Here is a 57,477-nt window from a genome sequence, read left to right on the forward strand (position 1 = left end):
GCCGATGAGGCATTTATCCGACCTTTGCGTTCCGCAAAAAACGCTACCATAAACCCCGAATCAATGCGTGGCCTCATGACCGGAGACGTCATTCGAGACTGGAGTTCATCGACGAATGAAGGAATCTGGTATCCCTACGCACCTACCGCAGAGCCTCAAAACTTCCAAAGGGAACTCTACCCTTGGCGTACGACCCTCCGCGAGCGTCGCACTTTCCAGGGAGACATGGCAGCAGCGGGGCTGAGCTGGTGGGAGTACATGCAGCACACCGCTTCCGCCTATCAGACTCCACTGTCTATATCATTCGCGGAAGTTGCGACACATAACCATTTCGTGCTCGATCGCGGTGGCAAGGTGTTCAAACAGACCGCGCCAGTCATCAAGCTGCCCGAGTCGGCGAGCGAGGACGACCACCTCGGGCTGCTCGGGCTGCTGAACTCGTCGACCGCCTGTTTCTGGCTGAAGCAGGTCAGTCATGACAAGGGAAGCCAGGGCGTTAACGAAGGCTTCAAGTCGCAGGCGTGGGAGCGGTTCTACCAGTTCTCCGGAACCAAGATCCAGAAGTTCTCGGTTCCGGCACAGCGTCCTGTTTCCTCGGGCCGGGAGCTCGACGAGCTCGCAGCCAAGGTGAGCGCCGTGGAGCCCTCCGCGATCTGTAGACGCGAAACACCATCGCGCCAGATCCTGGATACCGCAAGGCGCGAACACGAGCGGCTTCGCGGGGCCATGATCGCGCGTCAGGAGGAGCTGGACTGGGTGGTCTATGGCGCCTACGGGCTCCTAGACCGGGAGACCGTCCAAAGGCTCACGTCGATCGGCAGGGTTCCCGAGCTGCAGCTCGGCCAGAGGGCTTTCGAGATCGTCCTCGCGAGGCAAGTAGCGGCTGGCGAGGAAGATGACGCCTGGTTCGTGCGGCATGGGTCGTCGCCCATCACTGAGGTTCCCGGGGACTGGGATGCCGAGTACGCGAAGGTCGTGCAGGCGCGGATCGAGATGATCGAGCAGCGGCCGCAGGACATCGGGTTGCTGGAGCGGCCGGAGTTTAAGCGGCGGTGGTCGGCGGACTCTTGGGAAGCCAAGGAGAAGGCGGCGCTGCGGGAGTGGATTCTCGACCGGTGTGAGAGCAAGGAACTGTGGTTCGTGAGGCGGGGCGGGATGACGCAGCCGCGGACGATGACGGTCGGGGAGCTTGCCTCGCGGCTGCAGGATGACGCGGATCTGCGTGAGGTGGCTCGGCTGTATGCCACGGATCATCTTGGGAAGCCGGATCTGCCCCTTGCCGCGATCCTTGAAGAGGTCGTCAAGGACGAGTGCGTTCCCTACCTGGCGGCGCTGCGGTACAAGGACTCCGGGCTGCGCAAGCGCGAAGCCTGGGAGAAGACGTGGGAGCTGCAGCGGCAGGAGGACCGTGAGGAGCGGAAGATCGACATCGAGGTGCCGCCGAAGTACACCTCCGCCGACTTCCGTAAGGGCTCGTACTGGTCGCACCGCGGCAAGCTCGATGTGCCCAAGGAGCGGTTCGTGTCCTACCCGGGTGCGGCTCTGCACACCGATGACGCGCTGCTGCTCGGGTGGGCGGGCTGGGATCACAAGGACCAGGCGCAGGCGCTGATCACGTTGGTGCGCGATCGCGTCAAGGAGCAGTGGGGCGCTGAGCGGATCGCGCCGCTGCTGGCCGGCCTGCTGGAGCAGATGCCGTGGGTGCGGCAGTGGCACGGCGAGTACGACGCGGAGTGGGAAGGCAGCCCGGCCGAGGAGTTCGCGGCCTTCCTGGAAGAGCAGCTGTCCCGGCACGAGCTGTCGGCCGAGCTGCTGGCTGCTTGGCGGCCGACGAAGGAATTCCTCAAAGGGACGAAGGGATGAGCCCGGTGGAAGAGCTGTACCTGAAGGACGTCCTGGACCTCCCCGAGGAGGTCCACGCGGGGCAGTTCAAGGTCGAGCTGTCCGGCGGGTTCGACGCGACCGCCGTCCTGGTCGACCAGTACGTCATCACCGACCAGCTCAAGGAGGCGTTCGACGCCGCCCTCTCCCAGGTGAGGATCGCGCTCACCGGGAACACGTCCCTGGCCGCCTACCTGCACGGCTCGTTCGGCTCCGGTAAGTCGCACTTCATGACGGTGCTGCACGCAGTCCTGGAAGGCCACCAGGCAGTCCTCGGCAAGCCGAGGCTGCGCGAGCTGTACGCCGAGAACTCCGAGTGGCTGAGCGGCCGCAAGTTCATCATGGTCCCCTACCACCTGGTGGGCGCGACCGACCTCGGCTCGAAGCTGCTCGGCGGCTATGTCACCGCGGTGCGCGAGCTCGGCCTGCCCGTCCCGGCGGTCTACCGATCCGACGCGCTGCTCGCCGACGCGCGCAGGCAGCGCGAGTTCCTGTCCGACGACGCGGCCTTCGCCAAGTGGCTCGGCTCCTCCGCCGTCCCCGAGCCCGACCCCGACGACGTCATGCCGATCGGCGGCGCCGTCGGCTGGACCACCGCCACGCTGGACGCCGCGTTCGCCGCGGAGCACGGCTCCACCGAGCGCGACGCGCTCGTCTCCGCGCTGCTCACCGGCCCGCTGTCCAGCTACGCGCGCGGCCAGGCCGGCGTCCGGGACGCCTTCCTCCCCCTGGACGAGGGCCTCGGCGTCATCAGCAGGCACGCCCACCAGCACGGCTACCACGGGCTCGTGCTGTTCCTGGACGAGCTGATCCTGTGGCTCCAGGCGCACATGTCCAACCAGGAGATGGTGAACGACGAGGTCAGCAAGCTCGTCAAGCTCATCGAGGCCGAGGACTCCGTCCGGCCCGTCCCGATCATCTCCTTCATCTCCCGCCAGCGCGACCTGTCGAAGCTCGTCGGCGAGGACGTGATGGGCGCCGAGGTCCGCAACCTGGAACGCCAGGTCGAGTACCTCGCGGGCCGCTTCCAGGTGATCAGCCTGGAGGACCGCAACCTCCCCGCGATCATCCGGGAGCGCGTCCTGCGCCCCCGCGAGGGGATGCGGCAGCAGCTCGCCGACGCGTTCGCCGACGTCTCGTCCGAGGACCAGGAGGTCCGGGACGTCCTGCTGGACTCGGGCGGCGCGACCGAGGCCACCTGGAACGACTTCCGCGACGTCTACCCGCTGTCGCCCGCCCTGCTCAACGTGCTCGTCGCCCTCTCAGGTGCGCTCCAGCGCGAGCGGACCGGCCTCAAGCTGCTCAGCGAGATGCTCCGCCAGCGCGGCTCCACCCTCAAGCTCGGCCAGATCATCCCCGTCGGCGACCTGTGGGACGTGCTGTCCGGCGGGATCGGCGAGGCGTTCAGCGACCGCCTCAAGCACGAGGCCGCCGCCGCCACCCGCTTCCACGCCCGCGTCAAGGCCAACCTGCTGGAGGAGTACGGCTCCGCCGACGACGCCCGCTACCAGGCCGACGACAGGCTGGTGAAGACGCTGATCCTGTCCACCCTGGCGCCCGACGTCAACGCGCTGAAGCGGCTCACCGGAGCCCGGCTTGCGGCGCTGAACCTCGGCTCGATCAAGTCGCGGGTGAGCGAGCCCGCGAGCATCGTCAACGCGCGGCTCAAGCGGCTCATCACCAGCGGCTTCGGCGAGATCCGCGCGGACGGCGACCACGACCCCGTCTTCTCGCTGAACCTCACCGACCTCGACATCGAGCCGCTGCTGGAGCGGGTCACCGGCGAGGACCACGCGGGCACCCGGCGACTGTGGATCAAGAAGCACCTGTGGGAGGCGCTGGACGTCAAGGACACGGGCGCGTTCGTCAGCGAGCGGGAGATCGTCTGGCGGGGCAGCCGGCGCACCGCGGAGTTCATCTTCGACAACGTCCGCGACCCCAAGATGACCGTCGACCAGTTCAAGCCCTCGGTCCCGGGCCATGTGCGGTTCGTCCTGGACTACCCGTTCGACACCGACAAGTACCCCAGCGACGACTACCAGCGGGTCGAGGAGCTGCGGCGCGACGGCCTGGAGGCCGACACGCTGGTCTGGCTGCCCCACCACCTGTCGGCGCAGCGCGGCAAGCAGCTCGGCCGGCTCCTGCGGATCTCCTTCCTGCTCCAGAACGGCAAGCTGCGCGAGTACGCGGGCGACAAGTCCTCCGAGGAGCAGGCCCGCATCGCCCAGTACCTGGAGTCCCAGAAGGACACCCTCACCAACGAGCTGAAGACCGTCCTGCAGTACCTCTACGGGATCGTCGGCCGGACCGGTGAGTCGGACAGCAACATCGGTGCCGAGGTGCCCGAGAACCGGCACGTGAGCTCGCTGAACCCGGAACTGCGCGACCCGCGCCTGCACGGCGGCGCGGGCTTCAAGTTCAACGCCGAGCAGCTCGCCGACGCGATGTTCGCGGCCATGTACCCCAAGCACCCGAACTTCGACACCGCGGGTGCCCGCAAGGCCGTCACCCCGGGCGACCTGAAGACCGTGCTGAAGTGGATCGCCCTGGCGATGGACGACGGCGAGCGGCGCGTCGTCGTCGACCGGGACAAGCTCGGCCTCATGCGCCGGATCGTCCACCCGCTGGACCTCGGCGAGGTCCACGATGGGCCGCTCAACGTCGGGACCGAGTGGCTGCGCCGGATCGACCAGCGCGCCGCGCAGAGCGGCAAGGACACCCGCGACCTGCAGGTCGAGGACATCCGCACCTGGATCGCCGACCTCGGCTGGACGGGCCTGGACCGGAACGTGTCCAACCTCGTCATCTCCGTCTACGCGCTGCTCGCCGACCGCGCCTGGGTGTTCCAGGGTGTGCCGTCCGCGGCCCCTGAGGTGGACAGGATCGGCCCCGGCTGGGTGCTGCGCGACCAGGACAAGCCGAGCCCGGAGGAGTACGCGGCCGCGCGCGCCAGGCTCCAGGCCGTGTTCGGCAAGGACGTGCCGCCGCTCCCGTTCTCGCGCAACGTCGACAAGCTCGCCGCCTTGCTGCGTGAGCAGATCGCCGAGTTCGACCAGGACGTCCTGAACGTGCGGAACCTCCTGCGCGAGCACGCCGACACGCTCGGCCTGGCGCCGGACGCCGCGCGTCTGGCCGCCGCCGACGACGCGGCCTCCTTCCTGGCCCGCCTGGCGCAGAAGGAGAACGCCACAGAGCTCGTGCGCGAACTCGCCGCGGTGACCTACCGGACCCAGGACAAGGAGCTGGGCAACGCCGTCAAGAGCGCCCCGCAGGTCGCGGCGGCGCTCCGCCGGACGGGCTGGCAGACCCTCGGGTCCCTGCCGTCTCTGGTCCGGCGCGAGGACGGCGTCGGGCGATCGGCGCTGGCGGTGACGACCGCGCTGAGCGAGGCCGCGAACTCCCCCGACTACCTGCGACCGCTCGCCGACGCCCTGCGGATCGCCGAGGCGAAGACCAGCGAACTGGTCCAGCGGGTCCTGGCGGAGTCGGTCGTGGCACCCCCCAAGCCCGACCCCGTCGTACCGAAGGTCTTCAAGCCCGAGATTCCCTCCGTGCCCGAACAGGGAGGTGCCTCCGGCACGCGGCCGACGGCCGGCCAGACCTCGCTCACCGAGAACGGCGACCCGCCGGTCTCCGGAGCGGGACGCCGCCGCACCGTGCGCGCCGCGAGCGTCGAGGGTGACCTCCAGCTCGTGTCCAAGGAGATGCGCGACTACCTGAACGCTCATCCCGGAGCCGAAGTCGAGCTGGTGTGGCGGCCGGTCCAGGGCGTGGAGCCGCCGCGATGACCGAAGCACCCGTCGTTGACCGGCGGATCGTCGAGGCGCTGCTCGAGGTCGAGCTGGAGCGCAAGCCCGAGCACCGGCTCGTCCTGGTGCACGGCCGCTACGAGGAGGGCGCGTCGGAGCGGTTCTCGATGCGGATCGACGGCAGGGAACGACGGATCAGCGTCACCGACCAGCCGTCCGTCCTCGGCGTCGCCGACGCCTGGCTGAGGCACCGGACCGCCGAGGATGCCGAGGACGGGGACACCCTCGTCGTCACCACCACGGCCCCGCCCGCCCAGCTCGGACTCGACCTGTGCGCCCACGCGCTGCGCCGGACGACGTTGACGGTCTCCCTGGAGGAGATCGTGCGGCGCCGCTTCGGCGCCGCCCAGATCGACCCTCGCATCCGCCGGAACACCTGGCTGGTCGAAGCGCTTCTGGCCGCCGAGCCGGCAGTCGGCTGGCGCGCCGCCGCGGCCACCTCCGACTGGCGGCGCAGCGGCGGCAGGCTGCTCAGCCTCGATGCCGCGGTCCGGGTGCTGATCGAGGAGCGGATGGGCCGTGTCTTCGATCTCGACGCGCTGCTCGCCTGGTCGCGGACGGCGCTCTTTCCAGGCGAGTTCGCCAAGCTGTCCGCCGACGAGCGCGAGGGCATCACCGCCTGGCTGCGCGGCCATGTGGGCGACGCGGCCGTGATCGTCCTCTCGCTCGCAGAGCAGGGACGCGCCTCCGACGCGATGGCGCTCGGCGTCGTCAGCGCGGTGCTGACCGACACCCGGGCCGCACCAGAGGCCGCCCTTGCCGTTGGCGGGCTTTTCGGCACCGCCGCCCCCTCGGTCGCGGACCTGAAGACCTTCAGCTCCGCCGTCCAGGGCACCCTCACCCGCTGGATCGGTGAAGCCGCGTCCGGCCGCGGCGGCGCAGAGGACCGCGTCAAGGCCGTGGTCGACCGAGCGGACGAGCTCGCCGAGCAGGCGGGAATCCGCGATGCGCTCGCCGACAACCCCTACCTTCCCTCGGGGATGCGTGTTCGGCTCCAGCAGCTCGCCCACGCCCTCGGCGGCAACTCCGACTGCGCTGAGACCGCGCTGCGTCATCTCGCCGACCACCGGCTCGCCGACCTGAACGCCGACCGGCTCACCACGGCCCGCATGGCCGTCCGGTTGCGGCGCTGGCTCGACGACGCGCCGGAGCCACTCGTCACCTCGGTCTCCGCCGGGGTGCGCGAGCACCTGGCCTCCTGGGGTTGGGTCGACCGCGCGCTCGCGGTCCTCTGGGACGGCGACCAGGACAGCGACCCGATCGTGGCGGGCGCCTACCGGCTGCTGTTCACCGAAGCGCAGGCTCGGCGGAACCTGCTGGACGAGGCCTTCGCAGGACGCCTCACGGCCTGGGCCGCGCACGCCACCTCCATCGAGCCCGGGGGCTGCCTGCTTATCGAGGACGTGCTCACCAAGGTCGTCCTGCCGCTCGGCGCGGTCCGTGCCCCCCTCGTCCTCGTGCTGGACGGTATGAGCGCCGCCGTCGCCGCCGAACTCGGCGAGGAGCTGTACCGGGGCGGCTGGAAAGAGGTCTCCGCGACCGGTGCGCGCCGCGCCGCCGTGGCCATGATCCCCTCGCTCACCACTCTCAGCCGGGCATCACTGCTCAGCGGAACACCTACGAGCGGCGGCCAGAAGGCCGAGACCGACGGATTCGCCGCCTACTTCCGCACGCACCGCCGTGAGGCGCTGCTGTTCCACAAAGCCGACATCTCCGGGGGCGCGGGGCAGCGGCTCGCCCAGCCGCTGCACGACGCGATCGCCGGCGAGGCGGTCGTCGCCGTGGTGCTGAACACCATCGACGAGGCACTCGACCACGGGCGTGCGCGTTGGCAGTGGTCCGTCTCCGACATCGGCCATCTCGCCGAGTTGGCCGGGGCGGCGCGTGGCGCGGGTCGTCCGCTGGTGCTGGTGTCCGACCATGGACACGTGTTGGAACGCAGTGAGAACGCGCCCGCGCCCGGCGGTACCGGTGCCGCCCGATGGCGCATCGGCTCGCCCGCGCAGGGCGAGGTGTCGGTGAGCGGACCCCGGGTCCTCGAAGGCGGCGGCACCGTGACCGTGCCGTGGCGCGAGGACCTGCGGTACACATCGCGCAAGAGCGGCTACCACGGCGGGGCGTCTCTCGCGGAGATGACCGTGCCGGTCCTGACCTTCGTTCCCTCGATGGACGTCGCTCCGCCCGCCGTGCGGGAACTTGCGCCGGAGACCGTGACGCCGTCCTGGTGGCAGGGTGGGGCCGCGGCCGTCGTCGAGGCTCCCGTCCGGCTGGCTGCGCCCGACAGCGGGGCGCTGCTGGACATCGTCCAGAGCCTCGGCTCCCAGGTCGTGGCCAGCGAGCGGTTCCGCGAGCAGAAGCGCCACGTGCGGCGGGCTCCGGACAATGCGCAGGTCATCACAGTCATCGATGCGCTCGTATCCGCTGACGGCCACAGGCTGTCGCCCGCCGCGGTCGCCGCTGCAGCGGGCGGCCGGGCCTCGCGCGATGCGATCCCGTTCGTGACCGTGCTGGAGCGGCTTCTGAACGTCGAGGGCTATCCCGTGCTCGGTCTCATTGACGGCGGACGGACCGTGCGGCTGGACGTCGCGCTGCTGCGCGAGCAGTTCGGCCTGTGAGCGGGCAGGTCAGCGCCGCACGACGGCGCGAGGTCATTGACGCGCTTCGCCGCGGCACCGTGCCGCAGGCGGGTCTCGACCTGTTCGCGGTCGGGCTCGACCGGTTCGCAGGCAGCCTCGATGAGGAACTGGGAACCGTCGCCAAGGGCGGCGCGGCCTTCCACGCGGTGCGCGGCGAGTACGGCTCGGGCAAGACTTTCTTCGCCCGGTGGCTGGGCGAGCGCGCGAAGCGAGCGGGCCTGGCCGTAGCGGAGATCCAGATCTCCGAGACCGAGACGCCGCTGCACCGGCTGGAGACCGTCTACCGCCGCCTCACCGAACGGCTCGCGACCGCCACGCACGCGCCGAGCGCTCTTCGCGCCGTCATCGACGGCTGGTTCTACACGCTCGAACAGGACGTCCTCGACGAGGGAGACCTCGACGACGACGCTCTGCCCAAGGCCGTCGAAGAGCTGATGGAACGGCGGCTCGCCGACGTCGCCCGGACCACTCCCGCCTTCTCGGCCGCGCTGCGCGGCTACCACCGGGCGCGTGGTGCGGGCGACACGGCCACCGCGGAGGCGCTGATCGCCTGGCTCGGCGGGCAGAAGTCCGTCGCCGCCACCGCCAAGCGCACCGCCGGGGTTCGCGGCGACCTCGACCACTTCGCGGCGCTCGGCTTCCTGCAAGGGCTGCTCACGGTGCTGCGCGACAGCGGGCACCCGGGGCTGCTGCTCGTCCTGGACGAGATCGAGACCCTGCAGCGGGTGCGCGGCGACGTCCGGGAGAAGGGGCTGAACGCGCTGCGGCAGCTCATCGACGAGATCGACACCGGGCGCTTCCCCGGGCTGTTCCTGGTCGTCACGGGCACTCCGGCCTTCTACGACGGGCAGCAGGGGGTGCAGCGGCTGCCACCGCTCGCCCAGCGGCTGGCCACCGATTTCACCACCGACCCGCGCTTCGACTCGCCGCGCGCGGTCCAGCTCCGGCTCACCGGGTTCGACCTACCGCGCCTGGGCGAACTCGGCAGGGCCGTGCGCGACCTCTACGCGGCTGGTGCGACGGACGCGCAGCGGATCAATGAGGCCGTAGACGACGCGTACATCGCGGAGCTGGCCACGGCCGTCACGGGCGGGCTCGGGGGCAAGGTCGGGATCGCGCCGCGGGTGTTCCTGCGCAAGCTCGTCGCCGACGTGCTGGACCGGGTCGAGGAGTTCTCGGAGTTCGATCCGCGGTTGCACTACGCGCTCACCCTCTCGTCCGCCGAGCTGAACGAGGCCGAGCGCAGCGCGGCGGCAGCCGACGACATCGACCTCGATCTCTGACGGGCGGGCTCCCGATGGACGATCTCTCGCCCGTGCTGGTCCACCACATCGTCAACACGCTCGGGTGGCCCGCGCTGCGGCCGTTGCAGCGGGAGGCGGTCGGGCCCGTCATGGGTGGGTCGGACGCGCTGCTACTGGCGCCGACTGCGGGAGGAAAGACCGAGGCAGCGGTGTTCCCGCTGCTGTCGGCGATGGAACAGGGGCGGTGGACGGGGCTTTCGGTCCTGTACGTGTGCCCGATCAAGGCGCTGCTGAACAACCTGCTGCCCCGGCTGGAGACCTACTGCGGGTGGGTGGGGCGGCGGGTCGGGCTGTGGCACGGGGACGTGACCTCCTCGCGGCGGCGGGCGCTGCTGCGAGACCGGCCGGACATCCTGCTGACGACGCCGGAATCGCTGGAGGCGATGCTGGTGAGCGTCAACGTCGACCATCGGACGGTGTTCTCGGGGCTGCGGGCGATCGTCGTCGACGAGGTGCATGCCTTCGCCGGGGACGACCGGGGCTGGCATCTGCTCGCGGTGCTGGAGCGGCTCACGCGTGTGGCAGGGCGGCCGATCCAGCGGGTGGGACTGTCGGCGACCGTGGGCAATCCCGAGGAGCTGATGGAGTGGTTGCAGGGTTCCTCGCGCGGGTCCCGGCCGCGGGCCGTGGTCGCACCGGATGCCGTGGGCACGCCTGTCCTGCCGCCGCCCGGGGAGATCGAACTCGACTACGTCGGGTCCGTCGCCAACGCGGCGAAGGTGATCGCGGCGCTGCACCGGGGTGAGAAGCGGCTGGTGTTCTGCGACTCGCGGCAGCTCGTGGAGGAGCTGGGGGCGGCGCTGCGGGCGCGGGACGTCACCACGTTCCTGTCCCATGCCTCGCTGTCGGTGGACGAGAGACGGCGGGCCGAGGAGGCGTTCGCGTCGGGGCGGGACTGCGTCATAGTCTCGACCAGCACGCTGGAGCTGGGGATCGACGTCGGGGACCTGGACCGGGTGATCCAGATCAACGCGCCCTCCAGCGTCGCGTCGTTCCTCCAGCGGCTCGGGCGGACCGGGCGGCGGGCCGGGTCGGTGCGCAACTGCCTCTTCCTGGCGCTCGACCTCGACTCGCTGGTCGAAGCGGCTGCCTTGCTGCTCCTGTGGGGGCGCGGGTACGTCGAGCCCGTCTCGGCACCGCCGGAGCCGCGGCACATCGTCGCCCAGCAGGTGCTCGGGCTCGCGCTCCAGGACCAGAAGATCGGGCGCGGGCTCTGGGCTGAGTCGTGGAACGGCCTGGCACCGTTCGACCGGAGTGCCGAGCCGATCGTCGCCCACCTGGTGAACGAGGGCTTCCTGGAGCGGGACGGCGAGTTCCTGTTCATCGGCCCCGAGGCCGAGGCCCGGTTCGGGCGCCGCCACTTCATGGGCATGACCGCAGTCTTCACCGCGCCGCCCGAGTTCACCGTCATCTCCGGCCGGCAGGAGATCGGCCGCACCGACCCGATGCTGCTCACCGAGGCCGTCGAGGGCCCGCGCGTCCTCCTGCTGGCGGGCCGCAGCTGGAAGGTCACCTGGATCGACTGGAAGCGCCGCCGCTGCTTCGTCGAACCCTCCGACCTGCGCGGCAAGGCCCGCTGGTACTCCCCAGGCCTCTCCGGCGCCTCTTACGCCCTCACCCGCGCCTGCCGCGAGGTCCTCCTGGGCGCCGACCCACCCGTCTTCCTCACCCGCCGCGCCACCGCCCACCTGGCCGAGGCCCGCGAAGACGCCCTCCCCACCGTCCACCCCGGCGGCACCGTCGTCCGCCGCACCGACCACGACCTGCGCTGGTACACCTGGGCCGGCTTCCGCACCAACGCCGTCCTCGCCTCCACCCTCGGTTCCCTCGCCGACGAGTCCCAGCGCATCGACGACGTCTGGATCCGCCTTGCTCCCGAGACCGCCGTCGGTGCCTTCCGCACCGCCACCTCAGCCGCTCACCTCGTCCTCCCTCACGTCGATGAGGAGGCTCTACGCGGCCTGAAGTTCAGCGAGGCCCTCCCCCGCCGCCTCGCCCTCACCACCCTCGCCACCCGCTTCGCCGACCTCCCCCATGCCGAAGCAGTCCTGGAAGAACCGGTCCGCTTCCTGGTGGACCGCTGAGAGCTGCAGGTGAGACCGTGGCTTCCGCCTGGTCGCCGAATTCGGCGAAGCCATTCTGTCGGTGAGCCCTCATAGATTGTCGCCCGGAGGTGGTCGGGCGGTGTCCATGATCGATCGGCCGGAGCGGGGTAACCGAAACGGCGTGAATTCTTTCGTGTGGACTGGGCGGGTCGTCGAACTGAAGCGGCATCTGGCCGATGCCCCCGACGAGTTCGTCGCCCGGTGCGCACGCCGCTATGCGGCTGCGGGATACGGCGACGTGGGCCCCTCTGAGGCGCAGAGTTGGCGGAACAGCTGGCCGGCACTCGTCGAATTGTGCGAGCGGGCGGGGCTCGCCGACTGGACGATCTACCTCGAATACGGAACGCCCGGTGGCTCCAGCCGATTCGACGCACTATTGCTGTCGTCCGCCCCGGACGGGCGATCGGTCTTGACCATCGTCGAACTGAAGCAGTGGACCGACACCACGGTGCTGTCGGATCTCCGGGTCCTCCGCTCGGACGGGGTCGAGGCGGTCCACCCGGTGAACCAGGTCAGGGCTTACCTAGCGTTCATCGAGAACTGGTCGCCTTCAGCCGATCTCAGGTGCCGGGGAGTCGTGCTCCTCCACAATGCCGAAGCCGAGGAGACCGCGAGCCTCAGCGGAGGACAGACCGAGATCCCCGTTCTGGGCAAAGCCGCCCTGCAGGCCGACGTACCTGAGGAAGCACTCAGAAAACGACTGGGCCTTTCCGGGCATCGCCCGCCGCACGAACGACAGGTCTCGGCGATGACCGACATCGTTTGGAGGCCCGGGCGGAAAATGCTCGACAGCCTCAGCTCCGTCCTTGAGAAGAACAGTGCGTTCATCCTAATCGGCGATCAGCAGGAGGCCCTTCTTAAGATCAATGCGGCCATCGACCGAGCACTGAGCTCCGGCAGGAAGGCCGTCATCGCCGTTGAAGGGGGCCCGGGAAGCGGCAAGACGATGATCGCCACTCGTGTCCTGGCCCATCTGGCAGGACACGCAGATGTGAGTCCGCTGTACCTGAGTGCTTCCGGCACGCTGCGGAAACAGATGCAGCAGGCCGCCGCAGGCGTCGAAGGCGCAAGGGACCTGTTCCGCGGTACCGACACGGCCTTGAGCGCCGGCGGAGCATCTCGGCGCGTGGTGCTGCTGGACGAAGGCCAACGCCTTATCTGGAGGCCGCCGGGTTCCGGGCCCCTGAATCACATCATCGGGCGCTCGCAGGCGGTCGTGGTGTTTCTCGACGAACGTCAGGTGATCCGGCCGAAGGAAGGAGTCACGGTCGAGGAGATCGGAGACCATGCCCGACATCAAAGAGCAGGGTTCGAGATGATCTCCTTGTCGGGCTGTTTCCGCTGCGGTGGCTCCCGCGCCTACGGCGGATGGATCAACAACCTTCTCTACGAGACGCCGAGCCCCTGGACCGGCGCGGACTACGACCTCGGCGCCTCCCGCGACCCCCGGCAGCTGCAGAGTTGGATCGACTCCCATGTGGACAGGGGAAGTCCCTCCCGTATCGCGGCCGGGTTCTGCTGGCCCTGGGGCGAAGCCCGCGACCCCCTCCCCGAGGACGTGGCCATCGAGTGGGACGACGACGCCGGCGTCCGTCACGGCTGGTCGGCGCCATGGAACGCGCGTCGAGCGACCGCGGAAGCACCCGTTTCCCAGTTCTGGGCGACCGGCCGGAACGGGCATCGACAGATCGGCTGCGTCTACACCGCGCAGGGCCTCGAATACGACTACGGCGGCGTCATCATGGGCGGTGATCTGGTCCGTAGGGGAGACCGTTGGGAGGCCCGCCCAGGGAAGAGCCATGACAAGGACCTCATGCACCTCGATCGCGACCGCTACCTTCCGCTCGCCCTGAACATCTATCGAATTCTGCTCACTCGCGGCATGAAAGGAACCAGAATCTACTCCACCGACCCCGAAACCCGGACTTTCCTGGCAGACCTGATTCCGGCGAACGGCGGCTGATGCGCTGACCTCGAGCCACCCGACGTGCCCGGTCGGCGATGGCCGCGGCCTCCGGATCCCGGGACCTCCGCGAGGTCTCCGTCGACCGAAGAGCGCAGCAGGTCCATGACCCTCGCGGAGTTCTCCGAGGCGAGATCGCCCGTCGGCTCGTCGCACAGCAGGAGCACGGGGTCGTGCACTGTCGTGCGGGCCACCGCGGCGGCGGTCAGGGACTCGAAGAATCCCGGGGGCGGGTTCACCGGCCGTCGCGGCGGGCCTACGGCAAGCTGCCGACGGAGGTCAGAATGTGCAGGCGGAGTACCAGGGGCCGGTGAGGTGGGTGTAGTCGGTGGGCGGGGAAGTCAGCTCGACGTCTTCGGGGTCGGTGCCCAGAGGGAGTCGGACGAGGTCGCACAGGTCGAGGTCGATGGTTCCGGTGTCGAGCCATACGAAACCGTCCTCGGACCCGGTGGAGCGGACGTAGAAGAGGCCGGCCGGAGCCGGGCCGTCGGACGGGGCCGTATCCGCCACGCGGTCGAGGAAGGGGCGGGAGACGAAGGTGGCGGCGTGAGTCGGCCAGTCGGTGAGGAGCGCGACGCCCAGGACGTAGAAGGCGAGCAGGGGGACGAGGGCCGCGGCGATGAACCGGTCGTCCGGGAGAATGCGCGGCTTGGAGGAGGCTAGACCGCCGACCCAGCACACGAAAGCGACGACGGAGAGCGCGGCGCCGAGGAGCACCGCCCCCAGGTCCCACATCGTCGCGTCCGCGTACGCGAGGACCGCGATGGTCACCGTGCCGCTCGCGGCCCCCGGCGGCCTCAGCCGCCAGGCCCGGCGGATCCATGACTCCGGCGCGCGCACGGCCGGGACCTGCCAGGGTACCGAGGAGGGATGCGTCGTCTTCCCGAGTTCATGACGATCGGCCGGCGAGCCCTGCCGAGATCCACGCGGACCGCCTCGCGCACCCTCGCAGGCCCACATGGAGTTTCCGCCCTTACCGGTTGAAGCCTGCCAAATCCAAGATCCACCGGCAAGCCGTCCGGGCCCGCCTGCCCGTCCGGCACACGCACGAGGTGTGACCTGTGGAAAAAGGGGCGGGGGTGTCGGTGGGGAGGGCGATACTGGGGGTGATGAACGAGGGTACGGGTGGGCCGCGGGGGTGGGGGTTGGACTCCCTAGCGGTCGGGGATCGGTTGCGGCTGCTGGCGTTCGCTCGTAGGGACGAGGCGGGAGGTTATCTGTGGGTGTTGAGGGGGATCGATCGGCTTCGGTCTCGACATCGGGTGCAGGTGGGGGTGGACGAGGTCGCCTCGGTGCTGCGGGAGCTTGCCGACTCTTATGAGGAGGTTCCTCGGCTTGAGGGGGTGATGCTGCGGGAGCGGCTGGACTCGCTCGCGGTTGATGGGCTGCTGCATCGGCATGACGACGTGTCGCGGGCGGGGTCGCTGGCGGGGTATCGGAACCGGCAGTCGGTGTACCAGTTCTCGGAGCTGGGGTATCGGGCGTACACGCTCGTTGAGGAGCTGCTGGGGGCGCAGGTTCATGATGTGAACCTGTCTCGACTGGCGTTCTCCGATGTGCTGGAGGATCTGCGGGCGCTGGCTCGGGCGAACCGGTCGGGCGACGGGCGGCAGGTGCTGCGGCGGCTCAGCCGCCTCGATGAGGCCGTGAAGGACATGGGGCGGCGCTCGGCGCGGTTCCATGTGACGCTCGGCGAGATCGTCAGCATGACCGACGCCTCGCCGGAGCTGTTCCTGCGGTACAAGAACGCGCTGCTCGCGCACATGCGGGACTTCATGGACGACCTCGACCGGTATCTGCCTCGGCTGGATCAGGCCGTCCGGGAGGTCGAGGAAGCGGGCGTGTACACGATGCTGACGCGCGCGGCCGAGGCCGATGAGAGGCCGCTGCTGGAGGCGGGGGCGCGGATGGCCGACTGGGAGCAGCGCTGGAGGGGGCTGCGGAGCTGGTTCGTCGCGGGGCCTGACGGGCGTTCGGGCGTCACGGAGCTGCACGCGGCGACGCGCACCGCGGTGTCCGCGGTGATCGCGCTGCTGCGCCAGCTCAGCGAGGCGGGCGGCCACGGGGTGAACCGGGCCTCGGAGCTGCGGCACCTCGCGTCCTGGCTGGTCCGCTCGCCCGACGAGGACGCCGCGCACGCCCTCGCCACCGCCGCGTTCAACCTGTCCTCCGCCCGCCACCTCGGCGGCGCCTATGACGACGAGGAGCGCATCGACGAGGGCACGCCCTGGTGGGACTCCCCCGGCGTCGAGATCGCCCTGACGCCCTTCCGGACGGGCCGTCCCGCGGGACCTGGCGCGCCCCAGCCCGTCCGCGCCGACACGGGCGCCCGCGCCGAGCTGCGCCGCCGCCAGGTCGCGGAGTTCGCCGCCGAGCGCGCCGCCGCCCGCGCCCTCGCCGACCGCACCCCCGTGGGCCGCGAGCTGGGCGAGGACGAGACCCGCGTCCTGCTGCGCCTGCTCACCAAGGCCCTGGAGGCCCGCACCGTGATCTCCGGCCGCCTGTCCGCAGGCACCGGCGCCGACGACATCGTCGTCCTGCGCCTGCGCCCCGCCGCGACGGGCGACACCGTCCGCATCCCCGGCGGCACCCTCCACCTCCCCGGCTTCACCCTGGAGATCGAAACCCTGGAGCGCACCCGTGGCTGAACCGCGCCCCACCCCCGACGCCCTCCGCAGCGTCGCCCGCCTGCGAGGGAGCGCCTCGCTGGGCGGAATTCTGGAGCGTGCTCGTGGCTGAACCACGTGCCGCCGCCGACGTGGCGGATGCCGATCTGGGGGCGTACCAGGCGGCGGTGAGGCTGGTGCTGTCCCATGGGCTCATCACGGCTCGGCATCCTCGGCCGGGAATCCTGGACAGGGTGCTTCCGTGGGCCGATCTGCTCGCCAGGGATCTGCGGGACCTGTGCGGGTACACGCTGGTCGCGACGACCCGGCAGGTGCGGCTGATCCGGCGGCTCGACGGGCTCGACCCGAGCCGGGGACGGGTGTTCGTCAGCCGGGCGGGGCGGGCGTTCGACCGCCGTCGTCTGGCTTACCTGTGCCTTGTGCTGGCCACCTTTCAGCGGTCGAGGGTCGAGGTGAGCCTCACCGACATCGTCCGCGCGTTCACCCCCGCCGCCCAGGCCATCGCCGGACTCGGCTACGACCCCCTGCAGAGCGCGCACAAGGCCGCCGTCGTCGACGTCGTCGGCTGGCTCCTCGACCGCGACGCCCTCGCCGTCTCCGACGGGTCCGTCGAGGCGTGGGCGCGCTCCGCCGAGGGCGACGCCCTGTTCGACGTCGACCACGACATCTGCGCCTCCCTGCTGCGCCCCACACGGCCCCTCCAGCATCTGACGGGCGCGGCCGGCCTCCTTGAGGACCCGCACGGCCCCGCCGCCGCCCGAGTGCGCCGGATGGTGCTGGAACGTCCCGTCGTCTATTACGCCGACCTCGACCCCGAGGCCGCCGCGGTCCTGCGCCGCGACGGCCTGGCCGAGAACCTCGCGCGGCTCACCGGCACCGTCGTGGAGCGGCGGGCCGAGGGCGTCGCGCTGATCGACCCGTCCGGCTCGTTCACCGACCGGCCGTTCCCGGGCCGGGGCGCGCTCGCCCGCACGGCGGGCCTGCTGCTCGGCAAGGTCGCCGACGCCCTCGACGGCGGCATGCTCAGGCGGGCGGTCGGCCCGTCCGACGCCGAGGAGCAGGCCGCGCTGCGTGCCCGGCTCGACCAGGCGGTCCCCGAAGACACCCTCGCCCGCGGCATGGCGTGGGATCTCCCCGGCTTCTCCTCCTCGGAGGTGTCCGCCGAGACGCTGCCGCTGGTCGAGCGGCACCGTCTGGAGCAGATGGTGCAGGAGCTCTACGCCGAGTTCGGCGCCGACTCCTTCACCGCCGCCTGGCGGGCCGACCCTCTGGGGCTTCTCGACGCGGCCCTGTCCTTCCTTTCCGACCTCCGCCTCGTGCGGCCCGTCCCGGGAGGCGTCCTCGTGCTGCCCGCGGCGGTCCGCTACCGCAACATCACCCAGGCCCTGCCCACTCCGGACGGCCAGATCGGCCTGTTCGGCGGGGCCGCCGCTCAGGAGCAGCCGTGACCAGCCGATTCCGTCCGTCCCGCGCCGGACTCGTCAACATCTGGGACTACGTGGACGAGGAGTTCGTCTTCGCCGACGGACGCCTCGTGCTGCGCGGGCACAACGGCTCGGGCAAGACCAAGGCCCTCGAGGTGCTGTTCCCGTTCGTCCTCGACGGCGTCACCGACGCGCGCAGGCTCGACCCGTTCAGCGGCGAGAACCGGACGATGAAGTCGAACCTGCTGTACCGGGGACAGGAATCCGAATACGGCTTCGTCTGGATGGAGTTCGCGCAGGAGGACGAGACGGTCACCCTGATCGTCGCGTTGCGGGCGCACAAGGACCGGCCGAAGGTGAACACCTCGTTCTTCGTCACGCGCCAGCGGATCGGCGTCGACTTCGGGCTGCTCACCGACGACGCGCGCCCGCTCACCGAGAAGCACCTGCGCGGCGTGCTCGGACCGGAATGCTCCTACGCGACGGCGACGGAGTACCGCGACGCGATCGACGCCGAGCTGTTCGGCCTCGGCCGCCAGCGCTACACCCAGCTCATCGACCTGCTGCTCGCGCTGCGCCGCCCGCTGCTGGCCAAGGACCTCGACCCGGAGAAGGTCTCGGCGACCCTGACGGCCGGGCTGAGCCCCGTCTCCGACGGCCTGGTCGAGCGGGCCTCGCGCGACTTCGACAACCTCGCGGCCGTGCAGCGCCTCAGCGAAGACCTCGCCGCCGCCGACGGTGCCGCCGAGCGCTTCCTGGCCGTCTACACCGGCTACCTGAAGGCGGGCGGCAGGCATCAGGCCGATCTCGTCGCCGACCGGACGCGCAGGGCCGTCGAGCGCGCGGGGGCGCTGCGCAAGGCGGCTCGGCAAGAGTCCGAGGCGAAGGAGGCCGAAGCCGCCGCGCTGGAGGAGCGGGACTCCGCGGAGAGCCGTAGGAACGCGCTGGAGGGCGAACTCAAGACGCTGCGCTCGGACGAGGCCTACCGGAGCCAGGAGAACCTCGACGAGCTCAGGTCGCGCGTCCGCACCGGGAAGGACGGCCTCGCCCGGCAGCGCAAGACCTTCGCCGCGATGGAGGAGCAGCTCGCCGCGCTGCGCGGGGAGGCCGCGGACTACGCCGAGCGGCTCGAAGAGCGCCGGAAGGCGGTCGCGGACGCGGCTTCGGACGCCGAGCGGGCCGCGCGGGCGGCCGGGATCGAGCACGACGACGCCGAGCTGCCCGAGGTGAAGGCCCGGGTAGCGGCCCGGGAAGAGGATGTAAGGCAGGTCCTCGCCTTGCTCGACGCCGTCGCGAAGGCGGACGGCGAGCGGGACCGGGCCGGGGCCTCCGCCGAGAAGGCGCGAGAGCGCCTGGAGGAGGCCGACGACTCGTGCACGGCGGCCGCGGAGGCCGTCGAGACCGCGCGGGAGGGGGTCCGCGCCGATTTGGAGGCGTGGGCGCGGCGCTGGGACTCGGTCGGCGAGGAGGACGCCGCGGCCCTGCTGCGGGCGCTCGCGGAGGTCTCCGGCCCCGGCGCCCCCGCCCTCGCGACGGTCTTCGCCGACCGCACCGAAGACCACCGGAGCGGCCTGGCCGACGAGCGTGCCGACCTTCGCGCCGCCCGGCGCGCCGCGGCCGAGAAGCGGGCCCGGCTCGTCGAGGAGCGGGCGAGGATCGCCGCGCAGACCCAGGACGCCCCCGCCGCGCATCCGGCGCGGTCCGCGCGTCCTGCGGAGCGCCCGGGAGGGCCCCTGTGGGAGCTCGTCCGGTTCGCCGACGACCTTCCCGAGAGCGAGAGCGCCGCTCTGGAGGCCGCCTTGGACGCGGCAGGGCTGCTCACCGCCTGGATCCCTGCCGACCCGGCCGAGATCCCGGCCCTGCTCGCCGCCGACGAGAACGACGCCTACCTTCGGCCCCTACCTGAGCCGGAGCGCCCTCCGGGACGCACCCTTGCCGATGTGCTCGTGCCCGAAGAGCAGGAGCGCGTACCGGAGGCCGTGCTGACGGGTGTCCTGCGCTCGGTGTCTCTCGCTTCGGAGGCAGGCCCGCAGACCCTCGCCCCGGCCATCGGCTTGGACGGCGGGTTCACCTACGGCGTCCACGTAGGCAGGTGCCGCAAGGCGGTCCCCGAGTTCATCGGGCCGGTCCACCGGGCGGCGCGGCGGGCCCGGCTCGTCGCCGAGCACGACGCGCTGATCGCCGAGGCCGACGCGGAGGACGTGACGCTCGCCGACCGGCTGACGGACGTCGAAGAGTCCCTGGCCACCCTGCGCAAGGCCCAGGACGCGCTGCCTTCGCTCGCGCCCGTCCTCACCGCCCTCGGCGAGGTCGCCACCGCGTCGGCGCTGCTCGCCGCGGCGCGGCGGGCGCACACCGAGGCGTCGATCGCGGCGGACGCCGCGGTCACCGCCGCCGACCAGGCGCGGCGCGTGCTGCGACTGGCCGCGGGCGACCGCGGGCTGCCGTCCGGGCGGGCGGAGCTCCAGACCGTCCAGGGGGCGATCGCCGACCACCTGCGCAGCGCCGAGCGGCGCGCCGCCGCGCGGCAGTCCGTCGCGGCGGGTGAGGCCGAGGTGCAGAGCCGGGCCGCGCTCATCGCCAAGGCGGCCCTGGGGACCGAGGCGGAGGCCGCCTCGCTGCGGGAGAACACCGGCCGCCAAGAGGAGCTGGAGAAGCGGCTCAGCGCCTTGGAGGACAACCTCAGCGCGCCGCTGAAGGCGATCCTGGAGCGGCTTGAAGTCGCCGAGGGCGAGTTCGCTCAGGCGTCGGCCGCATGGTCCGCGGCCGACACGCGGGCCAGGGAGGCGCGGGAAAGGCTGATCCGCGCCGAGACCCGGCGCGGGGAGCTGGCCGCGCAGCTCACCGAGGCGCTGGGCGGGCTGCTGGAGACCGCCCGGCGGGTGGGGCCGTTCGCCGAACCCGAGCTGCGCGCCGTGCTGGACGTCCCCTCCGGAGCGCCTTGGCCGCATCGGACCCGGTGGCCCTCCCCTGAGGACGCCGCCGAGGCCGTCGTCGCCGCGCTCGCCGAGACCGACGCCGCGGAGGCCGTCGCAGAGGTGGTCCCGGAAGACGCCGCGGCGTTCGTGCGCGCGCTCGACGAGGCCACCACGGGGCATCCGGCCGGCGAGGAGGCGCGGCGGGACTCCCGGCGGCGCCTGAACACGGCGCTGAAGTCGTTCGGCGACGTCCTCGCCGAACGGGAGGAGGACTACCGGCTCGACACCGAGTCCGACGACGCGCTCGTCTACGTGCGGGTCGCCGATCCCGATGGCCGCCACCCCGTCGCCGAGTTCGCCGCGCGGGTCCGCGAGCGCGCCGAGGAGCAGCGGTTCCTGCTGGAGGACCAGGAGCGCCGGGTCCTTGAGGACGAACTCCTCGCCGAGCTGTCCCAGGAGATCTTCGACCGCGTGTACACCGCCCGGGAGCTCGTGGAGCGGATGGACGCCGACACGCGCTCGCGGCCGATGTCCAACGGCACCACCGTCGGCATCCGCTGGGTGGCCTCCCCCCGGGTCACCGACGCGCAGCGGGAGGTGTCGGCCCTCCTTGAGCTCTCGGATCTGGGCCGCGATCAGCTCGGCCGCCTGCGCGCCGCGCTGCGGCAGATGCTGCGCGACCACCGCGCCGCCCACCCGCGCGCCACGTACAAGGAGGCGCTCAGCGCGGTTCTGGACTACCGCTCATGGCGCTCGTTCGAGCTGCGGCTCAAGGTGCCCGGCCAGGACGAGGTGAGGCTGACGCGCAAGCAGCACTCGCTGATGTCCGGGGGAGAGAAGTCGGCCGCCATCCACCTGCCCCTGTTCGCGGCGGCCAACTCGCTGTACGAGTCGGCGAAGCCGGACTGCCCCCGGATGATCGCCCTCGACGAGGCGTTCGCCGGCATCGACGACAGGTACAAGCCGGACCTTCTCGGCCTGACCGTCCAGTACGGCCTGGACACCTTCATGACGGGCCACGACCTGTGGATCCGGTACGAGACGGTCCCCGCGGCGGCCCATTACGACATGCACTCCGACAAACTCGCTCACACCGTCTCGGCGATGCTCATCCTCTGGGACGGCGCCGAACTCGTCGACTCCGGCGCGGGCTTCGCCGGCAACGAGGAGCTGGCCGCCTCCCTGCTCGGCTTCTCCCCCACCCGCCGGGCCCCCTCCGCCGTCGGCCTCTTCGACTCCGAGGAGCCCGCCTGACCCTCCCCGAAGGACGGCCCCCGTGTCCGACGACCCCCTCTCCAGCCTGCGCCGCCCCGCCCTCGCCGACCTGCTCGTCTCGGCCAGAACCCGGCTGGAATCCGGCCGTGCCTCGCTGACCGTCGAGGTCGGCTCCGAGGACCTGCACAGGGAGCTCGTAGGGCTGCTCGGGCCCAGGTTCCGGCTCGGCCGCCCGGCCCGCGTCCAGCTGGCGGAGCTGGACGCGGCGGTCCTGGCCCGGACGGGGCTGCCGCTCGCCGAAGCCCTCGCCGAGTTGCACGGCACGCCCCTGCGCGACAAGCGCGCGGAGCGGGCGGCGACGGCGGCCGCCCGCGAGGCCCTTCTCGGGACTGCCGAGTGCAGCGGGCTGATGTCCGAGCCCTGGTACCGCGCCTGGACCGGGGAGCTGCGCGCGGCGTCGAACGGGACGCTCACCCGGCTTCTCGGCTACCCCGGTCGCCTCGCCCTGGCCGTCGGCGTCCTGGAGCGGCTCGACGGCCGCGCGACGACGCTCGCGGAGCTCGCCGACGCGGCGACCGGCGACACGCACGCGCTCGACGCGGAACGACCGCTCAGCACCCTCGTGCTGGCCGCCCTGGCGTCCCGGGCCGGATCGGCCGCGCCCGGCACCGCGGAGGAGCGGCGCGACCTGTGGGAGCGTTTCGGCGTCGCCGAGAACGCCTACAGCAGCACCGTGCTCGTGCTCGGCCTGCCGGCGCGGGGCGAGGTGCTCGGCGAGTGGCTGACGAGCGGCGCCCGGCACGGGACCGCGGTGCGGGTCACGCTGGACGCGCTGGACCGGCATCCCCTCGACCTGGATCCCCTCGTCGTCCACGTGTGCGAGAACCCGTCGGTCCTGAGCGGCGCCGTCCGGGAACTGGGAGCCGCGTGCCCGCCTCTGGTCTGTGCCGAGGGACGGCCCTCGGTCGCGTTCCTTGTGTTCGCCGAGCGGATCGTCGCCTGTGGCGGTTCCCTGCGCTACCACGGGGACTTCGACTGGCCGGGCATCCAGATGACGGCTTCCGCGATCGCCCGCCACGGCGCGGAGCCCTGGCGGATGTCCGCGAAGGATTACCGCGAGGGGCTCGCGTCAGCCGAAGGGTCCGTCTCCAGGCTCCCGCTCAAGGGCGCGGCGCACGAGACCGCCTGGGACCCGGCGCTCGAAGAGGCGATGCGGTCTCACGGTGTCGCCCTCAGCGAGGAGTCCGTGATCCCGACCCTCGTGGCGGACCTGCGCGCGTTCGCACGGGGCCGCGCAGCGCCGCGCTGAGCGCCCGGTCCCTCAGATGCGGGCCGGGCGTTCGGGTGGAGTCGGGCTCGCCTGTGCGCGGGCCTCGGCCCCGCGACCCCACCTATGACGCCCGGCCGGGCCGCGTCGGCGAAGGTCAGGTGGCCGGGGGGACCAGGACCGAGTCGATGACGTAGACGACGGCGTTGGCGGTCTGGATGCCGCCGCAGGTGATCTTGGAGCCGTTCACCATGTAGTCGTAGTTGCTGCCCCGCACGATGACGGGGCTGCCCTCAAGGGTGACGAGGGTGGCGTTCTGGAGGTCGGTCGTCGTCTTCTGGCCGTTGACGACGTGGTAGTTCAGGGTCTTGGCGAGTTCTGTCGGATTCGTCAGGAGCGCGTCGCGCTCGGCCTGCGGGATCGCGTTGAACGCGTCGTTGGTCGGCGCGAAGACGGTGAGGGCGGGCGCGCTGTTCAGGGTGGTGGCGAGCCCTGCGGTCTGGATCGCGGTGTTCAGGGTCGACAGGAAGGGCAGGGACGCCACGGCCGTCGCGACGGGCTGGGTGGCGAGCTGCGCGGTGCTGCCCGCGCCGGTGGCCGGGATCTGCGCGCAGGCCGGGCCGAACGGATCCGCCACGAGCGCGCCGGGAGACGCCGAGGCCGGGGACGCCACCGCGGTGAGGCCGAGTCCGAGGACGAGCGCGGCACCCGCGCCGATCGCCTGCCGCTTCTTCATGACATCCCCCTTTGGCACGATTGGCCGCAATAGCCCTTTTCATTGGTATTCGCCCCCAAAGGGACCGGGACGCACTCGGCGGCCGACCTTGCCCGAAGGCCGCCCGTATTCAGCCCGCCCCTTGACCGCGCAAGCCGCCCGAACACACGCCGAGCCGGGGGAAACCTGATTCAGCGCACAGGCAGGGAACCGACTCCCCCCCATGAGACCGCCTGGTTCAGCGCACAGGCGGGGAGACCCGATACCTACCGTGGAGCCGCCCCGGTTCAGCGCGCGCGCAGGCGGGCTTCGAGGCCGTCGAGGATGATCTCGACGCCGAACTCGAACTTCTCCTGGGCGAGCACCGCCTCGTCGACGCCCGCCTGCTGCTCCAGCCGCGCCCGCAGGCGCGGGTAGGAGGCCGCCACCGCCTCGGCCTCGGCGAGCGCCTCGCGCATCCCCTCGGTCTCCCCCCGCCGGATGACAGGGTCCATGGAGGCGTCGTCCAGGGCGGAGCCCGTGGCGAAGGTGGCGGCGGCGTTGACGGCCCAGTCGAGGTCCCAGCCGGTGAACCCCGCCGCCTCGTAGATGGCGTAGCTGGTGTCCTGGACGCGGGCGACGCCGTGGCCGTAGACGAAGTAGGCGCCGACCGCGGAGACGACCCAGGGGTGGCGGCGCAGCATCGCGTAGACGTCACGGGCGTGCCGCCGGGCCGCCTCGCGCCAGCCGAGTTCCTCGGGGTCGTGGACGCCGACCTCGCTCCAGGCCGTGTCGCAGGCCAGGGAGACGAGGTTCTCCTTGCCGCCGACGTGCCAGTACATCGCGGTGGCCGCCGAGCCGAGGCGCTGCCCCAGCTTGCGCATGCTGAGGCCGTCGATCCCGGACTCGTCGAGGAGGGCGACGGCGGCGTGGACGATCTGCTCTCGGGTCAGGGTCTCGCGGGGCATGCGGACAGCTTATTGCACAGTGTTCAACCCAACTCTTGCACACCGTTCAAGTTTCTTTTACAGTGTTCGAGCAGAGGGACTTGAACACTGTAAAAGAGGAGCGGTGATGACGGACTCGGCGGCGATCAGCGCAGAAGGACTGCGCAAGGCCTTCGACGGCAAGGCGGTGCTGGAAGGAGTCGATCTGCACGCGGCCGAAGGCAGCGTGCTGGCCCTGCTCGGCGCCAACGGCTCGGGCAAGACGACGACGGTGCGGATCCTGTCCACCCTGCTGCGCCCCGACGCGGGCAGCGCCCGCATCGCCGGCCACGACCTGGCGGGCGACCCCGAGGCGGTGCGCCGGTCGATCGGGCTGACCGGACAGTTCGCCGCGCTCGACGGGCTGCTCACCGCGGAAGAGAACCTCCTGCTCATGGCCGACCTGCTCCACCTGCCCAGGCGGGAGGGCCGCCGCCGCGCCGCGGAACTCCTCGAAAGGTTCGACCTGGCCGAGCGCGCGCGCGACACCGCCGCCACCTTCTCCGGCGGTCTGCGCCGCCGCCTCGACCTCGCCATGACGCTCGTCGGAAGGCCGCGCGTCATCTTCCTCGACGAGCCCACGACAGGCCTCGACCCGCGCAGCCGGCACACCCTGTGGGACATCGTCCGCGACCTGGTGGCCGACGGCGTCACCATCCTGCTGACGACCCAGTATCTGGAGGAGGCCGACCGCCTCGCCGACCGGGTCGCGGTCCTGAACGGCGGCCGGATCGTCGCCGAGGGGTCCCCTGCCGAGCTGAAGCGGCGCATCCCGGGCGGCCACGTCCTCCTGCGCTTCCCCGACGAGCGGGCCCTCGCCTCCGCGGGACTCCTCTTCGCCGAAGCCGTCCCCGACACCGAAGGCCTCACCCTGCGCGTCCCCGGCGACGGGGACATCGCGATGCTCCGCGGCGTCATCGACGCCCTGGGCACCGTCTCCTTGGAGCCCGACTCCCTGACCGTCCACACGCCCGATATGGACGACGTCTTCTTCGCCCTCACCGGAAACGCGACCCTGGAGACCTCCCGATGAGCACCGCCCACGCCCTGCGCGACTCCCTGACGATGCTGCGCCGCGACCTCCGCCACCAGCGTCGGTATCCGTCCATGACGATCGCGATCGTCATCATGCCCGTGCTGTTCCTGCTGCTGTTCGTCTACGTCTTCGGCGGGGCGATCGGCCCCGGCATCGGGCTGTCCGGCTCCCGGGACGCCTACGTGAACTACGTCATCCCCGGCATCCTGCTCATGGCGGTGACGTCCGGCACGGTCTCGACCGCGGTCGCGGTGTGCACCGACATGACCGAGGGCATCGTCCAGCGCTTCCGCAGCATGCCCGTCTCCCCGGGTTCGATGGTGACCGGGCACGTGGCGGGCAACATGGTCCAGGTCGCGCTCATCCTCGTGCTGATCTTCGGCATCGCGTTCGGCATCGGCTTCCGGCCCGACGCCTCGCCCGTCGAATGGCTCGCCGCCCTCGGCCTGCTGTTCCTCACCGCCTTCGGGCTGAGCTGGCTGTCGGCCGCGCTGGGCCTGCGCGCGAAGACCCCCGAGGCGGCCAGCAACGCCCCCACCCCGCTGACCTTCCTGCCCTTCCTCGGCAGCGCCGTCGTCACGCCGGAGTCCATGCCGGGCGGCCTGCGCTGGTTCGCCGAGTACCAGCCCTTCACGCCCATCACCGAGACGCTGCGCGGGCTGCTCTTCGGCACTCCCATCGGCGCGGACGCCTACATCGCCCTCGCCTGGTGCCTCGGCCTCGCCGTCGCCGGCCACCTCTGGGCCCGCGCCACCTTCGCCCGGCTGACCCGCTCCTGACCTCACGCTTTTCCCCAGGGCCCTCATTTCCCGAGGGCCCTTTTCGCGTTAGCGATTTACCGCGCAACGGCCTGGAGTCACAGAAACGTCACACCATGATCGGCGGTCCGAAATGTTCGGTAGGGTGAGCCGCCTTGACCGTCGATGATCACCGGGGTTGCGGATGCCGATCTGGGGGCTCATACTCTCCGCGCTCGCGGAAATACGCGTCGGCAAGGTGCGGGTCGTCCTTTCCGCATTCTGCGTGGCCTGCCTCGTCGGCACGGTGACCATTGCCGCGGCCATTTCCTTCCTCACCCAGCAGATGGCCCGGCAATTCTTCGAGGAGCAGTCCGGACGGCCCGGAACGCTGGGCCTGTTCATCGAATTCAAGGAGAACTCGCGGGGAGGCGGCGACATCACGCCCGAGCAGTTCACCCAGGTGCGCGACGCCCTGCGGAGGTACCGGGTCGTCATGTCGCCGCGCGTCTCCATCGAAGCCCAGATCCGCACACCGGCGGGCAAGGTGGTGTCGGGCCGGCCGAGGAACGGGCCGCCCGCCTTCATGACGTTCGGCACCGACAGCTCCCTCGCCGAGATCCGCACGCCGAAGCTCCTCGGGGGCCGCTGGCTGTCCGAGAGCGACGACCTGCGGCTGGAGCCGAGCCTCGTGGTCAGCCAGGGCTTCCTCAAGGCGGCGGGCATCCCGCGCCCGACGGCGCTGGGATCCACCGTCGAACTCGCCACGGGATCGCTCTGGACGCAGGCGCGCATAGTCGGCGTCCTCGACATCGGGCAGGAGATGACGGACCCCTCGGGAATGTCGATGGGCACCATCCCGGAGGTCTACCTGTCGGCCGTCGTCGCCAGCGGCCTGCGCATGCCGATCAACGGCACGCAATTCCTGATGCGAGTGCCGCCGGAGAAGGCCCGGGAGACCGGAAAACGCATCCGGGAGGACGCGAAGACCTGGGAGGGCGTCGCCGGCGTCCACGTCGAACCGCAGTTCGGCGACTTCGGCCAGATCGGCAGAAGCCTGCGGCTGCTCATGTACGGCGCGGCCGTCGCGATGCTGCTTCTCGGCTCGCTCCCGGTCGTGGCCCTCGGCATTTTCGCGGTGCGGCAGCGGCGCAGCGAATTCGGCGTGCACCGGTGTTTCGGCGCGACCGGACCCGACCTCTTCTTCACGGTACTCCTGGAAGCGCTGATCACCTGCACCGCGGCGGGGCTCGCCGGGGTGCTCGCCGCATTCCTCGTCACCGGGCGGGTCGCCGAGTTCGTGATGAAGCGGCAGATGCCCGGCGTGGCGTCACTCGACACGTCCTTCCCCTGGGAGGCCGCCCAGCTCGGGCTCGGCGTCGCCGTCACCGTCGGGCTCTTCACCGGGCTCATCCCGGCGTGGCGCGCGATGCAGAAATCCGTCATCCGGGCGATCCGGGCTTAAGGAGAACCTGATGGGAATCTGGCTGAACCGGGCCGGCAAAGCGGCCATCCTGCTCACCGTCGCCGGGGTCGTCGGGGCCACCGGGTACCTGGCCGGCAACGGGGCCGCCGCGCCCGAGCCCGTCGCGGAGAAGCTTCCGGAACCCGACTTCGAGCCGCGCGTGATCAAGGTGGGCGAGGGCACGATCGTCTCCCGGCTCGTGCTGGACGCGACGGTCCAGGCCGACCCCGCCGTCGGGGTCCGGCCGGAGAAGGGCGGCGAGGTGACCGCGGTCCACGTCAAGTCCGGCGACAAGGTGACGAAGGGGCAGACGCTCCTGACGTTCAAGTACCGGCCTCCGCAGGCCGATCCCAAGAAGAAGCCGCCGAAGGCGCAGACGCTGTATCTGACCGCGTCCGCCGCCGGGGAGATCAAGTCGGTGAACGCGCACGTCGGCACGCCGGTCTCCCCCGGCGAGCCCGCCTTCACCATCGACCGCGGCCTGTTCCGCGCCGTCGCGGCCGTCGAGAGCAAGAACGTCTACAAGCTCTACAACAAGCCCGAGTCCATCAAGCTGCAGATCGACCACGGCCCCGCCCCGTTCGCCTGCCGGCTGCTCGACTACGGCGCGGGCTCGGGCGGCGCGGAGGGAGGTGCGGAGGTCAAGGTGACGTGCCGGATTCCGCTCGGCAAGCGGGTCTTCGCCGGGCTGCCGGGCAAGATGTCGATCCTCACCGACAAGGCCGCCGACGTGCCCGTGGTGCCGCTGTCGGCGGTGCTCGGACAGAGCGGAACCGGCTATGTGACCGTGGTGGTGGACGGGAAGCGGGAGCGGCGCAAGGTGAAGCTCGGCCTCAACGACGGCAAGCAGGTGGAGATCCGGGACGGCCTCGAAGTCGGCGAGCGGATCCTCGACCGGGCGCCCGAGGACGCCGCTTTCTCCGGGCCGGACGACGGCGCGAAGGCCGAAGGCGGCCAGATCGAGGGCGGGCCCCTCGTCATCGAGCAGGTGCCGTGACCCGGCCGGACGTCGAGGCCGCCACGGCCGCCCACACCGCGCCCGCCGTCGAGGTCGCGGGCGTCACGAAGCGCTTCAAGATCCGCGGCAAGCCCGAACCCGTCACCGTGCTGGACGACATCGACCTGACGGTGCACAGCGGTGCGATCGCGTCGATCGTGGGCCTCTCGGGTGCGGGCAAGTCGACGCTGCTCAACATCCTCGGCCTGCTGGACCAGCCCGACGAGGGCAGCATCGGGGTGTTCGGCACCGACACGACGGCGCTCCCGGAAAGGCAGCGGGCCTCCCTGCGCGGGAAGACCATCGGGTTCGTCTTCCAGCAGCTGAACCTGCTGTCCGGGCGGACGGCCCTCCAGCAGGTGGCTGTGCCGCTTCTCTATGAGGGCGGGCGGGCGCTGCGGCAGCGCAGGCGCCTGGCGGAGGAGGCCTTGGCCCGGGTAGGCCTCGCCGAGCGCCTGCACTCCAAGGTGTCGGAGCTGTCCGGCGGGGAACAGCAGCGCGTCGCGATCGCCCGCGCGTTGATCCGCGACCCCCGTCTGATCCTCGCCGACGAGCCCACCGGCGCCCTCGACCCCGTCACCGCCGACCAGGTCATGGACCTGCTGTTCCGCACGGCCCGCGAGGACGGCCGCGCGCTCATCCTCGTCACCCACGACCTGGCCTTGGCCCGCCGGGCCGACTCCGTCCACACCCTCGACGCCGGCCGCCTGACCGCCTCGTAGCGGTCAGCGGATGAGGACGCGGTCCTTGGGGGACTTCGCGTCCTTGGTCCAGCCGTCGTGCCCGGTCGCGGCGGTCCAGGTGAGGCCCGCGTGGCGGACCTCGGTGAGGCCGTAGGTCTCGGCGTGGGCGACGGCCCAGGCCGCGAGGGACTTCCCGGTGGCGGCCTCGGCGTCGGGGACGGTGACGGCGTCGCCTTCGGCCTTCAGGTCCTTGCCGAAGGTGCGGCGGAGTTCGGCGAAGGCCTTCGCCGGGTCGGGCCGCACGCCGTCGCCGGGGCGGTACCAGCAGGTGACCTCGGCGTCCGGGCCGCCCGTGAAGCCCGCGGCGAGGATCTCGGCCATCCGCTCGTGCTGGGCGTACAGGGAGCCGTCGAAGCTGCGCTGCACCTCCTGGGCCGCCTCGTGCAGGTCCTTTTCGGCGTAGCCGCGCACCTTCACCAGGGCGTCGTAGAACTTGCCCGAGGCGTAGACCGGGTCCTGGAGCTGGTCGGCGTCGCCCCAGCCCTGGGAAGGCCGCTGCTGGAAGATGCCGACGGAGTCGCGGTCGCCGTAGGCGAGGTTCTCGATGTGCGACTCCTGCTCGGCGGTCGCGTAGGCGATCACCACGGCCCGCTTGGGCAGGTCCTTGCGGTGCGCGACACCGGCGATGGTCGCGGCGTTGGCCGCCTGGCTCAGGCTGAGCTGGATCTCGCCCTTCGGCGAGGTGATCCGGCAGCCGTCGCTGAGCAACACCTTGTGCGCGGCGCTGAACAGCCGGTAGCCGCCGTAGCCGATCGCGGCCACCAGGCCGACCGCGAGAAGACCCGCCAGGGCTCGCCAGCGCATCTCAGCCTCCGGAAAGCCAGGTGCGAAGCCGCTGCTCGCAGACGGCGACCGAGGCGAGGGACACCCGCTCGTCCTTGTGGTGGGCGAGGGTCGGATCGCCGGGGCCGAAGTTCACGGCGGGCACGCCGAGGCCGGAGAAGAGCGAGACGTCCGTCCAGCCCAGCTTCGCCCGGACCTTCCCGATCTCGACGGCCTTCTCCAGCTCGACATCGGTCACCGAGCGGACGAAGGCGCGCGCGGCGGGGTGCTGGAGGCCCGGCCGGGCCCCCTCGCTGGCGTCGACGACCTCCACCTCATAGCCGTCGAACAGCTCGCGCAGGTAGGCCTCGGCCTGGGCGAAGTCCTTGTCGGGGGCGTAGCGGTGGTTCACCGAGAGCATGCAGGAGTCCGGGACGACGTTGCGGGCCACGCCGCCGGAGGCGAAGACCGCGTTCAGGCCCTCGTGGTAGGTGATGCCGTCGACGACCGGGCGCTCGGCCACGTAGGCGTTCAGCAGGTCGAGCGCGGGCTTCATCTTGTGGATCGCGTTCTCGCCCATCCACGAGCGGGCCGTGTGCGCGCGGGCGCCCCGGGCCGTCACGTCCACGGTGATGACCCCCTGGCAGCCGCCCTCGACCTCGCCGCCGGTCGGCTCCATGAGCACCGCGAAGTCCGCGGCGAGCAGCTCGGGCCGGGTCTCGGCCAGGCGCTTCAGCCCGTTGCGGTCGGCGCTGACCTCCTCGCACTCGTAGGCGACGAAGGTGATGTCGCGCGTGGGCTCGGCCAGGGTCGCCGCGAGGTGGAGCAGGACGGCCAGGCCGCCCTTCATGTCGCAGCTGCCCAGCCCCCACAGGGTGTCGCCGTCGGGGTCGAGCCGGGAGGGCATGTTGCCGTTCACCGGCACGGTGTCGATGTGGCCGGCGAGCACGACGCGCTCGGCCCGGCCGAGGTGGGTGCGGGCCACGAGGGTGTCCCCGTCGCGGACGACCTCAAGGTGCGGATGGGCGCGCAGCCCCGCCTCGATGGCGTCGGTCAGCGCGCGCTCGGACCCGCTCTCGGACGGGGTGTCGACGAGGGCCCTGAGCAGCGAGGTGACGTCCTGCGAGAGATCCATGTCGGTTGAGCTTACTTCGCCCGGGGACCGGTGAGTGCGTCCGGCCGGGAGCCTTCTCGCCTTCCCCTCGGGACCGGGTCGCCGCCCGTGGGCGGACGCCTCCCCGCGTTACGGTGAGGCGCATGGACGAAACAGCTCACCGCCGGGCCCCCGCGACGCTGCGGGGCCGCTCCCGCCCTTCGACCACGCATGATCAGCGCCTGCTGGACGAGCGCGGATCGGCCGAGTGGCTGCACAAGGACCCGTGGCGGGTCCTGCGCATCCAGGCGGAGTTCGTCGAGGGTTTCGGGCTGCTCGCCGAGCTCGGCCGGGCCGTCAGCGTCTTCGGGTCGGCGCGGCTCAGGCCGGGCAGCCCCTACTACGCGCTGGCCGAGGAGGTCGGCCGCCGTCTGGCCGCCGCGGGCTACGCCGTCATCACCGGCGGCGGCCCCGGCATCATGGAGGCCGCCAACAAGGGCGCCGACGAGCACGGCCCGTCGGTCGGCCTCGGCATCGAGCTGCCCTTCGAGCAGGGCATGAACGACTACGTCGACCTCGGCATGCAGTTCCGCTACTTCTTCGTCCGCAAGACGATGTTCGTCAAGTACTCGCAGGCCTTCGTCGTCCTGCCGGGCGGATTCGGCACCCTGGACGAACTCTTCGAGGCGATCACCCTGGTGCAGACCCGGAAGATCACCAGGTTCCCGATCGTCCTGATGGGCGTCTCCTTCTGGCGGCCCCTCATGGACTGGATCACCGGAACTCTGCAGGCAGAGGGCCTTATCTCTCCGGACGACCCCACCCTCCTCCACCTGACCGACGACCCCGAAGAGGCCGTCCGCATCGTCATCGAGGGCCATATGAACGCCGCCCAGGCCGGCATCGAGGCCCGCGTCCAGGCCGCCACCGCCGAGGACGCCAGCTCGTGATCTTACGAAGATGGCCTCCACTCCTTCCTGGTGTGCGGTAATCGAATGTTCTCGACCAGCTGCCGGGTTCGGGCGGACCGCCGGGGTCATGAAGTTCCCCACCGGGACCGTCGGGCGCTGTCCGAGGTCCCGTGAGATCCGCCGCCGCGACCTGGAGTCCGCAACGGCCTGATGCTCGCCTCCGGCTCCGGGCCCGTCCAGGGCCGCATCGAGTCGGCCGTGCAAGGCGGGTAGCTCAGTCGGTGATCCAGCGGGCGGCGAGGAGGCCGGAGGCGGCGGTGAGGGCGGCGGCGGCGATGACGGTGGCGTTCAGGCCGAGGGTGTCGGCGAGGACTCCTGCAACGAGGGCGCCGGCGGCGTAGCCGATGTCACGCCAGAAGCGGTAGGTACCGAGGGCGTTGACGCGCCAGGTGGGGTGGGCATGGTCGGAGACGGAGGCGATGAGGGCGGGGTAGACCATGGCGGTGCCGAGACCGAGGGCGACGGCGGACAGGACGCCGGCGAGCAGAGGCTCGTCCAGCAGGGCGAGGACGAGGACGAAGCCGATGGCCTGGACGAGCATGCCGGCGACGATGAGGGGTCTGCGGCCGACGCGGTCGGCAAGGTGGCCGCTGGGGATCTGGCCGATGCCCCACAGGACGGGATAGAGGCCCTTGATCAGGCCGACGGCGGCCAGCCCTAGACCGTGCTCGGTGAACAGGAGCGGGAAGACGCCCCAGGTCAGGCCGTCGTTGAGGTTGTTGACGAGTCCGGCCTGGCTGGCGCCGCGCAATGAGCGGTCGCGCCAGGAGGTGCGGGCGAACGTGGCCGCCACGCCGGTCTTCGCGTCGGACGGCAGGGGCTCGGGGTGCTGGGCGAGTTCGAGGGCCACGTGCCCGGCGGTGTCCCGCACGACGAGCGACAGCGCGAGCCCGGCGGCGACGAAGACGACGCCGAGCAGTTCCGGGACGGGGCGTAGACCGTGAGAGGTGGCGAGGTAGCCGGTGAACAAGGCGGTGGCTCCGACGGCGGTGTACCCGGCGGCCTCGTTGAGGCCGGTGGCCAGGCCGCGCCGGGCGGGACCGACGAGATCGATCTTCATGTTGACGGTCATCGACCAGGCCAGTCCCTGGTTGAGCCCGAGCAGGACGTTCGCGGCGACGATCCAGGCCCAGGACGGCGCCCAGGCGAGCATGAAGGGGACGGGGACGCCGATCAGCCAGCCGGCCAGGAGGAGCTGCCGGCGGCTGAAGCGGGCGGTAAGGGCTCCGGCGGCGAGGTTGGTCAGGGCCTTCGTGAGACCGAAGGCGATGATGAACGAGAAGACCGCCAGGTCGCTGGTCAGGCCGAAGACGCCGGTGCCGAGGAGCGGCACGGTAGTGCGTTCCAGGCCCACCAGGCCGCCGACGGCCATGTTGACGACGACGAGGAGCGTGAACTGGACGCGATTCTCCCGGAGCCCGAGACGCACGGCGGACCGGGAGGTCCGCTTCGTCGTGGTGTTGGTCATGTGTCGGCCTTGAACTGTGCGGGTGCGGTCGGAGGCGCCGGCCCGGCCCTCTGCGGGCCGGGCCGGCCCACGGTCATGCCACCGAGCCGTTGTTCCCGTGTCCGTCGACCACCGGGTGCCCGGCAGAGGCCCACCCCTTCATGCCGCCCCTGACGTCCACCGCGTCCATGCCGCGCTCGGCCAGCAGTTCGGTGGCCTTCTGCGAGCGGTTCCCGCTGCGGCAGATCACCACCAGCGGCCGCCCCTGAGCGGCCCGCGGCAGGGCCGCTCCCGCGGCCAGAGCGGACAGGGGCGCGTGCACGGCGCCGGGTGCGCGCCCGGCGTCCCACTCGCCCCGCTCGCGTACGTCCAGCAGGACCGCGCGGGCGTCGGCGCCCTGGGTGCGCCGGCGGGCCTCTTGCACGGTGACGCGCTTTTCGTTCTGGGAGAACAGGAACATCACAAGATCCTTTCGGAGTGGTCGTGTTCAGGAGGTGGAGGATTCGCCGACTGTCCGGAGTCGGGCGGCCACGTGGTCACGCGAGGGCGAGGAACAGCTTCTCCAGTTCCTCTTCCGTCATCGATGAGGAGTCGCCCTCGCCGCCTGCGAGGCACTGACGCATACCGCTGGCGACGATCTTGAATCCGGCCCGGTCGATGGCGCGTGAGACGGCGGCGAGCTGGGTGACGACGTCCGCGCAGTCGCGGCCGTCGTCGATCATGGTGATGATTCCCGCGAGCTGGCCCTGGGCGCGGCGCAGCCGGTTCAGGACCGCGGCCACCGCCTCTTCCTGTACCTTCACCGGGCTTCTCCTTCGTGCGTGATGAGATGTGGCGTGCGTTTCCCCTGGGATGCGGTGTCAGGAGCGCATGCTCAGCTCTCGGGTCTTCTCCGGCGGCGCTTCGCCGACGGTTCGCGCCCGACGCCTGCTCGCCAGCGTCCCGGCCACGGCCACGGCCACCGTCGCGGCGAGCGCGGCGCCGATCTTGGTCATTGGACTGGTCCACACGGCGGAGGGCACCTGCTGGCTGAGGACGAAGACACCCATCACGACGACGAACCAGCCGAATGCCTTGCGCAGCGTGTCCTGCGGGATCCGTCCGGCGAAGCGGCTGCCGATCAGGCTGCCGACGACCGCCGCGGCGGTCACCATCAACGCCAGACTCCAGTCGATCTGGACGCCGGCCAGGTGACCGGCGAGCCCGGAGAACGACTTCATCGCGATGACCAGCAGCGAGGTGCCGACCGCGACGCTCATGGGCAGTCCGCCCAGCAGGGCGAGAGCGGGGACGACCAGGAAGCCGCCGCCGGAGCCGACCAACCCGGTGACCGCGCCGACCACCAGGCCTTCGACGATCACATGCTTCACCGGCAGCTCGGTGGGCGCGGCCTTGTGCGTGGCCTTGCGGCCCGCGCCCTTGCGGAGCATGGCCACGGCGGTGGCCAGCATCATCAGCGCGAACGCGACGAGCAGGACGGTGCCGGGGATGGGCTCGGCCAGACGGCCGCCACCGTACGCGCCGACCATGCTGACCGAGCCGAAGATCAGTCCGGTCCGCCAGCGCACGCGGTGCGCGCGGGCATGCGGGATCAGTCCGACCAGGCTGGTGACGCCCACCACGAACAGGGAGGTGGCGATGGCCTCCTTGCTGTCCTGCCCGGCCAGGTAGACGAGGATCGGCACGGTCAGGATGGATCCGCCGCCGCCCAGGATGCCCAGGCTGATGCCGATCAGGATGGAGGCCGCGAGGACGAGGGCGATCACGACCGGTCCCGCAGGGAGGCGATGACGGTGCGGATGTCGGTGCGCGGACCGCGGTTGTAGGGCAGCTTGGACAGCATCATGCCCATCGCGCAGGTGTTGCTCACCGCGGCGAAGGTCAGTCCGGCACCGATCGCGGTGCCGATCAGGTGCACGCCGGGGACGAAGAAGCCGACGACGCCGCTGACCAGGACGACCGAGCCGGCGATGAGCCGGACCTGGCGCTCCAGTTCCCAGCGCTCGGGACCGCGGTCGACCGGGGCCCCGGCCGCCTCCCAGGCCATCATGCCGCCGTCCAGGACGCGCAGATGGGGCAGACCGGCCTCCGCGAGCGCCTGCTGGGCCTGCGAGGCACGGGCGCCGGAGCGACAGATCAGCACCACGTCCTCATCCAGGTGGCGGCGCAGTTCCGCGCGGTGCTCGCGCAGGGTGTCCAGGGGGACGTTGTAGGCGCCGGGGATGTGGCTGGTCTGGAACTCGCCGGGCGTGCGCACATCCAGCAGGCGAGCGGCGCCGCCGTTGTTGATCATGTGCTGGAGGGCAGCGGGTGTGAAGGCTGTGGTCGTCATGAGAACTCCGTGAGGTGAAGCGGATCCGTGCAGGGCACGGGCCGGAAAAAGCAGGAATGCCGGGGAGGGCCGGCGCACCCGCGCCGAGGACGGTCAGGGCGGAAACTCCCTGTCGCGGGTGCACCGGTGGCTTCGGCCCGCCGGGTCAGACGGCGGCGGGAGTGTTCAGCAGGGCCCAGGCGGCCCAGCCGCCGAGCACGTCGGAGACGTCCTGAAAGCCCTGACTGCGCAGCAGGCTTGCCGCGATGGAGGAGCGGTGACCGCCCGCGCAGTGCAGGACCAGCGGCTTGTCGCGCGGGATCTCGTCCAGACGGCGGGGCAGCTCGCCGAGCGCGATGTGCAGAGCGCCCTCGATGAACCCGTTCTCGCCGCGCTCGCCGCAGTTGCGGACATCGATCACGACCGGCGGGTTGTCGCCCTTCAGCTCGGCGCGCAACTGGGCCGCGGTCAGGCGGCTGGCCGGGGCGACCTCGTCGGCCATCGTCTCCAGCGCCTCGTCGGGGGAGGCCAGGTAGCCGGTCACCTGGTCGAAACCGATCCGCGCGAGCCGGGTGACGATCTCCTCCTCGCGGCCCTCCGGAGCCACGACCAGCAGCTCCGCGCCGAGCGGCAGGACGGTGCCGGCCTGCTCGGCGAACCGGCCGTCGGCGGGGACATTGATCGCCCCGCGCAGGTGCCCGGCGGCGAACTCCTGCGGGTCACGGGCGTCGACCACCGCGGCACCCGCCGCACGCCGGGCCAGGAGGTCCTCCACGCCCAGCGCCTGCGGCGCGCTCGTCGGGTCGAACAGCTCCCGCTCCCGGCGGTTGAGGTCCGCGTCGTAGGCGAAGTAGCCGGGAGCGGCGGACTGGCCGGCGGTGACGATCGCGACGAAGTCCTGTTCGCTCATCGGGGCGCACGCGTAGTTGGTGGCCCGCTGCTCGCCGATCGTCGACTGCCGCTCGGTGGAGAGGTTCTTACCGCAGGAGGAGCCGGCGCCGTGGGCCGGGAACACGCGCGCCTCGTCGGGCAGACTCATCAGCTTGTTCTGCACGCTGTCGTGCAGCATCGCCCCGAGCTCGTCGGCGGTCACCCCGACCGAGGCCAGCAGGTCCGGACGGCCGACGTCGCCGATGAACAGGGCGTCGCCGGTCAGCACGCCGTACGGAACGGCGTCATCGGCGTGCTCGTAGACGAGCACGCTGATCGATTCCGGGGTGTGACCGGGGGTCTCCATGATCTTCAACGTGACGTCGCCGAGGCTGATCGTGTCGCCCTCGGCGAGCTTGCGGATCGCGTACTCGGTCTCCGCGCGCCGCCCGTAGCCGATCCACGCGCCGGTACGGGCGGCCATCTCCAGGTGACCGGCGACGAAGTCCGCGTGGAAGTGCGTGTTGATGACACCGACCACGGTGAGACCGCGGGCCTCGGCATCGTTCAGGTACTCGGACACGTCCCGGCGCGGGTCGACGACCACGGCCCGTCCGGTGGACTCGTCGGCGATCATGTAGGACGCCTGCGAGAGGCACTCGAGGTAGTACTGCGTGAAGAACACGGAAACCTCCGTAACAAGATGGGCGACATACCCGGGGGGGTATTATTCGGACCGAAAGGTGCCCCTCCGGAGAGAACGGGCGCAGGGGGCAGGGCGGCGGTGCGGAGTCAACGACTCCCGCCACCACGGCTCGCGTGCGCCGACGGCGGACCGACGGCACCGGGGCGCGGACGGGGCGCGGACGGGGCGCGGACGGGGCGTCCGTGCGGCCACGCCGCAGCCGCGGCCGAGACCTGCTAGATACCCCCTGGGGTATTAATACGACCATAGGGGACAAGTGCTTGCACGTCAAATACCCCTAGGGGTATCTATCGGTCGCTCAGCGGAGCCGTGCGGCGACACCCCGCGCCCGCTCGGCCGCCCCGCCGATGCGGACGGGGTCGCACGGTGGACCGGCGGCCAGACATCCGGAACGGCGATCCATCCGCCGGACGGCGCCGCATCCTCCCGCCTGGGAGATCACATGGCAGGCGGGGCCATGACGGTCCGGTTTTCATACCCCTTTGGGTATTCTTGGGGAAAATGAAGGAGGACGCTCGATGCAGGTGGACGAAGAATCGATGCGGCCCGTCCTGAACCGCCTGCGGCGGGCTCAGGGGCAGCTGGGGGCCGTGATCTCGATGATCGAGGCGGGCCGTGACTGCAAGGACGTCGTGACGCAACTCGCGGCGGTCTCCCGGGCCCTGGACAGGGCCGGATTCAAAATCGTGGCCAGCGGAATGCGCCAGTGCCTTGCCGGGGACTCCGACACCCCGCCGATGTCAGAGGAAGAACTGGAAAAGCTCTTCCTCACCCTCGCCTGATCCCGGCCGCCGTACCGTCGGCGCGTCTCGTACGCTGCGGATCTTCCGGGCGGTGCGATGGCGGGGTCGGCGGCGACGGCCGCGCCGTCTACCACCCGGTTGCCTGCCGACCCTGCGCATCAAGAGCGCGGGGGCTCATCGAGCCCCGCAGCGGTTGTTGAACCAGGCGCCGAGGGAGGCGAGCCGGAGATCGGCGTTCTCGATGTCGACACTGCGGTTCATGTCGTTGGTCCCGATGGCAGGAGCACGACGTTGGGCCGGTGGCGGCTGGACGCCCCCCTCAGAAGATGAGGACGGGTTTGACTGCCTCGCCGGATTTGGCGGCGGTGACCGCCTTGTCGATGTCGGCGAACGCGTAGGTGGTGACGAGGCGGTCCAGGGGAAGGGCCCCGGAGCGGTAGTGGTCGATGAGTTCGGGGATGAAGCGCTGGGGGATGGCGTCGCCCTCGATGGAGCCGCGGATGCCCCGGCCGTTCATGAGGTGGCGCTGGTCCAGCTCGACGGGGTTCTTCTGGCCCTGGAAGCCGACGGTGACGCACTGGCCGGGAGCCGCGAGGGACTTGACGGCCGAGCGGACGACGTCGGGGTAGCCGATGCACTCGACGGCGTAGTCCATCGCGTTGAACGGGGCCTCAGAAGGGTCGACGGCTTCCGTCGCGCCCAGCTCCAGAGCCAGCGCGCGACGCGACGGCTGGGGGTCGACGGCCACGATCCGCTCGCAGCCCGCGATCCGGGCGGCCATGACGGCGCTCAGCCCAACGGCGCCGAGGGCGAAGACGGCAAGGGAGGAGCCCGCCTCCGGGCGCAGGACGTTGAGGACGGCTCCCGCCCCCGTCTGGACGCCGCACCCTAGAGGGGCGAGGACTTCCAGCGGGAGGTCGTCGGGAACGCGGATGACGTTGCGTTCGGTGGTCACGGTGAACGTGGCGAAGGAGCCTTGGCCGAGGAGCCTTGGGCCGAGGTAGTTGAGCTGGAGGAAGTCGGCGCAGTAGGCCATCCTGCCGTTCTCGCAGGCGGGGCACACGCCGCACCACGAGTAGCTGAGGACCACGTGGTCGCCGGCTTCGACCCCGCTGACGGCCGCCCCCACCGCCTCGACGACGCCCGCGCCCTCGTGGCCGAGGATCTGGCCCGGCACCACGGGGTTGGCCGCGGTGACGAGATCGGTGTGGCAGACGCCGGAGGCGACGAGCCGGACCAGCACCTCTTCGGGTCCGGGCTCGCGCAGCTCGACGGAACGCCGCTCGAAGCGGCCCTCGGGTGCGGTCGGGAAGGCCGCCTCGACGGTATAAGTCACTGCTTACTTATATCCTTCGCCGGCCGCGGCGACGTAACCCGGGTGGGCCACTTCGAGCTTGGCCCGGGCGGCGTCCAGCAGCTCGCCGCGCACCTCCGCGTAGCGGTCGTCGAGGTCACCGTCGCGGATCGCCCGGGCGAGCGCGGCGTCGTCGGCGCAGCCGAGCCGCGCGAGCCGGTCACGGTGCTCGGCCTCGTGCCGCGACCCCTCGGCGAGTTCGCGCTCGACCATCCCGAGGACGTTCGCGGCGACCAGGGCGTGGAAGCGCAGGCGACCCGAGGCGGAGGGCATCACGTCCCGCTCCAGGAACTCGCGGACGGACTCCACGAGTTGCGCGGCGGTCGGCACATCGTGCGGCTGGGGCATGGCGCGGCATTCCCTTCACAAGACAGAATGCGATTCTAGTCGAACGAAGGGCGAAGTCCATGAGCTTCGAGATCCCCACCTCCGTACGCCCCCTGCGCGACGCCGTCTACGCGTTCATGACCGAGCGCGTGGAGCCGGCCGAGGAGGCGCTGCACGCGGGAGACACCGACCTGCTGCGCAAGCTGCAGCAGGAGGCCAAGGCCGAAGGGCTGTGGGCGCTGGGCCACCCCAAGGAGATCGGCGGAGGCGGCCTGCCGTTCCTGGACTACGTGTACATCAACGAGGTCCAGGGCCGTAGTGAGTTCGGCCAGCTCGCCCTGGGGACGTTCACCCTCCAGGACTCCCTCATGCTGCACAAGTACGCGGCCGACAGCCAGCGGATGAGGTTCCTCGCGCCCCTCGTGCAGGCCGACATCTGGCCGTCCTTCGCCATGACCGAGCCGGGCCTCTCCAGCTCCGACCCCACCCAGCTCACCACGACCGCCGAACTCGTCGACGGCGAGTGGGTCATCCGCGGCCGCAAGTGGTTCACCACCGGGGCCGACCGGGCCGCGTACACGACGGTCATGTGCCGGACCGAGACCGACGCGAGCCCGTACCTGTCGTTCAGCATGATCCTCGTGCCCACGGACACGCCCGGGTACAACATCATCCGGGACACCCCCGTCCTCGGCCTCGACGGCGGCCACATGGAGGTCGCCTACGACGACGTCCGCGTCCCGGAGGAGAACCTCCTCGGCCCGCGCGGGCACGGCTTCGTCATCGCCCAGGAGCGCCTCGGGCCGGGCCGGATCTTCCACTGCATGCGCTGGCTCGGCCAGGCCCAGCGCGCGTTCGACCTGCTGTGCCGCAGGCTGCACGAGCGGGAGGCGTTCGGCGGGCCGCTCGCCGACAAGCAGCTCCTCCAGCAGCACGTCTTCGAGTCCTACGCCGAGATCCAGTCCGCGCGCCTGCTCACCCTGCACGCCGCGCACGAGATCGACAAGGGCGGCCAGGCGCGGGTCGAGATCGGCGCGATCAAGGTCGCGGGCGCGCGGATGCTGCACAACGTCATCGACCGCGCGATCCAGGTGCACGGCGCCGAGGGCCTGACCGGCGACACCCCGCTGGACCGCATGTACCGCCACGCCAGGGCCGGCCGCATCTACGACGGCCCTGACGAGGTGCACATCAGCCGCACCGCCCAGCGGATCCTCAAGGTCTACGAGAAGGGCGGCAGCTTCACCTTCTAGGCCCGCCGGCCAGACCCGCAAGGACCTAGACGAGGGCGGTGAGCAGGTCGAACTCGTTCTCGGCGACCCGGCGGCCGAGGGCCGCGAGCTCGACCGAGCGCTCACCGCCCGTCAGGTGGCGGCTCGTCTGCACGATGCAGATGATGCCCCACCGCAGCACGCCGTACAGCTCCCACCAGCGCAGGGCCTCGCGGTCGACCTTCGTGCCCGAGGCCCGCTCGTAGGCCTCCACGAGCTCGTCGTAGCCGCCGAAACCGCCGACCGGGAGCGGCGAGCCGAACCGCCAAGGCTTGGCGCAGAGCCACCCGAGGTCCTCCAGGGGGTCCCCGACGTGGGACAGCTCCCAGTCGAGGACGGCCCGGACGCCGTCGGGGCCGATGATGAGGTTGCCGTTGCGGAAGTCGCCGTGCACGACCGTCGAGGCCGACGGCTCAGGGCGGGTCAGCCGGAGCCTGCGCAAGGCGAGTTCCAGAGCGGGATAGGGATCGGGGAAGCCGTCGAGGACCAGCTCCCACAGGTCGAACTGGTCCTCGTCCGGCAAACCCGGCACGCTGTCGGCGGGGATCCGGTGGATCGAGGCGAGGATCTCGCCGCACTCGGCGGCAAGTCCCGCGCGCGCTTCGGCGAGTTCGGGGGCGCGGAGGATCCTGCGCGGGATCGTCTCGCCCTCGATCCGGCTCATGACGATGTAATCCTCGCCCGCGGCCACCACCTCCGGGCTGGGCGCGCCCACCGCCGCGGCGGCGCGCATCAGGGCCGCCTCGACCTCCAGGGAGTTGCCCGTGGCCGCTCCGCCCGGCGTGTCGCGGCGCAGGATCAGCGCGTGCCGCTCACCCGTCCCGGTGACCGCGTCGAACGCCGTGGTCAGCCGGGAGGCGCCGGCGCTGTCCCGGCGCAGGCCCTCGATCCTGAGGTCCGGTCCGTAGATCCCGCCCAGTACCTCGTGCAACAGCTCTTCCATCCCGACATATAAGCATTTACTTATGGCGGGTACCACTCCCTGTATGGAACCCGTTGAGGCGCTGCGGCGCATCGCGTTCCTCCTGGAACGCGCCCACGAACCCACCTATCGGGTCCGTGCCTTCCGCACGGCCGCCGCGACCGTGGGAGCCCTCGGCGAAGCCGAACTGGAGCGGCGCGTACGCGAGGACACCCTGGAGGAGCTGCCCGGCATCGGGAAGGTGACCGCCCGGGTGGTGGCCGAAGCCGTCGGCGGAGAGGTGCCCGTCTATCTGCGGCGACTGGAGGCCACCGAAGGCGAGCCGCTCGACGAGGCCGCGGAAGCGCTCCACAGCGCACTGCGCGGCGACCTGCACAGCCACAGCGACTGGTCGGACGGCGGCTCCCCCATCCGCGAGATGGCCGAGACGGCGCGCGCGCTCGGCCACGAGTACCTCGCCCTCACCGACCACTCCCCCCGGCTGACGGTCGCGCGGGGCCTCACCGCGGACCGGCTCCGCGAGCAGCTCGACATCGTGGCCGGGCTCAACGCCGAACTCGCCCCGTTCCGGATCCTCACCGGGATCGAGGTGGACATCCTCGACGACGGCGCCCTCGACCAGGAACCCGAGCTGCTCGACCGGCTCGACGTCGTCGTCGCCAGCGTGCACTCCAAGCTCCGGATGGACCGCGTGGACATGACGCGCAGGCTCGTCGCCGCCGTCTCGAACCCTTCGGTGGACGTCCTCGGCCACTGCACGGGCCGGATCGTCAAAGCCGGGAGCGCGAGGGGACGGCTGCGGCCGGAGTCGGAGTTCGACCCCGAGCTCGTCTTCGACGCGTGCGCCGCCTATGGCACCGCCGTCGAGATCAACTCCCGGCCGGAGCGCCTCGACCCGCCCAAGCGGCTGCTGAGGCTCGCGGTGGAGGCGGGCTGCTCGTTCTCCATAGACTCCGACGCGCACGCCCCCGGGCAGCTCGACTGGCTGGGCAACGGCTGCGAGAGGGCCGTGCGCTGCGGCGTCTCCCCCGAGTCCGTGGTGAACACCCGGCCGGCGGACGCGCTGTTCGGACGCCCCGGGTGATCGTGCAGAATCCGAAGGGCAGTCATCACCCACACAGTCCTCACCCCACAGACCGAGGAGCGCTCCGTTGCGGATCGGGATCTCACTCTTGGACAAGGGCGGTCCTGACGCCCTCCGCCGCTTCACAGACGACGTGCGGGAGGCCGCCGACGACGGCTTCTCCTCGGCTTGGCTGACCCAGGTCTTCGGCCTCGACGCGCTGACCGCCCTCACCGTCGCGGGCGCGGCGGTGCCCGGCATAGAACTCGGCACCTCCGTCGTGCCGACCTACCCGCGCCACCCTGCCGCGCTCGCCCAGCAGGCGCTGACGACGGCGCTGGCGATCGGAGACGGGCGGCTCACCCTGGGCGTCGGCCTCTCCCACAAGATCGTCATTGAGGGCATGTACGGCTACGACTTCGACCGCCCCGCACGGCACATGGACGAGTACCTGTCCGTCCTGGTTCCGCTGCTGTCCGGCGAGCCGGTGGCGTTCGAGGGCGAGACCGTCAAGGCGCAGATCGGGTTCGGGATCGGCAACGCGGCGCGGGTGCCCGTCGTCGTCGCCGCGCTCGGGCCCCGGATGCTGCGGATCGCGGCGGAGAAGGCCGACGGCACCGTCCTGTGGATGACCGGGCCGAAGACCGTCCGCGAGCACATCGTGCCGACCATCACCGCGGCCGCCGCGCAGGCCGGCCGGCCCGCCCCGCGCGTGGTGTGCATCCTGCCGTTCGGCGTCACCGACGACGTCGAGGCGGCCCGCGCCAAGGCCGGGGAGCTCTTCCAGATGTACGGATCGCTGCCGTCGTACCGGGCGATGATGGACCGGGAGGGCGTCGACGGTCCGGCCGGCCTCGCCGTCGTCGGCGACGAGGACTCCGTCACCGCGCAGCTCGAGGACCTGCGGGACGCGGGCGTCACCGACTTCGTCGCGGGCGGATTCCTCTCCGGGAAGGACAAGGAGCGCACGCGCGCGTTCCTCAAGACCCTTCTCTAACCCCAGAAATCCCACCTAACCGGCTGTGGATAACTTCTCTTGACGGCCACCTCCCGATGGTAGAAACGCATCGGGAGGTGGTCATGGAACGTCTCTACGCCCTCACCGGGCCCGTGATCGACCCCGCGCTCCCCCCGAAGACGCGCGAGGTCCTGGAGAACCACCCGGAGTCGCTGCACCCCGGCGCGGCTCCGCGGCGGCCCGCCGCGCTCGGCGGGCTGCAGCCGATGGACGCCGTGTTCGCGCTCTGGCAGACGCCCCTGTGGACGTACCTGCCCGGGCTGATGGGCACGCTCTACTCGCCGAGGGTCCGCAACGCCGCCTTCGCCGCGCAGGCGGTGGTCATCGCCGCGTTCGTCCTCGTGCCGGGCTGGGCGCTGGCCGCGGAGCTGTGCCTCCAGCCGTTCGTCCTCGCGTTCCTGCTCACCCGGTGCGGTGAAGGCGCGGCGGGGCGGCTCGCGCGGGACCACCACGGGCGCTACCTCCTGCCAGAGGAACTCAGCGGCTCGTACCGGGATCTGCTCACGCGGGCGCGCAAGGCCGTCGCCTATGTGCTCGGCTCCCGGGTGCAGACCGAAGGCCTCCTCGACGACATCCGCAACACCGTCACGCTGCCCCAGCAGGCCTGGGAGGTCGCCGAGACCCTCTTCGAGCTGAACCGGCTGTCGGCCGAGCACCGCGACGCCGACTCCCGTGACCCGCAGATCGCCGAACTGCTCGGACCACAGCAGGAGGTGCTGCGGCTGGCCACCGCCTCGGTCACCGAGCGGATCGAGGCGCTGGAGGCCTACGCCGAGCGCGTCAAGGCGGCCGACGCGGCCCTGCGCCAGTGGGAGACCGTGCAGCGGTTGGCCGCCAAGGGCGACGCCTACCAGGATCTGCTGGCCCGCACCGTCCGCGACGAACTCGCCGTCGCCGAGATCGCGGGCCTCACCGAGCAGGCGCGCGCCGTCGAGGAGGCGTTGCGCGCCAGCGTCGAGAAGGCCAGAAGGGCCGGGCTCGCGCTCGTCCCCGAGAGGAAGGCGGGCTGATGCCCTCGCGCACCTCCAAGCACGACGACGGACCCACGATGGAGCAGGGGCGCGCCGAGAAGCGCGCGCTCAGCCGGTTCTCGCCGGGCGGCCGGGCCCAGCTCGTCCGGGTGCCATGGCCGGTGAACCTGCTGGGCGCGGTTCTCGCGCTGGTCCAGATCTACCTCGCGGTCGCGCTCGTCGCGTCGGTGCTGGAGCCCGGCTGAAGGGCCCGCCCGGTCAGAAGCCGAGCGCGAGGCGCGGCAGGATCAGCTGGGAGCCGACGAGCAGCCACCAGCCCCCGAGCAGCACCAGGGTGCCGAGCGCGCCCATCACCACCCGCCACGGCGGCAGCGAGCCCCGGAAGAGGCCGTCGCGGCGCGGGTCGAACAGCGCACGCGGATCCACCTTGCCGAAAAGGCCCACGGAGGTGACGAACGGCGCCCCGAACGCCGAGAGGGAGACCATGCCGACGGCGAACAGGACGCCGATCGCGCCCATGCCCACCGCCACGATCCCCACGGCGAGCTGGCCGATCGCGATGACCCCGCGGGCCACCTGGCCCAGCGCCACTACCCCCGTGGCGAGCTGGCCGATGGCGATCACCCCGGTGGCGAGCTGCCCGATCGCGATGATCCCGACCGCCTCCTGCCCGACCGCGATGAAGCCGACGTCGTCCCCGCCCACCGTCACGATCCGCATGCGGGGAGCATAGACACCCGATCACCCCCACCGCACCCCTTCTCCCCCGATCCCTCTCTTTCCCGTCCGGCTTCGCCCGCACAGGCCGCGGGGACGCCCCCGCGGGTCAGGCGGCGGGGATGCGGGCGGTGAGGTCGGCGGCGAACTCCTCGGGCGCGGCGACGGTGACGGTGAGGGCCTCGTGCGGGCGCGGGCCGAGGCAGCGGACGGGCTCGCGGAAGGAGATGCAGACACCCGTCAGGCAGGAGCCGAAGGTGAGGCCGGAATCGACGAACGACAGCCGGACGCCGATCGCGCGATGGGCCTTGTACGGGCCCGAAGGCGTCGCGGAGGCGATGTTCGACAGCGGCGTCGCCAGGGTCCAGCGGCCGAAGACGGCGCGCAGCCCGCCGTCGTCGACGGTGACGCGGCTGTTGGCCGAACGGACGCCGAGGAGGGCCAGGAGCGGGCGGTAGCGCGCGGCGAAGGCGAACGGGTAGTCGGTCACGGCAGGGCCTCCAGAAGGGCGCGGAGCGTCTCCCCGAGCGGGGCGTCCACGCGGCAGAGGGCGTCGGCGTCGGAACGCGTCGGTCCCTGGTTGACGATCATGACGGGAATGCCGTGGGACGCCGCGTGCCGCACGAAGCGGCGGCCGGAGTGGACGGTGAGCGACGACCCGAGGACCAGGAGGGCGCCCGCGCCGGAGGTCAGCTCGTAGCACTCCTCGACCCTTGGCCGCGGCACCGTCTCACCGAAGAAGGTCACGTCGGGCTTCAGCGTCCCGCCGCACGCCGCGCAGTCCACGACGCTGAACGATGCCGTCTCGGCGTCGGTGAGCGACACGTCGCCGTCGGGGTTGACCAGAGTCGGCCGCGCCTCCCAGTCCGGGTTCGCGCCCCGCAGCCGCGCGTCCAGGACGTCCCGCGAGGTCTTCTCCCCGCAGTCCAGGCACACCACCCGGTCGAGCGCCCCGTGCAGCTCCACGACCCGCCCCGACCCCGCCGCCTGGTGCAGCCCGTCCACGTTCTGCGTGATCACCCCGTTGACGAGCCCGCGCCGCTCGAGTTCGGCCACCGCCCGATGCCCCTCGTTGGGCAGGGACCGCGTCATATGCCGCCACCCCAGATGCGCCCGAGCCCAATACCTCCGCCGAGCCTCGGCACTCCCCACGAACGCCTGGAACGTCATCGGCGAAGACGGCCGAGACCTCCCCGTCTCCCCCCGATAGTCCGGAATCCCGCTCTCCGTAGACATCCCAGCCCCACTGAGCACCACCACATCGCCATCGGCCACCAGGTCCGCGAGCACCTCCGTGCCCGCGACCGCCGCCGACCCCCCGGCCCGAGTCACCACCACGCCTCCATCGTGCCTCACCGCACCCTGTGCCCCGTCCTGTGGGGCCGCCGTCGACGCCCCGCGCGCCGATCCCACCAGGAACCCCCCTCAGCTGATTTTCAAGTGACACAGGCACAAACCACTGTTTTTGGCGCCCTTTATAAGCCCCCTTCCTGGAGAAATATTCCCACCGAGAGCACTCAAGCGGTGGCGCCGACCGGGCCGCTTCGGTAATTTGCATCGATCAGTTTCGCCAAACCCCCGCCGTACCGTGCCGCGCCTACTCGACTCCATCGGTCACCAGTTGTGACGTGTCAGCTACACAGGGGCTGACGCTCGACTTCTAAGCTGGACCGGAGGCCATGGCTACTTCGTCTGGAGGTGCGATATTTCGCACTGGACTTCTCATTTCGTCCGGCGAAGCGGCACCGGTCGTCTGGCGCAAAGCGTCGGCGAGTGAGACCAGCGGATGTGTCGAAGTGACCGTCATGGGCGCCGCGGTCTACGTGCAGGACTCGAAACAGTCCGACGGCGGAACCACCCTGGGCCTGTCGGCGCGGGCGTGGCAGGGGCTGGCCGCCTCGGTGAGGCGCATCTCCTAGCGTCAGCCGCCCATGTCGACGATCACCCGTTCGAGGAAGGGAACCGTTTCTTCCTCGGCGAGGGTGAGTCGGCGGAGGTTCTCGAAGGCGACGCGGTATTCGGTGATCCGGGCGTCTCGGTCCGCGACATTGGTGTCCGTGGAGCGGGCGTTCTCGATGAAGAGGACGTCGCCGAGGCGGCCGTCGAAGCCGAGGATGGTGAATTCGCCCTGCATGCCGAAGTGGGCGCCTTGGGTGAAGGGGATCACTTCTATGGCGATGTTGGGCTTGTCCGTCATGGCGATGAGGTGGCGGAGCTGACGGGCCATGATTCCGGCGTCGATCTGGCCGCCGACGTGCCTGCGTAGCGCCGCCTCGTCGAGGACGACGTGCAGGAGGGGCGGGTCAGGGCGGCCGAGGACCTGGTCCTGGCGTTGCATGCGGACCTCGACGATGATGTCGCGCACCTCGTGGGTGCGCGTGAACTCCACGGTCAGGGCGTTGGCGTATTCCTCTATTTGGAGGAGGCCTGGGATGGCGAGGGGTTGGAGGCAGCGGATGGTGGAGGCGCCGGCTTCGTAGCCTATGAATTCGAGGTAGGCGGGGGAGAGGTCGTTGCGGTAGAGGGCCCACCAGCCGCGTTGGCGGCCGTCTCGGGCCAGTTCGGTGAGGCGGTCTATGGCCGGGGCGCCGTCGGGGAGGCCGTAGAAGCGCAGGAGGGCGCGGAGGTCGGTGGTGGAGACGCCGACGCTGCCGCCCTCGATGCGGATGAGCTTCGACAGCGACCAGTCCAGCGCGGACGCGACCTGGTCCTGGGTGGAGCCGTGCTCCTGGCGGAGCCGTTGCAGCTCACTCGTGAGAATGGCGCGCTGCACGACGGGTCCGGGTCCCGAAGGCATGCTCATGCCGACCCCCAACTCTTCCGTCAAATATCGCGTTTATTTCCCCGCAGACGGGAACGTCGCTGTCGGCCGCCCTTCGAGATGCTTCGATTAGAACAGCTAGGTGGCGAACGGCCAAGTCCGCTGTCGCAGAAGTGGCTTTATGCCATCAGGACAAGAGCCGCGCGGACGAACGCCACCTTCCGGGACGGTGGCCGGTGTTTTTCCCAGCACTCCCACCAGTCCGTGGGAGCACACCCGTGCGGAGGAATGTGCCAGGGGCGTCAGATTCGGCGGATGGCCGCATCCGGACGCGCAGAGTGCTGCATGGCAGTGTGCGAGATGGCCTCCCGGACCGTTCTGCGAAAGAACATCGCTGTCCGATTCGCAGCAGAACAGTCGGCAGCAATCAGCCCACGGCAGAGCCCTGAAAACAAAGGCCTGATAATGAGAATAAGGGGCCTCGGGTCGCACCCCGTGGCCCCGCACAGAACGAAGATCCCACCTCATTGATCACAAAAAGGGAAACCTCGATCCATGATGAGCATAAAGGCCGAGGCGCCATCGGCTCCACCCGTCGCGGGGGCCGGCGCCGCGGAGGACGGCGGATTCCTCGGGCCGTTCGCGCCCGTGGCGCCGCACCACCACACCTCGCTCCTGGCGTTCGACGTGTCGGCGTTCGCCGCCCGGCACCGGGACGAGAGCGAGCGCTTCGCGCTGCGGCGCGACATGTACGAGGCAGTGCGGGCCGCCTTCGGGGCGGCGGACCTGCCTTGGCCGAGATGCCACCGGGAGGACCGGGGCGACGGCGCGCTCGTCGTCCTGCCGCCGGACGTCCCGCTGCACCTGCTGCTCGACCCGCTCGCGACGTCGCCGGGCACGGTCCGCATGTGGCGGCCGACCGCTATGAGCCCCTCGACGTCGAGGCCAAGGAGACCAGGACGAGGGCCTGGCTCTGGCTGGACGGGTCGGCGCGCCTGTGGGCCGCGGACGGGTCCGGTTAGCGCGAGGCGGGCTCGGGAACAGGAAAGGGCGCCGGGTGGTTCTGCAAGGCGTACGACGACGCGACGTGAAGGAGAGGGCGATGGCCACGGTCGATCTGACCAAGGAGACCTTTGAGGATGCCTTCGGGCGCGAGGGGCTGGTGCTGGTCGACTTCTGGGCGAGCTGGTGCGGCCCGTGCCGCAACTTCGCCCCGGTCTACGAGCGCATCTCCGAGGAGCACCCGGACGCCCTGTTCGGCAAGATCGACACCGAGGCCGAGCGCGAGCTGGCCGCGGCGTTCGAGATCACCTCGATCCCGACGCTCGTGGTGGCGCGCGACGGGATCATCCTCTACGCCGAGCCCGGGGCGCTCCCCGAGCGCGCGTTGAAGGAACTCGTGGACAAGGCGCTGGAGCTGGACATGGACGAGGTCCGCGCCGCCGTGGCGGCGCGGCAGGGCGCGGCCGAGAGCTGAGCCGCGCCCCGGCCCCCCGTCACTCCGGGGGGCCGGCGGCGGGGTGCCCGGTCGACGCGTCCACGAGGTCGTGGCCGACGCCCAGACGGGCGGCGGTCGCGGCCGACGTGGTGTCGATGAAGGTGAGGGCGCGACGGAGCTTGCGGTCCATCGCGCCGGGAACGACCTGCTGCAAGGCGTTGACCGCGCGCACCGGGGGCGCCAGCAGCGCGGGCAGGTGCCGCCAGGCGTTGCGCCGTACGCCGAGCCGGTCGGCGATCGGGTCTCCGGCGAAGGTGCGGGCGAGGCCGTGCACCATGGGCCGGGCGGTCCGCCGCATCGCGGGCGCCAGCGGGCCCGCCTGGGTGGCGAGGTTGTCGGGCATGATCACGTCGAGGAGTTCGGCGACGAGTTCGCGGCTGTAGGCGCTGGGTTCCGCGCCGGTCAGGTGGTAGATCTCCTCGAGTTCCACGAAGTCGGGTTCGGTCGCGGGCAGGATCCTCGGGTCGACGCCCATGAGGTGTCCGACGTACCGGAAAAGGTGGTAGATCGCGGAGCGTTCCCGCGGGGTGTGCGGGATGCCGAAGCGCCCCATGACGCGCAGCGGGATGAGGCTGAACTCGATGAGCGTGTAGGCGGAGTCGGCCTGGTTGATCGGGTGGCCGAGCTCGGCCGAGTCCCAGGTGCCGTCGGGGAGTCCGTTGAGGATGTGGTGGCGGACGAACGCGTGGATCAGCCGCACCCGGACCGTCGCGGCCACCCCGGGCGCGAACCGCTCGAGGCCGCCCGGACGGGCGGTGGCCCACAGCCACGAGGCGGTCTCGAACGCCCGGACCGCGCCCCGGTCGGTGAACCGCCGGGTGAGCGCGAGCGGCTCGACGGCCGCGCCGTTGACGTAGCTCCCGACGAGTGAGGCGGTGCCGAGCGCCGTCAGGACGGCGACGGGGTGCCGGCAGTAGGCGTGCGAGGCCACGGCCAGGAGGTCGCGGTCCAGCCATTCGGGCTCCGCGTCGATCTCGGCGAACAGTGCCACCACGGATTCCGGCGCGTCCTGCACCGCGTCGATCCCCTCGGCCAGCGCCTTGCGGATCCGCCGCATCCCGGGCCCGCGGCCCTGCGCGACGAGGTCCGCGACGACCGCGTCCGCGACCGGGTCCCCCCAACCCAGCGCTTCCACGAACACCCGCGCGCGCTCCGGGTACCGCGCCAGCGCGCCCTCGAAGCCGCCGACCCTCCCGGGCACCAAAGTCTCGGTCATGCCGAGCACCCTAGGCCAGTAAGTGCTTGCTTGCTAGAGGGTTCTTCGCCCGCCGCCGTTCACGCGGCCAGGACGAACGGGGCCGGAGTGAAGTGGGGGCGGGTGCGACGGGACCAGCGGAGGCCGTAGAGGCGCCGGGCCAGGAGGTCGACGGCGCGCAGGAGGGCCGGGGCGGAGTGGACGCGGGCGTCGGGGTCCTTGGCGAGGCCGGCCGCGATCAGCGGCTGGAGGTGGGGGTCGCCGGAGTCGGGGACGGGGCTGTAGAGGTGCTGGGCGGCCAGTTCGGCGATGTAGCGGGCCGGGTAGGGGCGCTCGCCGGTGAGGCACTCGTAGAAGACCGCGGTGGCGGCGTAGAGGTCCCAGGCGGGAGCGGCGGGAAGGGCCTGCCACTGCTCGGGCGGCATGTACGCGGGGGTGCCTATCGGGTCGGTCTCGGTGCCCTCGGCGACGGCGATGCCGAAGTCGATGAGGGTGATCTCGCCCTTGGGGCCGACGAGGAGGTTGCCGGGCTTGAGGTCGCGGTGCACGATTCCGGCGCGGTGGACGGCCTCCAGCGCCCGCAGGACGCCCTGGAAGACCAGGAGGGCGGCTTCGGGGGCGAGGGGGCCGGTCTCGTCGAGGAGGTCCTTCAGGGGGCGGCCGGGCGCGTGGTCCATGACGAGGGCGGCACCGGCGCCGTCCTCGACGTACTCGACGAGCCGGACGACGTTCCGGGAGCGCACGGCGGCGAGGTGCCGGGCCTCGCTGGCGAAGGCGTCGCGCCGGGCGGCGTCGCTCAGGTACTTGACCGCGACCGGGCGGCGGTCCCGTTCGCGGACCGCGGCGACGACGCGTCCGTGCGCGCCCTCGCCGAGGGTCTCGATGGTGGTGTAGCCCGGCGCACTCCAGCCGTCCATGTTCACGGTCTCCCTTCGACCCGTGAACAGCATCCGTCATACGAATCACCTCGCGCCTGAGCACGGAGTACCGGTCTGCCCGGACGCCCGGGACAAACGCCTCACCCGCCCGGGACTTCCGACACGGGACACCAAAAACCCCGAAATCGGTCACCTGACACAGCGCCGCGAGAGGCGCGGTGCTTCTCGCGGCCGGCCGCCCGCGAGCCCCGCCTCACCCGCGATCCCTAGCGGCTCAGGCGCAGCTGGAGCCAGAGGACGAGGCGGGTGTCGGGGTCGGCGAGGTCGAGGCCGAACAGCTCCGCGGCGCGGGTGAGGCGGTAGCGGAGGGTGTTGGGGTGGACGGTGAGGGCCTCGGCGGCGGCGCGGATGTCGCCGTCCGCCTCGAAGTAGGCGAGGAAGGTCTCCGCGTACGTCGTCTTGTGGGCCGCGTCGTGGGCCCGGACGGCCGGTCCCGCGCCTTCGGCGAGGCGCGGGACGGCCGGGAGCGCGTGGCCGAGGTCCATGAGGGTGACGGTCGGGCGGATCTCGTCGATCGTGGCGACCGCGCAGTCTTCCCCGGCGAGGACCCGCAGCACGGTGTCGGCGTCGCGGCGCGAGGCCGAGGCGCGCTCCAGACGGGGCACGACGGAGCCCAGGGCGGCCTTCACGGGTAGCTGGAGTGCCCGTTCCGCCCGCGCGGTGACGTCGGCGACGAAGTCCCGCCGCGCCTCCCCGGGCAGGAGCGCGTAGACGACGCCGTCGAGAAGGGCGCATCCGTGCCTGCCGAAGTGGGCCTCGCAGTGCAGGCTCACGAGGTCGATCAGCTGGAGCGACGCCCGGGCGATCCACGACTCGTCATAGCCCGCGGCGTTCACGTGGAAGGCGGCGACGACGGCCGGGGCGTCCAGGGGCAGGCCGAGCTGGGGGGCGACGATGGGGGCGCTGTCGGGATCTTCGAGCAGCCTGTGCAGGAGGTCGCCGCGCTGGCGGCGGGCGAGGTCGTGGGACGTCCTCGCCCGCAGAAGGTGGAGCGCCGCTATCCGCCCGGCGTCTTCCAGCGCCCTGAGGGCGTCTTCGCCGAGGTCGTCTCCGGCGTCGACCACCCAGAGGGAGCCCAGCAGCTCGCCTCCGGCGCGGACCGCGACCGCCAGCCTGGACAGGCCGCCCATGCCGGACGGGAAGCGCATCGCCCTGTGGGATCGGGCGAGGTCCCGGTACTGGGGGACGTTGGTCTCCAGATAGGGGACGTGGAGGCCGAGGATGCCCTGGCGGCGCTCCTCGTCGATCGGCTGCCCCCGCAGCGTCGAGTAGGCGAGGATGCGCTGGTAGGGGTCCTCGATGGCGGTCGCGCCGCCGACCGCGCCCGCGATCGCGTTGGCGAGCGAGAACAGGTCCCCGGCGTGCGGGCCCGCGGGCGCGCGCCCGCGGGGCGCGGCCACCGCGGTGAGGGCCGAGCTGATCAGGGCGTCGAGCTGCTGCCAGGAGACCTCGTCGTCGGCGCACAGCAGGCTGAGCCCGGCGCCTTCGGCGGCCCTGGCGAGCTCGCCCAGGGAGGCCCCGTACCGTTTGACCACGATTCCCGCGAGGCCCGCCCGGGAGGCGTCCGCCAGCAGCGCCGCGCCCTCCGAGGGCGGGACGCCGACGGCGAGCAGGAGCGCCCCGTCCATGCGGGGCAGCGGGGCGCGGGGCTCGTAGAGCAGCGTTCCGGACACCGGTGTCTCAGGGCCGCGCGGGGCGGTCACGAGGCTGATCGGGTCCGCGCCCAGCGCTTCTACCAGGTGGTTCAGGGTCGAGGCGGGCACAGCGGCCAGGGTATGCAAGGTTTGGCCTATCCCATAAACCACTTTTGTCACCTTTGGCCGATCGGCTAAAGCAGCCTTGCCACCGGGTTGACGAGAGTGGAACCGTGCTCAACCCATCAGCTTCCGATCTCGCGCACCGGCAGGCGGACGCCGCCGCCGGCGCCGCCGGGGTGCGCGTGGAGGCGGTCGAGGACCCTGCTCGGCTGCGCGCCGTCGCGCGGCTGCTCGCGGAGATCTGGGAGACCCCTCCGGGCGAGGACCCCCTGCCGACCGACGTCCTGCGCTCGGCCGCCCACGCGGGCGGCGCGATCCACGCGGCCTACGGCCCGCAGAGCATGATCGGCGCCGGCGCCGCGATCTGGGGCCCGCCCGAGGCACGCGACGCCTACTCGCTGATCGCCGGGGCCCACCGCACCGGCGGAGGGGTCGGGTACGCCCTCAAGCTCGCCCAGCGCGCCTGGGCCATGGAGCGCGGCGCGCGGACGATCACCTGGACGTTCGACCCGCTGATCCGCCGCAACGCCTGGTTCAACCTGGTGAAGCTCGGCGCGACCGCCCCGGAGTACACCGTCGACTTCTACGGGCCCATGAACGACGGGTTCAACGCCGGGGACGAGTCCGACAGGCTCACCGTCCGCTGGCGGCTCGACGCGTTCCGCCCCGGCCACGCCGCCGATCCCGTCGAGCGGCCGGAGCCCGAGCCCGACCTTGGCCCCGACGGCCTGCCCTACCTCGCCCGCCGCGGCACCGACCTCTGGTGCCGCGTCCCCGAGGACATCCTCGCGATCCGCGCCGCCGACACCGCCCAGGCCCTGGCCTGGCGGCGCGCGGTCCGCGAGGTGTTCCTCTCCGCCGAAGGCCTGTCCGCCGTGTCTATCTCGCGCGACGGCTGGTACCACCTGACCCCCGAGGAGACCCCGTGAGGATCGAGAACGTCGAACTGATCTCCATCGAGGTCCCTCTGGTCGGCGCCTTCCGCACCTCGTTCGGCACCGACACCGTCCGCTCGACCTTCCTGCTGCGCGTCACCACCGACGAGGGCGAAGGCTGGGCGGAGTTCGCGGGCGACCCCGACCCGCTGTACTGCTCGGAGTTCAACGCCTCCGCCGAACTCGCCCTGCGCGACCACCTGATCCCCCGCGTCGCCGCCCTGGGCGACGGCGTCACGGCCGCCAAGGTCGGCCCCGCCCTGGAGCCCGTCAAGGGGCACCGCCTGGCGAAGGCCGTACTGGAGACCGCCCTTCTGGACGCGGAACTGCGCTCCTACGGGATGTCGTTCGCGACCCACCTCGGGTCGGTCAAGGACCGGGTCCCGTCCGGCGTCTCCGTCGGGATCATGGACTCGATCTCCGAGCTGCTCGCCGCCGTCGAGGGCTACCTCGCCGACGGCTACCTGCGGATCAAGCTGAAGATCGAGCCGGGCTGGGACGTCGAGGCGGTCCGCGCGGTGCGCGAGACCTTCGGCGACGACCTGCTGCTCCAGGTGGACGCCAACTGCGCGTACTCCCTGACCGACGCCGAGCACCTGCGCCGGCTCGACGACTACGGCCTCCTGCTCATCGAGCAGCCCCTGGAGGAGGACGAGCTGCGCGGCCACGCCGAGCTGTCCAAGCTCATCCGCACGCCGATCTGCCTCGACGAGTCGATCACCTCCGCCCGGGACGCCGCCACCGCGCTCGCCTACGGCGCGTGCCGCGTGATCAACATCAAGCCGGCGCGGGTCGGCGGCTACCTGGAGGCCCGCCGGATCCACGACCTCGCGGTCGCGGGCGGCGTGCCCGTCTGGTGCGGCGGAATGCTGGAGACCGGCGTGGGCCGCTCGGCGAACCTCGCCCTCGCCGCGCTGCCCGGCTTCGTCCTGCCCGGCGACACCTCCGCCTCGGCCCGCTACTACGCCGAGGACCTCACCGAGCCCTTCGTGCTGGAGGACGGGCACATCGCCGTGCCCGACGGCCCCGGCACGGGCGTCACCGTCCGGCCCGACTCCCTCGCCAAGGTCGCCACCGGACGCCGCGAGCTGTACCCGCGCTAGAGAGCTCCCCACCCGCCCTCCCTCCCCCGTTCTCGAAGGAAGCCCCACATGAACCTCTTCTCCCGACGCCTCTTCGGCGCTGCCGCCGCGACAGCCCTCGTCGCCGGGTCCGTCGCGGCCTGCGGCGACTCCTCGGAGGAGACCGCGAGCCCCGAGGCCGCGGGCTCGGCCGCGCCGCTGTTCGCCGAACTGCCGGCCGAGCAGCAGAAGGCGGGCAAGATCGTCGTCGGCTCCGACATCGCCTACGCGCCGCTCGAGTACTTCGACACCGACGGCGAGACGGTCCTCGGCTTCGACAAGGAGCTGGCCGACAAGCTCGGCGAGCAGCTCGGCGTGACGTTCGAGTTCCAGTCGGCGTCCTTCGACGGCCTCATCACCTCGCTGAAGTCGAACCGCTTCGACGTCGCCATCTCCGGCATGTCGGACACCAAGGAGCGGCAGGCGGAGGTCGACTTCGTCGACTACTACGTGGCCGGCGCCATGATGCTCGTCAAGAAGGGCAACCCCGAGGGCCTGGCGACGCTCGCCGACCTGTGCGGCAAGACCATCGCGGTCCAGCGCGGCACCACCCAGGAGGGCTACGCCCAGGACCAGAGCGCGAAGTGCGAGGCCGACGGCGGCGCCAAGATCGACATCCTCTCGTTCGACCGAGAGACCGAGGCGATGCTCCAGATCAAGCAGGGCCGCGCCGTCGCGGGCCTCCAGGACTACCCCGTCGCCACCTACAACGCCCGCGAGTCCGGCGGCGCGTACGAGGTCGTCGGAGAGCAGATCGAGGCGGGCCCGCTCGGCATCGCGGTCTCCAAGGACGACACCGCCCTCCGCGACGCCATCCAGAAGGCGCTCGCCGCGATCATCGACAACGGCGAGTACGGCAAGCTGATCGAGAAGTGGGAGATCCCGGCCGGCGCCGTCACCGAGGCCGAGGTCAACGCGG

General features: G+C 71.4%; 48 protein-coding genes (2 of these 48 only partly in view). 27 read left to right on the top strand and 21 right to left on the bottom strand.

Annotation, left to right across the window (positions count from 1 at the left end):
* The 6 genes from pglX to ACYVOM_RS03130 all read left to right on the top strand — a co-directional run.
* On the top strand, positions 1–1,863 hold the 3' portion of the coding sequence (pglX, locus tag ACYVOM_RS03105) for a BREX-2 system adenine-specific DNA-methyltransferase PglX (protein ID WP_460301651.1). Its footprint begins 1,782 nt before the window's first position; the window shows 1,863 of its 3,645 coding nt (coding positions 1,783–3,645); the start codon falls outside the window, past its left edge; it ends in the stop codon at positions 1,861–1,863.
* Positions 1,860–5,669, top strand: coding sequence for a PglY protein (locus ACYVOM_RS03110; RefSeq protein WP_460301652.1), 3,810 nt, complete (start codon positions 1,860–1,862; stop codon positions 5,667–5,669). The genes pglX and ACYVOM_RS03110 overlap by 4 nt, the downstream gene beginning before the upstream one ends.
* Positions 5,666–8,305 carry a BREX-2 system phosphatase PglZ gene (gene pglZ / locus ACYVOM_RS03115; protein ID WP_460301653.1) on the top strand — a complete coding sequence of 880 codons (2,640 nt, stop codon included), beginning with the start codon at positions 5,666–5,668 and terminating at the stop codon, positions 8,303–8,305. The genes ACYVOM_RS03110 and pglZ overlap by 4 nt, the downstream gene beginning before the upstream one ends.
* Positions 8,302–9,609, top strand: a complete 1,308-nt coding sequence (gene brxD, locus ACYVOM_RS03120) for a BREX system ATP-binding protein BrxD (protein ID WP_460301654.1) — start codon at positions 8,302–8,304, stop codon at positions 9,607–9,609. The genes pglZ and brxD overlap by 4 nt, the downstream gene beginning before the upstream one ends.
* 14 nt (positions 9,610–9,623) lie before the next feature.
* Positions 9,624–11,714: a DEAD/DEAH box helicase gene (locus ACYVOM_RS03125; protein WP_460301655.1), complete on the top strand. Its 2,091-nt coding sequence runs from the start codon at positions 9,624–9,626 to the stop codon at positions 11,712–11,714.
* A 106-nt stretch (positions 11,715–11,820) separates the two neighbouring features.
* Entirely contained in the window at positions 11,821–13,698 is a 1,878-nt protein-coding gene (locus ACYVOM_RS03130) for a DNA/RNA helicase domain-containing protein (protein WP_460302340.1), read from the top strand.
* Between the two features lie 279 nt (positions 13,699–13,977).
* Here ACYVOM_RS03130 and ACYVOM_RS03135 read toward each other — a convergent pair whose 3' ends face one another.
* Positions 13,978–14,538, bottom strand: coding sequence for a hypothetical protein (locus tag ACYVOM_RS03135; protein ID WP_460301656.1), 561 nt, complete (start codon positions 14,536–14,538; stop codon positions 13,978–13,980).
* Between the two features lie 269 nt (positions 14,539–14,807).
* Between ACYVOM_RS03135 and ACYVOM_RS03140 the strand changes: the two genes are divergently transcribed.
* The 4 genes from ACYVOM_RS03140 (at position 14,808) to ACYVOM_RS03155 (ending at position 23,191) form a co-directional block, all read left to right on the top strand.
* Entirely contained in the window at positions 14,808–16,346 is a 1,539-nt protein-coding gene (locus tag ACYVOM_RS03140) for a TIGR02677 family protein (protein ID WP_460301657.1), read from the top strand.
* 83 nt (positions 16,347–16,429) lie between these two features.
* Positions 16,430–17,773: a DUF2398 family protein gene (locus ACYVOM_RS03145; protein WP_460301658.1), complete on the top strand. Its 1,344-nt coding sequence runs from the start codon at positions 16,430–16,432 to the stop codon at positions 17,771–17,773.
* Positions 17,770–21,921: a TIGR02680 family protein gene (locus ACYVOM_RS03150; protein ID WP_460301659.1), complete on the top strand. Its 4,152-nt coding sequence runs from the start codon at positions 17,770–17,772 to the stop codon at positions 21,919–21,921. The genes ACYVOM_RS03145 and ACYVOM_RS03150 overlap by 4 nt, the downstream gene beginning before the upstream one ends.
* Before the next feature lie 22 nt (positions 21,922–21,943).
* A complete protein-coding gene (locus ACYVOM_RS03155; protein WP_460301660.1) occupies positions 21,944–23,191 on the top strand; it encodes a TIGR02679 family protein in 1,248 nt (415 codons plus the stop codon).
* A gap of 115 nt (positions 23,192–23,306) precedes the next feature.
* On the opposite strand, the gene ACYVOM_RS03160 is transcribed toward ACYVOM_RS03155, so the two are convergent.
* On the bottom strand, positions 23,307–23,885 hold the full coding sequence (locus tag ACYVOM_RS03160) for a fasciclin domain-containing protein (protein WP_460301661.1): 579 nt from the start codon (positions 23,883–23,885) through the stop codon (positions 23,307–23,309).
* A gap of 266 nt (positions 23,886–24,151) precedes the next feature.
* Complete coding sequence (locus ACYVOM_RS03165) at positions 24,152–24,811, bottom strand: TetR/AcrR family transcriptional regulator C-terminal domain-containing protein (protein WP_460301662.1); 660 nt, start codon at positions 24,809–24,811, stop codon at positions 24,152–24,154.
* Positions 24,812–24,917: 106 nt separating this feature from the next.
* Here ACYVOM_RS03165 and ACYVOM_RS03170 point away from each other — a divergent pair, with 106 nt between their 5' ends.
* The 5 genes from ACYVOM_RS03170 (at position 24,918) to ACYVOM_RS03190 (ending at position 29,786) form a co-directional block, all read left to right on the top strand.
* Complete coding sequence (locus ACYVOM_RS03170; protein WP_460301663.1) at positions 24,918–25,862, top strand: ATP-binding cassette domain-containing protein; 945 nt, start codon at positions 24,918–24,920, stop codon at positions 25,860–25,862.
* Entirely contained in the window at positions 25,859–26,644 is a 786-nt protein-coding gene (locus ACYVOM_RS03175; protein ID WP_460301664.1) for an ABC transporter permease, read from the top strand. Before ACYVOM_RS03170 ends, ACYVOM_RS03175 begins: the two co-directional genes overlap by 4 nt.
* Before the next feature lie 163 nt (positions 26,645–26,807).
* Positions 26,808–28,067, top strand: a complete 1,260-nt coding sequence (locus tag ACYVOM_RS03180; protein WP_460302341.1) for an ABC transporter permease — start codon at positions 26,808–26,810, stop codon at positions 28,065–28,067.
* A 10-nt stretch (positions 28,068–28,077) separates the two neighbouring features.
* The gene (locus ACYVOM_RS03185) at positions 28,078–29,064 is read left to right on the top strand and encodes an efflux RND transporter periplasmic adaptor subunit (protein ID WP_460301665.1); all 987 of its coding nucleotides are present in this window, start codon (positions 28,078–28,080) and stop codon (positions 29,062–29,064) included.
* Entirely contained in the window at positions 29,061–29,786 is a 726-nt protein-coding gene (locus tag ACYVOM_RS03190) for an ABC transporter ATP-binding protein (protein WP_460301666.1), read from the top strand. The genes ACYVOM_RS03185 and ACYVOM_RS03190 overlap by 4 nt, the downstream gene beginning before the upstream one ends.
* A 3-nt stretch (positions 29,787–29,789) precedes the next feature.
* Here the strand turns inward: ACYVOM_RS03190 and ACYVOM_RS03195 are convergent, their stop codons facing one another.
* Both ACYVOM_RS03195 and dapE read right to left on the bottom strand, forming a co-directional pair.
* Entirely contained in the window at positions 29,790–30,611 is an 822-nt protein-coding gene (locus tag ACYVOM_RS03195) for a hypothetical protein (RefSeq protein ID WP_460301667.1), read from the bottom strand.
* 1 nt (position 30,612) lies between these two features.
* A complete protein-coding gene (gene dapE / locus ACYVOM_RS03200) occupies positions 30,613–31,704 on the bottom strand; it encodes a succinyl-diaminopimelate desuccinylase (RefSeq protein ID WP_460301668.1) in 1,092 nt (363 codons plus the stop codon).
* Between the two features lie 122 nt (positions 31,705–31,826).
* On the opposite strand from dapE, the gene ACYVOM_RS03205 reads away from it, so the two are divergent.
* Positions 31,827–32,612, top strand: coding sequence for an LOG family protein (locus ACYVOM_RS03205; protein ID WP_460301669.1), 786 nt, complete (start codon positions 31,827–31,829; stop codon positions 32,610–32,612).
* 235 nt (positions 32,613–32,847) lie between these two features.
* On the opposite strand, the gene ACYVOM_RS03210 is transcribed toward ACYVOM_RS03205, so the two are convergent.
* From ACYVOM_RS03210 to ACYVOM_RS03235, 6 genes are all read right to left on the bottom strand, one after another.
* Positions 32,848–34,101, bottom strand: coding sequence for an MFS transporter (locus ACYVOM_RS03210; protein WP_460301670.1), 1,254 nt, complete (start codon positions 34,099–34,101; stop codon positions 32,848–32,850).
* A gap of 73 nt (positions 34,102–34,174) precedes the next feature.
* Complete coding sequence (locus ACYVOM_RS03215; RefSeq protein ID WP_460301671.1) at positions 34,175–34,540, bottom strand: rhodanese-like domain-containing protein; 366 nt, start codon at positions 34,538–34,540, stop codon at positions 34,175–34,177.
* Between the two features lie 76 nt (positions 34,541–34,616).
* Positions 34,617–34,883: a metal-sensitive transcriptional regulator gene (locus ACYVOM_RS03220; RefSeq protein ID WP_460301672.1), complete on the bottom strand. Its 267-nt coding sequence runs from the start codon at positions 34,881–34,883 to the stop codon at positions 34,617–34,619.
* 57 nt (positions 34,884–34,940) lie between these two features.
* Positions 34,941–35,846 (bottom strand): sulfite exporter TauE/SafE family protein, encoded by a 906-nt coding sequence (locus ACYVOM_RS03225; RefSeq protein ID WP_460301673.1) that lies wholly within the window; start codon positions 35,844–35,846, stop codon positions 34,941–34,943.
* Complete coding sequence (locus ACYVOM_RS03230; protein WP_460301674.1) at positions 35,843–36,412, bottom strand: rhodanese-like domain-containing protein; 570 nt, start codon at positions 36,410–36,412, stop codon at positions 35,843–35,845. The genes ACYVOM_RS03225 and ACYVOM_RS03230 overlap by 4 nt, the downstream gene beginning before the upstream one ends.
* A 145-nt stretch (positions 36,413–36,557) precedes the next feature.
* Entirely contained in the window at positions 36,558–37,946 is a 1,389-nt protein-coding gene (locus ACYVOM_RS03235) for an MBL fold metallo-hydrolase (protein ID WP_460301675.1), read from the bottom strand.
* Between the two features lie 539 nt (positions 37,947–38,485).
* On the opposite strand from ACYVOM_RS03235, the gene ACYVOM_RS03240 reads away from it, so the two are divergent.
* A complete protein-coding gene (locus ACYVOM_RS03240; RefSeq protein ID WP_460301676.1) occupies positions 38,486–38,749 on the top strand; it encodes a metal-sensitive transcriptional regulator in 264 nt (87 codons plus the stop codon).
* 280 nt (positions 38,750–39,029) lie between these two features.
* Here the strand turns inward: ACYVOM_RS03240 and ACYVOM_RS03245 are convergent, their stop codons facing one another.
* A complete protein-coding gene (locus tag ACYVOM_RS03245; RefSeq protein WP_460301677.1) occupies positions 39,030–40,046 on the bottom strand; it encodes an NAD(P)-dependent alcohol dehydrogenase in 1,017 nt (338 codons plus the stop codon).
* A 3-nt stretch (positions 40,047–40,049) separates the two neighbouring features.
* Complete coding sequence (locus ACYVOM_RS03250; protein ID WP_460301678.1) at positions 40,050–40,412, bottom strand: DUF6285 domain-containing protein; 363 nt, start codon at positions 40,410–40,412, stop codon at positions 40,050–40,052.
* 59 nt (positions 40,413–40,471) lie between these two features.
* Between ACYVOM_RS03250 and ACYVOM_RS03255 the strand changes: the two genes are divergently transcribed.
* Positions 40,472–41,644: an acyl-CoA dehydrogenase family protein gene (locus ACYVOM_RS03255; RefSeq protein WP_460301679.1), complete on the top strand. Its 1,173-nt coding sequence runs from the start codon at positions 40,472–40,474 to the stop codon at positions 41,642–41,644.
* A gap of 25 nt (positions 41,645–41,669) precedes the next feature.
* Here the strand turns inward: ACYVOM_RS03255 and ACYVOM_RS03260 are convergent, their stop codons facing one another.
* Positions 41,670–42,605 (bottom strand): phosphotransferase family protein, encoded by a 936-nt coding sequence (locus ACYVOM_RS03260; protein ID WP_460301680.1) that lies wholly within the window; start codon positions 42,603–42,605, stop codon positions 41,670–41,672.
* Between the two features lie 43 nt (positions 42,606–42,648).
* On the opposite strand from ACYVOM_RS03260, the gene ACYVOM_RS03265 reads away from it, so the two are divergent.
* The 4 genes from ACYVOM_RS03265 (at position 42,649) to ACYVOM_RS03280 (ending at position 45,881) form a co-directional block, all read left to right on the top strand.
* Positions 42,649–43,668 (top strand): PHP domain-containing protein, encoded by a 1,020-nt coding sequence (locus tag ACYVOM_RS03265; RefSeq protein ID WP_460301681.1) that lies wholly within the window; start codon positions 42,649–42,651, stop codon positions 43,666–43,668.
* A 67-nt stretch (positions 43,669–43,735) separates the two neighbouring features.
* Positions 43,736–44,644 (top strand): LLM class F420-dependent oxidoreductase, encoded by a 909-nt coding sequence (locus ACYVOM_RS03270; RefSeq protein ID WP_460301682.1) that lies wholly within the window; start codon positions 43,736–43,738, stop codon positions 44,642–44,644.
* Positions 44,645–44,727: 83 nt separating this feature from the next.
* Positions 44,728–45,675 (top strand): hypothetical protein, encoded by a 948-nt coding sequence (locus ACYVOM_RS03275; RefSeq protein WP_460301683.1) that lies wholly within the window; start codon positions 44,728–44,730, stop codon positions 45,673–45,675.
* A complete protein-coding gene (locus ACYVOM_RS03280; RefSeq protein WP_460301684.1) occupies positions 45,675–45,881 on the top strand; it encodes a hypothetical protein in 207 nt (68 codons plus the stop codon). Before ACYVOM_RS03275 ends, ACYVOM_RS03280 begins: the two co-directional genes overlap by 1 nt.
* A 13-nt stretch (positions 45,882–45,894) precedes the next feature.
* Here ACYVOM_RS03280 and ACYVOM_RS03285 read toward each other — a convergent pair whose 3' ends face one another.
* The 3 genes from ACYVOM_RS03285 to ACYVOM_RS03295 all read right to left on the bottom strand — a co-directional run bounded on the left by ACYVOM_RS03285 (position 45,895) and on the right by ACYVOM_RS03295 (position 47,766).
* Positions 45,895–46,356: a hypothetical protein gene (locus ACYVOM_RS03285; RefSeq protein WP_460301685.1), complete on the bottom strand. Its 462-nt coding sequence runs from the start codon at positions 46,354–46,356 to the stop codon at positions 45,895–45,897.
* A 106-nt stretch (positions 46,357–46,462) separates the two neighbouring features.
* Complete coding sequence (locus tag ACYVOM_RS03290) at positions 46,463–46,843, bottom strand: hypothetical protein (protein ID WP_460301686.1); 381 nt, start codon at positions 46,841–46,843, stop codon at positions 46,463–46,465.
* Positions 46,840–47,766 (bottom strand): NAD-dependent protein deacetylase, encoded by a 927-nt coding sequence (locus tag ACYVOM_RS03295; protein WP_460301687.1) that lies wholly within the window; start codon positions 47,764–47,766, stop codon positions 46,840–46,842. Before ACYVOM_RS03295 ends, ACYVOM_RS03290 begins: the two co-directional genes overlap by 4 nt.
* Positions 47,767–48,032: 266 nt before the next feature.
* On the opposite strand from ACYVOM_RS03295, the gene ACYVOM_RS03300 reads away from it, so the two are divergent.
* Positions 48,033–48,272, top strand: coding sequence for a DUF397 domain-containing protein (locus tag ACYVOM_RS03300; protein WP_460301688.1), 240 nt, complete (start codon positions 48,033–48,035; stop codon positions 48,270–48,272).
* A gap of 2 nt (positions 48,273–48,274) precedes the next feature.
* On the opposite strand, the gene ACYVOM_RS03305 is transcribed toward ACYVOM_RS03300, so the two are convergent.
* Complete coding sequence (locus ACYVOM_RS03305) at positions 48,275–49,156, bottom strand: helix-turn-helix domain-containing protein (protein ID WP_460301689.1); 882 nt, start codon at positions 49,154–49,156, stop codon at positions 48,275–48,277.
* Positions 49,157–50,216: 1,060 nt separating this feature from the next.
* On the opposite strand from ACYVOM_RS03305, the gene ACYVOM_RS03310 reads away from it, so the two are divergent.
* Positions 50,217–50,591 carry a thioredoxin family protein gene (locus tag ACYVOM_RS03310; RefSeq protein WP_460301690.1) on the top strand — a complete coding sequence of 125 codons (375 nt, stop codon included), beginning with the start codon at positions 50,217–50,219 and terminating at the stop codon, positions 50,589–50,591.
* A 19-nt stretch (positions 50,592–50,610) separates the two neighbouring features.
* On the opposite strand, the gene ACYVOM_RS03315 is transcribed toward ACYVOM_RS03310, so the two are convergent.
* The 3 genes from ACYVOM_RS03315 to ACYVOM_RS03325 form a co-directional block, all read right to left on the bottom strand.
* Positions 50,611–51,828 carry an oxygenase MpaB family protein gene (locus ACYVOM_RS03315; protein WP_460301691.1) on the bottom strand — a complete coding sequence of 406 codons (1,218 nt, stop codon included), beginning with the start codon at positions 51,826–51,828 and terminating at the stop codon, positions 50,611–50,613.
* A 59-nt stretch (positions 51,829–51,887) separates the two neighbouring features.
* Positions 51,888–52,724, bottom strand: coding sequence for a serine/threonine-protein kinase (locus tag ACYVOM_RS03320; RefSeq protein ID WP_460301692.1), 837 nt, complete (start codon positions 52,722–52,724; stop codon positions 51,888–51,890).
* 227 nt (positions 52,725–52,951) lie between these two features.
* Positions 52,952–54,508 (bottom strand): PucR family transcriptional regulator, encoded by a 1,557-nt coding sequence (locus ACYVOM_RS03325; RefSeq protein WP_460301693.1) that lies wholly within the window; start codon positions 54,506–54,508, stop codon positions 52,952–52,954.
* A 104-nt stretch (positions 54,509–54,612) separates the two neighbouring features.
* Between ACYVOM_RS03325 and ACYVOM_RS03330 the strand changes: the two genes are divergently transcribed.
* The 3 genes in view from ACYVOM_RS03330 to ACYVOM_RS03340 are tightly spaced (at most 48 nt apart) and all read left to right on the top strand, a layout consistent with a single transcriptional unit that may run on beyond the window.
* A complete protein-coding gene (locus ACYVOM_RS03330; RefSeq protein WP_460301694.1) occupies positions 54,613–55,431 on the top strand; it encodes a GNAT family N-acetyltransferase in 819 nt (272 codons plus the stop codon).
* Positions 55,428–56,540, top strand: a complete 1,113-nt coding sequence (menC, locus tag ACYVOM_RS03335; RefSeq protein ID WP_460301695.1) for an o-succinylbenzoate synthase — start codon at positions 55,428–55,430, stop codon at positions 56,538–56,540. Before ACYVOM_RS03330 ends, menC begins: the two co-directional genes overlap by 4 nt.
* A 48-nt stretch (positions 56,541–56,588) precedes the next feature.
* A protein-coding gene (locus ACYVOM_RS03340; RefSeq protein ID WP_460301696.1) for an ABC transporter substrate-binding protein crosses the window boundary here: on the top strand, positions 56,589–57,477 show its 5' portion. 8 nt of this gene lie beyond the right edge of the window; only the first 889 of its 897 coding nucleotides appear in the window; it begins with the start codon at positions 56,589–56,591; its stop codon lies beyond the right edge, outside the window.

It is taken from the genome of Actinocorallia aurea, assembly GCF_054783995.1.

What these genes read in the sequence shown, in the direction of transcription:
- ACYVOM_RS03110 (WP_460301652.1), top strand. Translation starts at nt 1,860, where the DNA reads ATGAGCCCGGTGGAAGAGCTGTACCTGAAGGACGTCCTGGACCTCCCC.
- pglZ (WP_460301653.1), top strand. Translation starts at nt 5,666, where the DNA reads ATGACCGAAGCACCCGTCGTTGACCGGCGGATCGTCGAGGCGCTGCTC.
- ACYVOM_RS03125 (WP_460301655.1), top strand. Translation starts at nt 9,624, where the DNA reads ATGGACGATCTCTCGCCCGTGCTGGTCCACCACATCGTCAACACGCTC.
- ACYVOM_RS03130 (WP_460302340.1), top strand. Translation starts at nt 11,821, where the DNA reads ATGATCGATCGGCCGGAGCGGGGTAACCGAAACGGCGTGAATTCTTTC.
- ACYVOM_RS03140 (WP_460301657.1), top strand. Translation starts at nt 14,808, where the DNA reads ATGAACGAGGGTACGGGTGGGCCGCGGGGGTGGGGGTTGGACTCCCTA.
- ACYVOM_RS03160 (WP_460301661.1), bottom strand. Translation starts at nt 23,885, where the DNA reads ATGAAGAAGCGGCAGGCGATCGGCGCGGGTGCCGCGCTCGTCCTCGGA.
- ACYVOM_RS03165 (WP_460301662.1), bottom strand. Translation starts at nt 24,811, where the DNA reads ATGCCCCGCGAGACCCTGACCCGAGAGCAGATCGTCCACGCCGCCGTC.
- ACYVOM_RS03170 (WP_460301663.1), top strand. Translation starts at nt 24,918, where the DNA reads ATGACGGACTCGGCGGCGATCAGCGCAGAAGGACTGCGCAAGGCCTTC.
- ACYVOM_RS03175 (WP_460301664.1), top strand. Translation starts at nt 25,859, where the DNA reads ATGAGCACCGCCCACGCCCTGCGCGACTCCCTGACGATGCTGCGCCGC.
- ACYVOM_RS03180 (WP_460302341.1), top strand. Translation starts at nt 26,808, where the DNA reads ATGCCGATCTGGGGGCTCATACTCTCCGCGCTCGCGGAAATACGCGTC.
- ACYVOM_RS03185 (WP_460301665.1), top strand. Translation starts at nt 28,078, where the DNA reads ATGGGAATCTGGCTGAACCGGGCCGGCAAAGCGGCCATCCTGCTCACC.
- ACYVOM_RS03195 (WP_460301667.1), bottom strand. Translation starts at nt 30,611, where the DNA reads ATGCGCTGGCGAGCCCTGGCGGGTCTTCTCGCGGTCGGCCTGGTGGCC.
- dapE (WP_460301668.1), bottom strand. Translation starts at nt 31,704, where the DNA reads ATGGATCTCTCGCAGGACGTCACCTCGCTGCTCAGGGCCCTCGTCGAC.
- ACYVOM_RS03205 (WP_460301669.1), top strand. Translation starts at nt 31,827, where the DNA reads ATGGACGAAACAGCTCACCGCCGGGCCCCCGCGACGCTGCGGGGCCGC.
- ACYVOM_RS03210 (WP_460301670.1), bottom strand. Translation starts at nt 34,101, where the DNA reads ATGACCAACACCACGACGAAGCGGACCTCCCGGTCCGCCGTGCGTCTC.
- ACYVOM_RS03215 (WP_460301671.1), bottom strand. Translation starts at nt 34,540, where the DNA reads ATGTTCCTGTTCTCCCAGAACGAAAAGCGCGTCACCGTGCAAGAGGCC.
- ACYVOM_RS03230 (WP_460301674.1), bottom strand. Translation starts at nt 36,412, where the DNA reads ATGACGACCACAGCCTTCACACCCGCTGCCCTCCAGCACATGATCAAC.
- ACYVOM_RS03240 (WP_460301676.1), top strand. Translation starts at nt 38,486, where the DNA reads ATGCAGGTGGACGAAGAATCGATGCGGCCCGTCCTGAACCGCCTGCGG.
- ACYVOM_RS03250 (WP_460301678.1), bottom strand. Translation starts at nt 40,412, where the DNA reads ATGCCCCAGCCGCACGATGTGCCGACCGCCGCGCAACTCGTGGAGTCC.
- ACYVOM_RS03255 (WP_460301679.1), top strand. Translation starts at nt 40,472, where the DNA reads ATGAGCTTCGAGATCCCCACCTCCGTACGCCCCCTGCGCGACGCCGTC.
- ACYVOM_RS03260 (WP_460301680.1), bottom strand. Translation starts at nt 42,605, where the DNA reads ATGGAAGAGCTGTTGCACGAGGTACTGGGCGGGATCTACGGACCGGAC.
- ACYVOM_RS03265 (WP_460301681.1), top strand. Translation starts at nt 42,649, where the DNA reads ATGGAACCCGTTGAGGCGCTGCGGCGCATCGCGTTCCTCCTGGAACGC.
- ACYVOM_RS03275 (WP_460301683.1), top strand. Translation starts at nt 44,728, where the DNA reads ATGGAACGTCTCTACGCCCTCACCGGGCCCGTGATCGACCCCGCGCTC.
- ACYVOM_RS03280 (WP_460301684.1), top strand. Translation starts at nt 45,675, where the DNA reads ATGCCCTCGCGCACCTCCAAGCACGACGACGGACCCACGATGGAGCAG.
- ACYVOM_RS03285 (WP_460301685.1), bottom strand. Translation starts at nt 46,356, where the DNA reads ATGCGGATCGTGACGGTGGGCGGGGACGACGTCGGCTTCATCGCGGTC.
- ACYVOM_RS03300 (WP_460301688.1), top strand. Translation starts at nt 48,033, where the DNA reads ATGGCTACTTCGTCTGGAGGTGCGATATTTCGCACTGGACTTCTCATT.
- ACYVOM_RS03305 (WP_460301689.1), bottom strand. Translation starts at nt 49,156, where the DNA reads ATGAGCATGCCTTCGGGACCCGGACCCGTCGTGCAGCGCGCCATTCTC.
- ACYVOM_RS03310 (WP_460301690.1), top strand. Translation starts at nt 50,217, where the DNA reads ATGGCCACGGTCGATCTGACCAAGGAGACCTTTGAGGATGCCTTCGGG.
- ACYVOM_RS03315 (WP_460301691.1), bottom strand. Translation starts at nt 51,828, where the DNA reads ATGACCGAGACTTTGGTGCCCGGGAGGGTCGGCGGCTTCGAGGGCGCG.
- ACYVOM_RS03320 (WP_460301692.1), bottom strand. Translation starts at nt 52,724, where the DNA reads ATGGACGGCTGGAGTGCGCCGGGCTACACCACCATCGAGACCCTCGGC.